The organism is Ramlibacter alkalitolerans, from assembly GCF_016722765.1.
Lineage (GTDB): Bacteria > Pseudomonadota > Gammaproteobacteria > Burkholderiales > Burkholderiaceae_C > Ramlibacter > Ramlibacter alkalitolerans.
Map to the genome: position 1 here is coordinate 338,842 of NZ_JAEQND010000005.1, position 52,961 is coordinate 391,802.

A 52,961-nucleotide genomic window follows, 5' to 3' on the forward strand; every position below is an offset into this window, starting at 1 on the left:
AGCGCGCCCACCAGGCGGCGATCTTCCTCACCTTCCCGCTGATGTTCGTGCTGACGTGGTATTTCGGGCTGCTGGGGGCGACGATCGGCCTGCTGCTCACCACCGTGTCCGCGGTGATCGAGACGCTCCAGGGGCACGGCGCGTTCACGCTGCTGGCACCCCTGGGCAGCAGCATGGAGGAGCGCCTCGAAACGGTGCAGCTCTACCTGGCGGCCCTGCTGCTGTCCAGCGTGCCGCTGGCTGTCCTGCACGAAAAGCAGAAGGTGCTGATGCAGCGCGCGCACAGCGCCGCCCAGGCCCGCAGCGAATTCCTCGCGGCCATGAGCCACGAGATCCGCACGCCGATGACCGGCGTGCTCGGCATGGTGGACCTGCTCGGCGCCGAGGACCTGACGCCGCGGCAGCACGGCTACGTGACGACGATGCGGAATTCGGGGCGGCACCTGCTGTGCGTCGTCAACGACATCCTCGACTTCTCGCGCATCGAGAGCGGCCGCCTGGACCTGGAGCGCTCCGAATTCGAAGTCCCCGGCCTGGTGGAGAGCGTGCGCTCGATGATGCATCCGCTGGCGGCGGAGCGCGGCATCGAGCTGGAGATCGAGCTCGCGTCGCCCTTCCCGTCCAAGCTGATCGGCGACCCCCTGCGAACCCGGCAGGTCCTGGTGAACCTGATCGGCAACGGGATCAAGTTCACGAACGGCGGCGAAGTGCATGTCCGCATCGAGCGGATGCCGGGTGACGCGCCGGACTCGGCATGGCTGCGTTTCGAGGTGCGCGATACCGGCGTCGGCATCGAGCCCGCGCAACTGGAAGCCCTGTTCGCGCCCTTCATCCAGGCCGACAGCTCGATCTCGCGGCGCTACGGCGGCAGCGGCCTGGGCCTGGCCATCAGCAAGCGGCTGGTGGAACTCATGGGCGGCCGCATCGGCGCCGAAAGCACCCCCGGCGTCGGCAGCGTCTTCCACTTCGAGCTGCCGGTGCAGGTCGGGCCCTTCCTGGCGCCGGCAGTCGACGGCAAGGTGGACCCGCCCGTGCCGGAGCCCTTGCACATCCTCGTCGCCGAGGACGTCGAGACCAACCGGCGCATCCTGCAGGTGGGGCTGGAGCGCCAGGGGCACACGCTGGTCTTCGCGGCCAACGGCGCGCAAGCCCTGGAGCAGGTCCAGTCCGGTGACTTCGACCTGGTGCTCATGGACGTGCAGATGCCGGTGATGGACGGCGTGGAGGCCACGCGCCGCATCCGCCGGCTGTCCGGGCCGGTGGCGTCCGTCCCCATCCTCGGCCTGACGGCCAACGTGATGGCGCGCGAACGCGAGCAATACCTGGCGGCGGGCATGAACCATTGCCTGATGAAGCCCTTCGACTGGACGCAGCTGGCCGAAGTGCTGGCGCAGCACGCCAGGGGGCGTTCCGGGCGGCCGCAGCGGAGCGCAGGCGCGCAGTCGCAGGCGGCGGCGCCCGCGCAGCCGCAGTGCGCGCCGGCCGTGCTGATCGATGCATCGACCCTGTCGGCGCTCGGCGGCATGGCCGACCAGGACCACCTCGCCTCCCTGCTGCAGCGCGGCCTCGACAGCTTCGGCCCGGCCTGCGCGCGCATGCTGGAGCCGGCCGCCACCGCCGAGGATGTGCGGCGCGAGGCCCACCACATCCGCGGGACGGCCGGCATGCTCGGCCTGTGCGCGATCTGCGAGCAGGCAGCACGGCTGGAGGCCGAGCCGCAGGCCGCCGACCTGCCCGAGCAGGTGGCCGCCCTGCGGGAGACCATGGCGCGCAGCGGCGAGCTGTTGCAGCTGCGCGGCCTCATCGCGGGAGCTGCGGCGGGTGCGCAGTTCGACGCGGCCACGGCCGGGGTTTCCCTGGACACCGCGGGCTGAGGCCCGGCCGCCAGCCGCGTTTACCCGCAACCCGCCGCCGGGCCGCCGGGCTAGCATGGCTTCGTGCCCCCCGACCGCGCCATGCCCGTCCCTCCCCGGATCCCCCCCACCCCGACCATGCAGGACCGCCGGCAGTTCCAGTTCGCCGAGCTCGACCGATGGCTCAACGAGCGCCGCGTCACCGAGATCGAGTGCCTCGTGCCGGACCTCACGGGCGTCGCCCGCGGCAAGATCCTGCCGCGCGAGAAGTTCACCGAGGACCGCGGCATGCGGCTGCCCGAAGTCGTGGTGGCGATGAGCGTCACCGGGGAGTACCCCAGCGAAGGGCCGTACTTCGACGTGGTGAGCCAGAACGACGCCGACATGCACCTGGTGGCCGACCCTTCGACGGTGCGCATCGTCCCCTGGGCCGCGGACCCGACGGCGCAGGTGATCCACGACTGCTACGACCGCAACGGTCGCCTCGTCCCCTTCGCGCCGCGCGCGGTGCTGCGGCGCGTCTGCGAGCTGTTCGACCGCAAGGGCTGGGTGCCGGTCGTGGCGCCGGAACTGGAGTTCTACCTGGTCGCCCGCAACACCGACCCCGACCAGCCCCTGAAGGCGCCCATCGGGCGCAGCGGCCGCGCCGAAACCTCGCGCCAGGCCTACTCCATCGACGCCGTCAACGAGTTCGACCCGCTGTTCGAGGACGTCTACGACTACTGCGACAAGATGGAGCTGAACGTGGACACGCTGATCCACGAGGTCGGCGCCGGGCAGATGGAGATCAACTTCTTCCACGCCGCGCCGCTCGCGCTCGCCGACGAAGTCTTCCTGTTCAAGCGCACGGTGCGCGAGGCGGCGCTGCGGCACGACATGTACGCCACCTTCATGGCCAAGCCGGTCGCCGGCGAACCGGGCAGCGCGATGCACGTGCACCAGAGCCTGGTGGGCAAGGAGGACGAGCGCAACCTGTTCAGCAACGAGGACGGCACGCCCAGCAAGGAGTTCTACTGGTACATCGGCGGGCTGCAGAAGTACATTCCCGCCGCGATGGCGCTGTTCGCGCCGTACGTGAACAGCTACCGGCGGCTCGCCCGCTTCACCGCCGCCCCGATCAACATCCAGTGGGGCGTGGACAACCGCACGGTGGGCATCCGCTCGCCGGTCTCGACGCCGCAGGCGCGTCGGGTGGAGAACCGGGTGATCGGCGCCGATGCCAACCCCTACGTCGCCCTGGCGGCCACGCTGGCCTGCGGCTACCTGGGGATCGAGCAGCGCATCGAACCCACGCCGGAGTGCAAGGGCAACGCCTACCAGAGCGCTTTCGAGCTGCCGCGCAGCCTGGGCGAAGCCGTGTCGCTGCTGCGCGCCGCACCGGACCTGGCGGAGGTCCTGGGCAAGGAGTTCGTGACCGTCTACACCGAAATCAAGGACCTCGAGCACGAGGAATTCATGCGGGTGATCTCGCCCTGGGAGCGCGAGCACCTGCTGCTGCACGTCTGACCGCAGGAGCCGCCATGACCGCCAATCCGCCCCCGGCCCGCATCGGCGCGCCGCCCTTCGCCGGCCGCACCACCCGCGAGTGGCAGGCCGCCGATGCCTCGCACTTCCTGCATCCGTTCACCGACCACCAGGCGCTGGCCAGCAAGGGCGTGCGCGTGATCACGCGCGGCGAAGGCGTGTACGTGTGGGACAGCGAGGGCCAGCGCATCCTCGACGCGATGTCGGGCCTGTGGTGCGTCAACGTGGGTTACGGACAGGAGTCCCTGATCGAGGCGGCGACGCAGCAGATGCGCACGCTGCCCTACTACAACGCCTTCTTCCAGACCACCACGCCGGCGGCCACCGCGCTGGCCGAGCGGCTCGCGGCGCGGACACCGGAGTCGTTCCGCCACGCCTTCTTCTGCGGCTCCGGCTCGGAGGCGAACGACACCGTGATCCGGCTGGTGCGCCGCTACTGGGACCTGATGGGGCAGCCGCAGCGCAAGGTGATCATCTCGCGCCTGAATGCGTACCACGGCTCGACGATGGCCGCCGCGTCGCTCGGCGGCATGAGCGCCATGCATGCGCAGGGCGGCCTGCCCATTCCGGGCATCGTGCACATCGACCAGCCGCATTACTGGGCCCATCGCCACGGGGCCGCGCAGGGGCTGGACCGCGAGGCCTTCGGCCTGCTGGCGGCCCGCTGGCTGGAGGACAAGATCGCCGAAGTCGGCGCCGGGAACGTCGCCGCCTTCATCGGCGAGCCGGTGCAGGGTGCCGGCGGCGTGATCGTGCCGCCTTCGACCTACTGGCCCGAGATCCAGCGCATCTGCGACCGCCACGGCATCCTGCTGGTGAGCGACGAAGTCGTCTGCGGCTTCGGGCGCACCGGCCAGTGGTGGGGCTGCGAGACCTTCGGCACGAAGCCGGACCTCCTCACCTTCGCCAAGGGCGTGACCAGCGGCTATGTGCCGCTGGGCGGCGTGATGGTGGGCGAGCGCGTCGCCCGGCTGCTGATCGAGCAGGGCGGCGAGTTCGAGCACGGCTACACGTATTCGGGCCACCCGGTGGCCTGCGCCGTCGGCCTGGCGAACCTGGACCTGATCGAGCGCGAGGACCTGGTGGCGCGCGTGCGCGAGGACACCGGCCCCTATCTCGCGCAGCAACTCGCAACACTGATGGAGCACCCGATGGTGGGCGAGGTGCAGAGCTGCGGCCTGATGGCCGCCGTGCAGCTATGCCGCAACGTGCCCCTGCGCGAGGCCTTCGCGCCGGAGATCGCGATCGGCATGGTGTGCCGCCGGCACTGCTTCGACAACGGGCTGGTGATGCGGGCCGTGGGCGACCGCATGATCGTGGCGCCGCCGCTGGTGATCACGCGCGGGCAGATCGACGAGATGTTCGCCCTGGTCCGGCAGGCGCTGGACCGCACGCTGGCGGAAGCGCGTGCGGCGGGGTGGCTGTCCTGAATCGATAGGCTTCAGGCGGCCTGCCGGGCTTCCAGCTTCACCCGGGCCGGCCCGGCCGGCTGGATGCAGCCGGCAGCGTGCAGCAGCCGCACCGCGTGCCGCAGCCGCTCGCGCGCCTCGTGGCGCAGGCACGCCGCCTCGCGCAGCAGGGACGGCGAAGGCCCTGCGCTCACCCCGCGCTCGTAGCGCGCCCAGGTGTCGTGCACGTCGCGTTCGATCAGGCGGGCGGCGGCATCGGCCGCCTTCCACGCGTCGTAGGCGTCGTCGATCGGGTCCACGACACGGATCTCGTCGGACCCTTCCGGCCGCGCCCGCTGCGCGCTGCTCCACACTTTTGCCATTCTCATGCCAGGTCCGATCTCGGTGAAAGGTGGGGCAGATGCCGGTGAGCCATCTGCCCCTGCAAGACCCCGGAATGAACCGGGGCCTGTGCAACGGGTTGCCCGCAGGCACTTCACGCGCCGCTGGCTGATCTGTTGCAAGAGCTCATGCAAGCATCGGGCCTGCCTGGGCCGGTGGCTTTCGCGCCGGTTTCCGCGGCCTTGGCGGGGAAAGTCTGGGGAAATGGGGAACCCGGTCTGGGTGATTAACCCCAATCGGACAGCGCGGCGATCCGCCGGCCGCTTACTCTCGCGCGGAGCTGGCGCACGCGCGAGCGCCGGCGCGGGAGGGGTACGTGCCCGTGGGCCCGGCGCCATCCTCGTCGTCCAGCGTCTCGGCATGCGCGGCGCGGATCTGCTCGTAGAAGCCGCGCGCTTCCGGTGGCTGGAACAGATGGCGCGGATAGCCGCAGAAGAGTGACGCATCACTTTCGGCGAGCAGCGCGTTCCACAGGCTTTCCAGGTGGACGGCATCGGCGTACCGGCCGCGCTCGCACAGCACGCCGACCATCTCGCCATAGGCTGCCACGCGCTTGTGACCCGTGGCCAGGCTGGCGAGGGCCGCGCCCACGACCTCACGGAAGCGGGCCTCGTCGGGACGGCCGGCCAGGCACAGGCTGTCGAGGGTGGCCTCCGCATCCAGCACCAGCAGTTCGCCGCGGTCCGGCCCGAAGGGTCTTCCATGGACATGGCAGCGGTGCAGCTCGATGGTGAGATCGTGCGCCAGTTCCGGCCTGGCGATCACCAGCGCCGGGTGGCCCGCGCGCAGGGCAGCCTCGACGTAGCCCGTGACGCTCGCACGCACCGCACCCGCGTCCCGATAGAAAAGGACGGTGTGCCGGCAAGTGTGGAAATCGGGGGCCATCAGGGCCTGTCGCTTGCTCCGGGGTCGGGAGGTTCGGGGGCGGGCGGTCCGGGAAGACCGGCTGGCTCGCCTCGGGGGTGATGCGGCTTCCGGGCGAGTCGAAAGGCCGATCGGCGGCGTTGGCGTCGCACCGTGGGTGCTTCCTGCCGCCTGCGGTGAGCCTAACTCGCGCCGCAGGCGGGGCCCTGTAGGACGGAGGCGCCAGGATGTTCGGCCGGCGGGTGCCCTCCCGCTGGGGCAGCCGGGCGCGGGCGGGCCGCCCTGGTCCGCCCTGCCGTCAGGCCGGCTGGCTGGATATGGCCTGCGTCATGCAGCAGGACGATCGCATGCTTCAGCTTCTCGATGGCGATCTGGCGCAGGTAGGCCAGCTCGCGCAGCTGGTCCCTGGCGGGCGGGGTGCCCTCGCCGCGGTCGTGGCGCAGCCAGGCTTCGCCCACCGCGCGCTCGGTGGCGCGCGCGGCTGCATCGGCCGCCTTCCAGGCGTCGTAGGCGTCGTCGACCGGGTCGTGGATGCGCAGCGCATCCGATGCGTTCCTTTCCGCCGCCGCTGTCCTGGTCCACATGTGCGCCTCGCTCGTTGTCGTGCCTCGGTCCCCGGCCGCGCATGCGCGCCGCCGGCCTGGTGTGTCGCAAGGGACACGCAAGCATCGGGCCTGCCGCGCCGCCGCCCGTCCCCTGGCAGTCGGTCCGGGGGCTGCACCACAATGACGTTTCCCCGCCGCATCGCAGCATGTCCCGCCTTCCCACCCTTCACATCGCACCCGCCAGCACCGGTGCCGCCCTGGGCCCGCAGCAGAAACGCTTCAACACCCTGATCCGCCAGATCGAGCAGGCGCGGGCGACGCTGGCGAGCTGGAACGAGAACATCCCGCTGTACCGCCAGGCGCACGGGGAGATGCTGGCGCCGCTGCGGCGCGAACTGCAGGCGAGCTCGCGGCAGTGGCTGTCCGCCCTGGACGCCCTGTGCGACGGGCCCGGCTGGACCCGGACCGAGCGCGCCACGCTGCGCGACCTGATCTGCGAGACCGCCTCGGCCATGCTCGGCGCGGGCGAGGACGACGACACGATCAAGGCCCTGTTCGACAAGCACTCGGAGGTGGACTTCGCGACGGAGCAGCGCGAGATCACCCTCGCCATGAAGGACTTCGCCGAGGAAATGACCGGCCTCGACCTCGGCGACGACGAGGGGATCGAGGACGAGGACGCGCTGCGCGCACGCGTGCGCAAGGCCATGGAGGAACGCGACGCGGCCGAGGAAGCCCGGCGCGCATCGAAGCCGGCGCGCAAGAAGAGCGCGGCGCAGCAGAGGCGCGACGCCGAGGCGCAGCAGGCCACGCAGTCGGTGCGCGAGATCTACCGCAAGCTGGCCAGTTCGCTGCACCCGGACCGCGAGACCGACGAAGGCGAGCGCGCCGCCAAGACCGAGCTGATGCAGCAGGTGAACCAGGCCTACGCCGCCGGCGACCTGCTGGCGCTGCTGGAACTGCAGTTGCGCATCGAGCAGATCGATGCGAACCACGTCGCCGGCGCGAGCGAGGCGCGACTCAAGCACTACAACAAGGTGCTGGCGGAGCAGCTGGCCGAACTCAGGCAGGAGATCGAGGACGCCCAGGTCGCCTGGAGCGTCGAATTCAACGTGCCGCCCTTCATGCATCGGGACCCGCGCCGGCTGGGCGACGAGCTGGAACGCACCCGGCGCGCCTGGCGCGGGGAGCTGGCCCGCCTGGAAAAGGATGTACGCCTGTTCGCCGACGTGGCGGCGACCAGGCGCTGGCTCAAGCGCCAGCGGGCGCGGCTGGCCGAGGACGATCTCGACCTGCCGTTCTGAGCGCGCACGCTTAGGTTCGGTTTTTTCTGAGCAACCTGCAGCAGACCGCTGCTTTTTCCTGGGGCCTCGCGGCACTACCCTGGGTCGCCTGACTGTTCCGCATAGGAGACCCCATGAGAAAGACCCTCGCCCTGTTCGCTGTCGTCCTCACCCTGGGACTGACGCTGGGCCTCGACGCCGAGGCCCGGCGCCTGGGCGGCGGCAAGTCCGCCGGGATGCAGCGGCAAAGCGTGACCGCGCCGGCCCACAACAGCGGTGCCGCTGGCAGCCCCGGAACGGCCGCCCCGGCCGCCGGCGTCCCCGCGGCCGCTGCCGTTCCCGGCGCCGCTGCGGCCACGGCCAAGCGCAGCTGGATGGGGCCGGTCGCCGGTCTCGCGGCAGGATTGGGCATCGCGGCGCTGGCCTCGCACTTCGGCTTCGGCGAAGCCCTGGCCAACATGCTCACGATGGCGCTGCTCGCGATGGCGGTGCTGTTCGTGATCGGCCTGGTGCTGCGCAAGCGCGCCGCGAGCCAGGGCGGGGCGCTGGCCGGCGCCGGCGGTTCGGGTGGCCTGCTGCGCCAGCAGCCGCAGGACGCCGCCTTCCGTGACGCGCGGCCTGCCATGCCCGCCGGTGGCGCATCGGTCATCGGCTCGCGCCTCGGTGGCACGGGCCAGCCCCTCGCCGGCGCGGGTGCGACGGGCCACATCCCGGCGGGCTTCGACGTCGCTGCGTTCGAACGCAATGCGCGCGACCAGTTCATGGCGCTGCAGGCGGCCAACGACGCCAGGGACCTGGAGCGCCTGCGCGACTACCTGTCGCCGGAGCTGTTCGACGAAGCTCGCGCGGAGATCGCCGGTCGCGGCGACGCGCCGCAGAAGACCGAGGTGTTCGGCCTGAACGCGCAGGTGCTCGACGTCGCCGAGGAGGACGCGCGCTACGTCGTGAGCGTGCGCTTCACCGGCAGCGTGCGGGAAGAGGCGGCGGCGATGCCGGAAGACCTGCACGAGGTGTGGCACCTGACCAAGCCGAAGAGCGGCATGGGCGGATGGGTGATCGCCGGGATCCAGCAGGAGGGGTAGGTAAAGGCCGGGGGCAGCCCTCACCCCGGCCCTCTCCCAGGGGGAGAGGGAGAGGGATCAGTGCTTCGACGCTTCCACCAGCTGCAGCACCAGCGGGTGATGGATGCGCCGCTCCGCCGAGATCAGGTGGAAGTGCTCCACCACCTCCGGGGTTTCGCCGAGCAGGCGCATGCGCTTGTCCTGCAGCAGTTCCTCCTGCGACCAGCGCGAAGCAGGGAAGGCGCCCATGCCGCTGCGGCCGAAGGCGGCGAGCAGGGCGCTGTCCTCGAACTCGCCGGCGATGTGCGGGCGCAGGCCCTGGCGCTCGAACCACTGGTCCAGCCGCGCGCGCACGGCGGCATGGTGCGTGGGCAGCAGCACCGGCAGCTCGCCGAGGCAGGCGGGGAAGGGCTGCCGGCACTTCCTTGAGACCTCGGCCGGCGCGTACCAGGCCATCGGCGCCTCGCCCAGTGCATGGCCGTACAGGCGCAGGTTGGGATTGGGCGGCGCCGGCCGGTCCGACAGCACCGCGTCGAGCCGGTGCAGCGCGAGGTCCGCCAGCAGGCGATCGAATTCGTCCTCGTGGCACAGCAGGCGCACGCGCGCATCCTCCAGCGCCGGCTGCAGCAGGTGCCGCACCACCAGCTTGGGCAGGCCGTCGGAGATGCCCACGGCCAGCCGCAGCCCCTGGCCGGTGGCGGCGTCGCGCACGGCGGCGGGCACCTGTTCGCCGAGCTGGAAGATCTGGTCGGCGAGCGCCATCGCCGCCACGCCGGCCTCGGTCAGCACGATGCCGCGGCCGGACGGCTTGAACAGGGAATATCCCAGCGACTGCTCCAGCGCGCGCACCTGCGCGCTCACCGTCTGCACCGCCATGTCCAGCCGCTGCGCCGCGCGCGCCATGCCGCCTTCCTTCGCGACGACCCAGAAGTAGTGCAGGTGGCGGTAGTTGAGGGGCGTGGACATGGGGGGGAGTGTGCCGCGGAGGGCCGACCCGCAGCTCCACTATGCTGCGCACATGACGGTGAACCCGCAGCCCTCCGCTTCCCTCGCCCAGCGCTCGCTCTGGTCCGTCTTCCTGCCCCTGCTGCCCTTCATGCTGTCGGTGTTCGACGGCTTCCTGGCCATGGGGATGGCGCTGCCGGTGCTGCCACGGCACGTGCACGACGTGCTGGGGCAGGGCACGGTGATGGTGGGCGTGGTGATGGGATGCCAGTACGCATCCTCGCTGTTCGGGCGGATGTGGGCCGGCGGTCTGTCGGATGCACGCGGGCCGCGGCGGGCGGCGCTGTGCGGGCTGGCAACCGCCTGCGCGGTGGGCCTGCTGTACCTGGCTTCGGCGCCGCTCGCGCTGTCGTCGCCCGCGCTGTCGCTCGGCCTGCTGATGGTCGGGCGGCTGCTGACCGGGATCGCCGAGAGCTTCCTCGTCACGGGCACCATGGCCTGGGCCCTGGCGCGCGTCGGCACCATGCACGCGGGCAAGGTGTTCGGCTGGATCGGCGTGGCGCTGTTCGGCGGGCTGGCGATCGGGGCGCCGATCGGCACGGCGCTGAACGCGCAGTTCGGCCTTGCCGGCGTCGCCTGCGCGGTGCTGGCCGCCGGGCTGGTCGGCCTGGCCGGCACCAGCTTCATCGCGGCCGCGCCGCCCAGCCTGCACGCGCGGCTGCCCTTCTTCGACGTGCTCAACGCGCTCAAGCTGCCTGGGCTGGGCCTGACCCTGTGCTGCGTCGGCTACGCGATGATCAACACCTTCGCCGTGCTGCTGTTCGTGCAGCGCGGCTGGGAGGGCGGCGCCTTCGCGCTCACCAGCATGGGCGCGGGCTTCATCGCGGCCCGGCTGCTGGTGGGGCACCTGCCCGACGTGGTCGGCGGCGCCCGCGTGGCGCTGTACTGCGTGCTGGCCGAGGCCGTGGGCCTGGCGTTGATCTGGGCCGCGCCGCACCCGGCGCTGGCGTGGCTGGGCGCCGCGCTCACCGGCGCCGGCTACGGCATCGGCTTCCAGGGCTTCGGTGTCGAAGCGGTGAAGCGCTCGCCGCCGCAAAGCCGGGGCGCGGCGATGGGCGCGTATGTGCTGTTCCAGGACATCACGATGGGCATCGCGCCGCCGCTCAACGGCTGGCTGGCCCGCGTCGCCGGTCTCGATGCGGTGTTCCTCGGCGGGGCGGTGGGCGCGCTGGGTGCGGCACTCGTCGCGGCGCTGATCCTGCGCCAGCGCGGCTGAGGCAGGCCCGCGGCAGCCGGCCGGAATGGCCGGGCGGCGCGCCACCGCAGAGCGCGCCCCTTTGCTAGGATGGTTCATTGCGCCGCTTTCACCTGCCGGGCCGAAGGTTTGAGCGAATCCGGATGGAGGGTCTGCCATGGATGAAGCCGCAGCCGACGGCTCGTTGCGGTCGACGGGTGTCCCCGGGCTGGACGGCATCCTGGGCGGCGGCCTCACGCCGCACCGCATCTACCTGATCGAGGGCGAGCCCGGCGCCGGCAAGACGACCACCGGCCTGCAGTTCCTGCTCGAGGGCGCGCGGGCCGGCGAGAACGTCGTCTACATCAGCCTGGCCGAGACGCGCGACGAACTCACCGCCGTGGCCGCTTCCCACGGCTGGGACATCAGCGGCATCCACGTGCACGAGGTGCTGCCCGACGAGGACCTGCTCGGTGCCAGCGACCGGCCCATGTTCCACGCCTCGGAAGTGGAGATGGCGGACACCCTGCGCACCATCCTGCAGGTGGTCGAGGACCGCAAGCCCTCGCGCGTCGTGCTGGACTCGCTGTCCGAGCTGCAGCTGCTGGCGGACACGCCGCTGCGCTACCGGCGCCAGGTGCTGGCGCTCAAGAAGTTCTTCTCGCACCGCCACTGCACGGTGATGCTGCTGGACGACCGCACCGCCTCCGCGGCCGGCGACCTGCAGGTGCGCAGCATCGCGCATGGGGTGATCCAGCTCGAACACACGGTGAAGGACTACGGCACCGAGCGGCGCCGCCTGCGCATCGTGAAGCACCGCGGGCGCGACGTGGTCGGCGGCCTGCACGACTACAACCTGGTGCGCGGCGGCATGGTGGTCCATCCGCGGCTCGTGGCTGCCGACACGCGCAGCATCCAGGCCCGCGAGCAGCGCACCACCGGCCTGCCGCAGCTCGACTCGCTGCTGGGTGGCGGCATCGAGGAGGGCACCAGCACGCTGATCGTGGGCCCGCCGGGGTCGGGCAAGTCGTCCCTGGCGGCGCAGATCGCGGCGGCGGCCACCACGCACGGCGATCGGGCGGCGATGTTCCTGTTCGAGGAGACGGCCAGCAGCGTGCTGCACCGCGCCGACGGCATCCAGCAGCCCCTGCGCGACGCGCTCGCCGGCGGCCTGCTGACGATGCAGCAGGTCGACCCGGCGGAGCTGTCGCCAGGCCAGTTCTCGGCGGCGGTGGCAGCCGCCGTCGCCAGCGGCGTGAAGGTGGTGGTGATCGACAGCCTCAACGGCTACCTGAACGCGGTGCCGGAGGAGCGCTTCCTTTCCATGTACCTGCACGAGCTGCTGACCTACCTGGCGCAGCACAAGGTGGTGACGCTGCTGGTGGCCGTGCAGCAGGGCATGCTGGGGGGCAACATGAGCAGCGCACTGGACGCCAGCTACGTGGCCGACAACGTCCTGATGCTGCGCTACTTCGAGCTCGCGGGCCAGGTGCGGCAGGCCATCTCCGTCTTCAAGAAGCGCGGCAGCGGCCACGAGCGCACGATCCGCGATTTTTCGCTCACCTCCGCCGGCATCCACGTGGGCGAGATCCTCAGCGGCTACCGCGGCGTGCTGAGCGGGGTGCCGGTGCCGGTGGAACCACACCCTGCCGGCGCGCCCTGATGGACGAAACGGTCCTGGTCTTCACCGGCTCGCCGCGCGAGGGCGCGACGGCGTGCCGCGTGCTGGCCTCGGCCGGGATTGCCGCGGCCGTGGCCGCCGATGGCGGGGAACTGCACGCGCGGCTGGCCGAAGGCATAGGCGCCCTGCTGCTGGTCGAGGAAGTGCTCGCCGACGGCGTGCTGGATGCGCTGACGCAGCACGTCGCCGCGCAGCCCGCCTGGTCGGACCTCCCCATCCTGCTGATGACGCGGCGCAGCGCCGAATCGCCCGAACTGCGGCTGGTGTTCGAGCGGCTGGGCAACGTGACGCTGCTGGAGCGGCCGGTGCGCACCATGACGCTGGTCAGCGCCGCCCGCTCCGCCTTGCGCGGGCGCCACCGCCAGTACGAGGTGCGCGCCCTCAACGAGCGCAAGGACCAGATGCTCGCCACGCTGGCGCACGAACTGCGCAATCCGCTGGCGCCGATCCGCAACGTCGCCGAGGTGCTGCGCCGGCGCTATCCGGCACCGGAAACCGGCAAGCTGCTGTCGATCGTGGACCGCCAGCTCAGTCACCTCACGCGGCTGGTCGACGACCTGCTCGACGTGGCGCGCATCAACAGCGGCAAGCTCGAACTGCGGCGCGCGCACACCAGCACGGCCGACGTGGTGCAGCACGCAGTGGAGATCGCCACCGACGCCCTGACCGCGCGCTCGCACCGCCTCGTGGTGGAGCAGCCGGAGCCCGAGGTGCTGCTGGGGGACCACGTCCGCCTGGTGCAGAGCGTGGCCAACCTGCTGGTGAATGCCGCCAAGTTCACCGCCCCCGGGGGCGAGATCCGGCTGCGCGTGCGCACGCAGGGCGAGGTGGCGGAGTTCGCGGTGAGCGACAACGGCCGCGGCATCGCGCGGGAGGAACTGGACGCGATCTTCGCCATGTTCCGGCAGTCGCGCCTGCCGGGGGAGCCCTCGACCGGGCTCGGGCTGGGCCTGCACCTGACGCGCGCCTTCGCCGAACTGCACGGCGGCAACGTGCGCGCGCACAGTGCAGGCCTGGGCCACGGCAGCGAATTCACCGTGTCGCTGCCGATCGTGGTCCGGCCGGCGCCCGCGGCGGAGCCCGGGCCGCAGGCGCAGTCGCAGCCGCGGCTGCAGAAGGTGCTGGTGGTGGACGACAACGTCGACGCCGCCACCACGCTGGAAACGGTGCTGAGCCTGGCGGGCTTGCAGGTGGCGGTGGTCCACGACGGCGCGGCGGCCGTGCAGCACGTGTGCCGCGAAGCCGTGGACGCGGTGGTGATGGACATCGGCATGCCCGTCATGAACGGCTATGAAGCCGCACGCGAGATCCGGCGCCTGCTCGCGGACCGCCGGCCGCTGCTGGTCGCGCTCACCGGCTGGGGCCAGTACGCCGACAAGGCGCTGGCGGCCGATGCCGGCTTCGACTTCCACTTCGTCAAGCCGCTGGCGATCGCGGACTTGCTGGCCTGCCTGTCGGCGCCGCGCGCGCAGACCGCGGCGTGCGGCGAAGATTCGGCCTGAGACGCTCGCGCGGACTGCACGCGGCCGGGCCTTTTTCCCACGCCGCCGGCCTTGCAGGCAGAGCAAGGTGGGACCATGGTCCACACACGCTACACCCGCAGCTCGGGACTCTGCCTCACCTACGACATCTCCGCCAGCGAGCGGGGCAGCTACAGCGTCTGGCTGGGCGACAAGGAACTGATGCGCGGCCAGGATTCGCTCACCGCCCGCGGCAAGCGCTGCGCGCCCAACAAGCGCAAGGCCGCCGGCGCGATCCACGAGGCGAAACTGGCGATCGAGAGCCTGAGCGGCATGCCCGAATGCTGAGGGCATACCCGCAACGGGATGCGCCTCCCAATGAGGTACCATGGGCCTGCCCGACGTGATCAAGACGTCAACCAGGCCTCTTCCCTTCCCGCCGCTGCCGGCGAGTCGTTGTCGAATCCCGCACCGTTGATCTTCTTGGCGTGTCGCACCGCGCTGGCGCGTCGCCGCGCGGTTTTCGCAGAAGGACAAGGAGACTCATGGCACCCAGGCATCACGACCCCGTGACGGTCGGCAAATACCTCGTATCGCCCATCATCCGGCTCCTGGACAACGGCTGGTACGCCTGTTCCGTGTCGATCCGCTCCGGCCGCGGCCAGCAGACCACGGACCGCGTGCTGCGCCTCACCCGGCTGTTCCGCGATGCCGTCACGGCGGCGGACTATGCCCTGGCCGAAGGCCTGCAGTGGATCGTCGGCACGCGCGGAGCCGTCCGCCCCGCCTGATACTGAGCGCAACCAGCCGACAAGGAGGACTGCACGATGGCCAAACCCAACTACGGTTTCGAGAAGCGGCAGCGCGAGCTGGCCAAGAAGCGCAAGAAAGAGGAAAAGGCCCTGAAGAAGGCCTCGCCCGGCGACGCCAACGAGAACGACCCCGCCTCGCCCGCCCCGCCGGCCGAAGGCGCAGCGCCCCAGCAGCCGCAGGAGTGAGGCGATGCCCCCGCGCACACCGGTGAAGGACGACGTCAAGACCCGGATCCGCTCCGGGGGGCTGCGCTACGAATCCAAGTCGGTCGGCACGGCCTTCCCGGGCGCCTACGGCGCCACCATGAGCTGCTTCCACTGCGGCCGCCACATGCCGCGGTCGCGCCTGGTGGCCTTCAAGTTCGCCGGCGCGCAGCAATACCGCTGCCGCGACGGCTGCTAGCCCTCGGGGCTCCCCCCGGGGCTACTTCGCCGCCTGGGCCGCAGGCGCGGCCTGCGGGCCGTGCGCGGCCGGCACCAGCTTCGTCACCACGAACACGACGGCGAGCACCACCGCCACCCCCAGCACGATCCAGCGCACGCCCAGCCCCCGCGGCTCCGGCGGCACGAAGCCGCGCGTGCGGTCCTCCTGGTCCTCGACGATCTCGTTCATCCTGCGCCCTCCTCCCTCGCGGGTGTGATCCCTCGTTGGCCGCATTAGGACAGCGCACGCAAGGCCAGCGCAAGCACGCCGGCGCGCCGCGTGGGCGATCCGCCACATCGCGCGGGGCGCCAACTTTTTTTTCACGCCGAAAGCCTGTGGAGCGTTCCGGCACAACCTGGACCTTATCCACATCGGCGGCCGCGCCGGCCAGGTTGTCCAAGTTTGTAGGACAGCTCCGACGCACGGCTGCCCACAGGGGTCGAGCATCCGCAGGTGCCTGTGGCCACAAGGCAAAAGTGCGGTTGTCCACAGATCGGTGCGGTCCTTATCTACTACCACTACCTTTCAGGAAATACCTTCAATACCAAGTCCGGGGAACCGCAGGCAGGGCGGCGCAAGGGGGGCTTGAGTCCTGGCGCGCTTGGCGTACATTGCGCCCCTTCACGAACGAACGGAGGGGATCCGATGCTCACGCTGGTGGCGGGACTGGTGCTGTTTCTCGGCGCCCATTCCGCGCGCATCTTCGCCGAGGGCTGGCGCGCGGCCATGATCGCCAGCGTCGGCGACAAGCCGTTCAAGGGCGTGTACTCGCTGGTGTCGATCGCCGGCTTCGTGCTGGTCGTGGTCGGCTACGGCCTGGCGCGGCAGAGCCCGGTCGTGATGTGGAGCCAGCCGCCGGTGTGGACGCGCCACCTCGCCGCGCTGCTGACGCTGCTCGCCTTCGTGCTCGTGGCCGCGGCCTACGTTCCGGGCAACCAGCTCAAGGCGAAGCTGCACCACCCGATGATCCTCGGCGTGAAGGTCTGGGCAGTGGCGCACCTGCTGGCCAACAACACGCTCGCCGACCTGGTGCTGTTCGGATCCTTCCTCCTGTGGGCGGTGCTGGACTTCCGGGCCGCGCGCCAGCGGGATCGCGCGCAGGGCACGGTGTATCCCGCCGGCAGCGTCCCGCGCACGGCCGTTGCCGTCGTGGCGGGCGCCGTGGCCTGGGCGGTGTTCGCGTTCTGGCTGCACCGGGCGCTGATCGGGGTGAGCCCGATGGGGGTGTAAGGCCCAGCGCGCAGGAGGAGCGCCTGCCTCGGCCCGCGCTGCGTCTTCGCCTGCAGTTCGTCGACCCGGGTGGCGCTGCCGGCGCAAACCTCTACCATCGGGGGTCACCCGCATCAGAGTTCACCCATGCAGCATCTTCCCGCGCTCGCGCACGTCTCCATCGGCACCAACGACTTTCCGCGCGCCAAGGCCTTCTACGACGCGGTGCTGGCCACGCTGCAGATCGAGTGCCTGGAAGACACCGAGGACGGTTCCGGCTACGGCCGCAGCGCGCCGGAGTTCTGGGTCGGCTTTCCCCATGACGGAGCCGACGCGGCACCCGGCAACGGCGTGCACGTGTGCTTCCGCGCCCACTCGGTGGAGGAGGTGCAGGCCTTCCACGCGAAAGCGCTCGAGATGGGCGGCCAGGACGAAGGCAAGCCGGGGCTGCGGCGCGAATACGCCGACAACTATTACGCGGCTTTCGCGCGTGACCTGGATGGGAACAAGATCGAGGCGGTGTTCTTCGTGGCGCAGTGAAACGGGGACCCTCACCCCGGCCCTATCCCGCAAGCGGGAGAGGGCGCAAAACTGCTGAGGCATCGGCGATCCCCTAGAAAGCACCACGCCCGGGCCCGGACCTGTCCGACAAGGGGGCGCTGGCGGCGTTCGCAGAATGGGTTCATCCACGGAGGAAGAAACGTATGGATGAACCGAAGGCGGAGCGGCCGCTGGCCGTGGTGACGGGGGCTTCGTCCGGCATCGGCTACCACCTGGCCCGCCTCGCTGCCCAGCATGGCTATGACCTCGTCGTGGCGGCCGACACGCCGCTGGCCGACGCGGTGCGGGAATTCGAGGCGCTGGGCGCGAACGTGCAGGCGGTGCAGGGCGACCTGGCCAGCACCGAGGGCGTGCTGCACCTGATCACGGCCATCGGCGAGCGCGAGGTCGATGCCCTGATGGCCAACGCCGGCCACGGGCTCGGCGGCTCCTTCCTGGCGCAGGACTTCGACGAAGTGCTGCACGTGATCAACACCAACATCGTCGGCACCGTGCACCTGGTGCAGCACATCGCCCGCGGCATGGTGGCGCGGGCGCGCGGCCGCATCCTGATCACCGGCTCGGTGGCGGGCTTCATGCCCGGGAGCTTCCAGGCCGTCTACAACGGCACCAAGGCCTTCATCGATTCGTTCGCGCTGGCCCTGCGCAACGAGCTCAAGGGCACCGAGGTGACCATCAGCTGCCTGATGCCGGGGCCGACCGACACCGAGTTCTTCGAGCGCGCCGACATGAGCGACACGCGGGTGGGCCAGGGCCGCAAGGCCGACCCGGCGCAGGTCGCGCGCCTGGGATTCGCGGCCATGCTCAAGGGCGAGGCCGACGTGGTCGCGGGCCTGAAGAACAAGCTGGAAGTCGCGATCAGCAAGGTGATGCCGGCGCAGGCGGTGGCCCAGATGCACCGCCGCCTCGCCGAGCCCAAGGGACAGTCTTAGTCGAAACAGGTTCAGGACAAGGAGGACAGCATGAGCCACAAGTACCACCCCTCGGAGCAGGACAAGCAGACCGGCCATTCGGGCAAGGCGCAGAACGACACCAACAAGCTCGGGAAGGGCCAGGCCTCGCAGGTCAACGAGGGTCAGCGCACGCCCGAGAGCCGCCATGACCGCGAGGACCACATCGGCAACAACCAGGTGAAGATGCGCCGCGGCACGACGCAGGGAACCACCAGCCAGCAGCCGCCGATGCATTCGGCGCGCGGCCAGACCAAGAAGGGGATGTGAGGCGCCGCGACCCTGCGCGGCGGGGCTTCTAGCCCTGCTCCGCGCGGGGGGCGCTGCCCCGGGCGACGGGCGCGAGCAGTTCGCAGAAGTCGAAGCACTGGCGCAGCCCGAGCTGGCAGCCCTGGGGATGCCAGCGGCCGTCGGCCAGTTTCACGAAGAACTGCTGCCCGGTGAGAAGCGGACGCAGCACGGGATCGAAGGCCTCCAGCGTTTCACGCGCGAGTTTCGCGGCGACGACGCTGCCGGTGGCAAAAGGATCCGTGGCGGTTGCGATGGGCATGGCGAGGCATTCTCCTCACTCCCTCAACGGCCGCGAAGCCCCTACGTTGACAATGCAGTCCCCCGGCAACAGTCCTGCGACGTAAAGCCGGGTGTCAGTGCTGCGAAAGTCTCAGAGGTGCACGCCGATGCGGCGCGGGAACAGCTCGCGTTCGAGGAACTTGAGCATGTTGGTCCATTCGCGCCGCGTGCTTTCCTCGATCGCGAAGGCATGGCGGCTGGCGCCGAGTTCGTGCCTCACGGTGATTTCGCACGTTTGCGGCGTGCTCGGGGCGATGTCCACCGTGACGCGCGTGCTCTCGTCGGAGAAGGCCAGCACGCTCAGGTCGAACACCAGCCGGCGCGGCCGGGTGATCTCGATGTAGCGGCCGCTGTGGACCACGTTGAAGACGCTTTCGTCGCCCTCGGCGGCGTTGCGCCGCTCGATGACGGTGAAGGCGCCGCCGACCTCGGGCTGCAGTTCGCACTGCATCACGGTGCCGGCGCGGCTGCGGAAAAGGAAACGGGAAGCCTGCCAGGGGGTGAGCCACGCATCGAACACCCGGTCGGCAGGGGCGCAATAGCGATGTGTGACGCTGACGACGACCTGACTGCTCATCCGTGCTTTATCTCTTGACAGGCCATTGCCTGTCAAGCCTGACAATCATGTAAGCGGCATCAACGTGTGACATCCGGCAGCTCGATCTTCACTTCGAGCACTTCCAGGTTGTCCTGGCGCTCCACGTTGACCTTCAGGTGCGCCGCATCGATCTTCACGTACTTGCTGATCACGGCCACCAGGTCGCGCTGCAGCGCCGGCAGGTAGTCGGGCGAGCCGCCGGGATTGCGGCCGCTGCGCTCGTGCGCCAGGATGATCTGCAGCCGCTCCTTGGCCACGCTGGCCGTGCGTTTCTTCTCCCCGAGCAGGAAGCTCAGCAGGCTCATGCCTTCCTCCCGAACAGGCGCTTGAGGAATCCGGCCTTCTCCGGGTCGACGAAGCGCAGCGGCCGGTCTTCGCCGAGGAAGCGCGAGACGACGTCGAGGTAGGCTTCACTCACGTCGGTGCCCTTGAGGTGCACGGCGGGCGTGCCCTGGTTGCTCGCCTGCAGCACCGATTCGGATTCGGGGATCACGCCGATCAGCGGGATGCGCAGGATGTCCTGGATGTCCTCCAGCGACAGCATGTGGCCGGCGTCCACGCGGTTCGGGTTGTAGCGCGTGATCAGCAGGTGTTCCTTGATCGGCTCCTTGCCCTCGATGGCGCGCTTCGTCTTGCTCGCCAGCATGCCCAGGATGCGGTCGGAGTCGCGCACCGAGGAGACCTCCGGGTTGGTCACCACCAGGGCCTCGTCGGCGAAGTGCATGGCCATCAGGGCGCCGGTCTCGATGCCGGCGGGCGAATCGCAGACGATGTAGTCGAAGCCCATGCCGGCCAGGTCGTGCAGCACCTTCTCGACGCCCTCCTTGCTCAGGGCCTCCTTGTCGCGGGTCTGGCTGGCGGCCAGCACCGACAGGTTGTCGTTGTGCTTGTCCTTGATCAGCGCCTGGTTGAGGGTGGCCTCGCCGTGGATCACGTTGACGAAGTCGTAGACCACGCGGCGCTCGCAGCCCATGATCAGGTCGAGGTTGCGCAGGCCGACGTCGAAGTCGATGACGGCCGTCTTGTGCCCGCGCAGGGCGAGGCCGCTCGCGAAGCTGGCGCTGGTGGTGGTCTTGCCCACCCCGCCCTTGCCGGAAGTGACGACGATGATCCTTGCCATGGAGGCTCCTTTACGGGTTCAGCGGCAGCATGACCAGCTTCTCGCCCTCGAGGCGGATCTGGGCCGGCTTGCCGCGCAGGGTGTCGGGCAGCGGGTGTTCGCTGGTGCGGTACACGCCGGCGATGGAGACCAGTTCGGGCTCCAGGCACAGCGTCAGGATGCGGGCTTCGGCATCGCCGCGCGCGCCGGCGATCGCCTTGCCGCGCAGCGGTGCATAGACATGGATGTGGCCGTCGGCGATGACCTCGGCGCCGGCATTGACCATCGCCAGCACCACGACGTCGCGCCCGCGCGCATAGACCTGCTGGCCGGAACGCAGGGGCTTGTCGATGACGAGGGCGGAGGTGGAAGCTGGCGGTGCCTGCACCGCGACCGGCTGCGCAGGTGCCGGCTGTTCCTCCCTCTCCCTGCGGGAGAGGGCCGGGGTGAGGGCAGCGTCCTGTGCGCTCGCGAGCCCCGCTGCGAGCGCGGCTTGCATCTGGCTCGGGGTTCCGCTCTTGACGGCCACCGGCATCACCCGATAGCGCTTCAACAGCCCCACGAGCCGTGCGAAGTCGATCTCGCCTTCGCCCGCCGGCGCCAGGTCGATCACCATCGGGTCGTGGTCGAAGAACTCGGATTGCTCCCCGAAGCGGCCTTGCAGGTCCTGCTCCAGCAATTGCAGGTCGGAAGACTTCAGCAGCAGCGCGACGAGGGGGAGGTTCGCGCTCTTGATCTCGAACGTGGCAGGCGTGCGGCCTGCGAGGGCAACGGTCATTCGGTGAGGCGGTGAAAGCGCGCGCAGTTTAGCAGTGAGGTGTAACGCTTCGGTAGCGAGACGACGAGCGTTGTACGCAGTTGCGTCATCGACGCGCAGAAGGGGACGCAGAAAGCGCGCGCAGCGCGCTCCTTGGGAGCCCTGGATTCCCGCCTTCGCGGGAATGACGAGGGACGGTGGGTCGCCTGCGGCGCGGGAGGCGTCCTACGCTTGCTGTTGTCCCCTGCGGGTCGGGGCAGCGGCCGGCGAGGCCCACACTGGCTGCATGCGACAGGAGTTGCCCATGATGACCCCGCACCACCCCTCCCACTGGCTCGGCGTCGCCGTGGTCCTGCTGCTGGCCCTGATGGCCTTCGAGGCCTATGGCCAGCCGCCGAACCACGAGCTGAGCGCCAATGCGACTGCAGTGTTCCAGGGCCGCCCCGCGATGGCGGGGGCGCAGGCCGGGCTCGGCGCCCTGGCCGGGCCGCCGCAGGGCGGCATCGGCCTGCAAGGCTCCGACGGCGCCGGCCGCAACCTGCGCCGTCCCTGGGTGATCGAGCAGCAGATGAATCCGCTGCCGCCAGTGGCCTGCGCCGACCTTCCGCGCACCTCAGCGTCCGAAGAGCCGCTGTGCCTGCCGCAGGTCGGCGACGAACGCTTCGAACGCCGGCTCTCGCTGCTCGGGATCACCGCGGAGCAGCGCGGACGGATGTAGGGTCACCAGAACTTCCAGGCCGTCCGGCCGCGGCAGCCACTGGCCGCGGTTGGCCAGCACCGGAACGGCGCGCCCCAGCAGCGAGCGCGCCGCACTCGCGCCCAGGGCCACCAGGCCCGCGGGCCTGACCAGCGCGATCTCGTCTTCCAGCCAGTGATGGCAGGCGGCGATCTCGCGCTGCGTCGGGCTCTTGTGGATGCGCCGCTTGCCGCGCAACTCGAACTTGAAGTGCTTGACGGCGTTGGAGACGAAGGTCTGCTCGCGCGGGATCTGTGCTGCTTCCAGGGCGCGGGCCAGCAGCTTGCCGGCCGGGCCGATGAAGGGATGGCCCTGCAGGTCCTCCTGGTCGCCGGGCTGCTCGCCCACGAGCATCAGCCGGGGCTTGAGCAGCCCCTCGCCGATCACCGACTGGGTGGCGATCTCGCCGATCGGGCACTCGCGGCACGCCATGGTGGCGGCCTTGAGCTGGGCGAGCGTCCTGATCTGCGGGTCGGGCGGTCGCGCTCGCTCAGGCATGCGCCGCGGAACGGTCGTGCGGTGCGAACACGCGCTCGTAGCAGTCCAGCCATTGCGCCTCGCCGGCGTCGTTGCCCGGCAGCTCCCCGGAGGGAACCCCGGGGCCGAACAGCAGCTGGCCCTCCTCGCAGCGCACGCTGCGCTCCGGCGTGAAGAGGGCCCAGCGCGCGGCCGCAAGTCGCTTGGCAAGCCAAGGCGCCACCGCCTCGATCACGTGGTGGGCCGGCTCGTAGCAGCCCACCTCGAGCGGCTGGTCCAGCCCGTCGCGGATCGCGTGCATGCGCAGGTTGGCCTTCATCTTGTGGATGTCGCGCCGGACCGCGTGTGCCATGTGCTGGGCCTGCAGCATGTCGGCGTCGAGGGGGTCGTTGCGCAGGTTGGGCTCGTGCACCAGCCGCCACAGCAGCCGGTACAGCAGCGAGAAGCGCGCGACGTCGCGATGCAGCACCACGAACTCGCACAGCCGGGTGAAGGAGGCCGGCACGATCGCGGTGGCGGCGCGGGCGACGTTGCGCGGCCGGCTCGCCTGCGGCAGTTGCGGATCGGTGAAGGGGTCACCGGGCGGCTCGAGCTCCCACTGGACCTCCTCGGGAGGGACCTGGTGCGCGAGCAGCTGCCTCGCTTCGGAACGGAAGCCCGCGAGATCGGTCTGCCCTGCCAGCTTGACTTGCATTTCCGAACCCGTGTGCATGCGTTCAGCCTCGCGTTCGGGACGAGCGCGCGGCAGCCTGGGGGCGGGGCGGGCGTTTGGCGGCCGGGCGTTTCGATGCCGCCTTGGCGGTCGGGCGTTGCGGCTTCTTCGCGGTGCTTGCACGGGGAGAACCGTCGGACGTGCGGCGAGAGCCGTCATTCCCGCGCAGGCGGGAATCCATGGCCTGCGCCTTCGCTTCGCGCGCGTCGCGCGCGCTCTGGGTCCCCGCCTGCGCGGGGATGACGGCAGAGGCCGCGCGGGTGGCGGCCGGCGAACCGGGGACGACGGCTCGCGCCGCCGGTGCCTCCAGCGCCGGCCACACCGTGGCCAGCTCCAGCCATTGCTGCCAGCCGCGGGTCATCCACTCGGAGGCGATGGCGTTCCAGCGCGCTGCCGCTTCCCAGCTGCCGAACGGGTCCAGCCATTGCAGGCCGGGCGCGATGCTGTCGGTGCGTGTCTGCATGCGATCCATTGTCAGTACCTCCTCGCTTCCTGTGCTCTCACGGTATGCAATTGCTTCATGCGTGGACCTCCCGCTTGCGCGTGCGAACTTCCATCTTCAGGTACAGCAGGGCGCCGGCCACCAGCGGCGTCAGGTAGAACAGCGCGCGGTAGGCGAGCAGCGCGCCCAGCAGCTGGTGCTCGGGGATGCGGTGCGACAGCAGCGCGATGAACACCGCCTCCGTCACGCCGAGTCCCGCAGGGATGTGCAGCATCACGCCGGCGATGGCCGCCATCAGCAGCACCGTCAGCGCGGTCGGATAGTCGACCTGGCCCTGCAGCAGCATCCAGGGCACGGCCGCCATGGTCATCCAGTGGGTGCAGGAGATGGCCAGTTGCGCGAACGCCATGCGCAGCGTCGGCAGGTCGACGTCGTGGCCGCGGATCGTCCAGGAGCGCACGCGCGAGAAGCCGCAGAGGGTCAGGTACACGATCGCCACGGCCAGCAGCCCGACGCCGACCAGGCGCAGCTCCTCGCTGTCCACGCCCCAGTTCGGCGGCAGCTGCAGCGGCGCGATCGTGAACACCAGGCCCGCCAGCAGGATGTAGCCGATCCAGTTGGTGATGAGCGACAGCGTGATGATCCGCGTGATGTTGCCGTAGCGCAGGCCGAGGCGCGAATACAGCCGGTAGCGCAGCCCGATGCCGCCCACGAGCGAGCCGAGGTTGAGGTTGAAGGCGTAGCAGACGAAGCTGACCAGCATCACCTTGCGCCGGGCGATCGCGTGGCCCGTGTAGTGGCGGCCCACCAGGTCCATCAGGCTGTAGACCAGGTGGCTCACCGCCGCCAGGCCGAGCGCCTTGAGCAGCACCTCGCGCGGCAGCTCCAGCACGCTGGTCTTGACCTGCGCCCAGTCCACCGTGCGCGCGTAGCGCACGAGCAGGAAGCCGACCACCAGGATGAAGCCGATGCCGACCACCCGCTTGACCCACGGCCAGGACCAGTGGTGCCGCATCAGGCCTTCTCCTTCAGGCCGACGAAGGCGGGTGCCAGCGGCTTGCCCTGGCTCGGTGCCGTGGGCAGCAGGCGCGGCACGTGCCGCGGCAGCCAGGCGGCCCAGCGCGGGTAGCGGCGCGTGAAGTGGTAGGCCAGGAAGCTTTGCACCAGCGACCAGCCCTGGAGCTCGCCCAGGCTTTCGACGGTGATCTCGTTGCAGGCCCGGCGCATCAGCTTGTCGAGCTTGGCCGCCAGCGTCTGCGTGAAGCTGCGGTCGCGGATGATGACGTTGGCCTCGAGGTTGAACAGCAGGCTCATCGGATCGAGGTTGCTGGAGCCGACGGTGCACCACTGGTCGTCCATCACGGCCACCTTGCCGTGCAGCGGCCGCTCGCAGTACTCGTAGATCTTCACGCCGGCGCGCAGCAGGTGGTGGTACAGCATCGTGGAGGCGGTGCGCACCCAGGGCATGTCCGGCTCGCCCTGCAGGATCAGCCGCACGTCCACGCCGCGCCGCGCCGCCCGCTTGAGTTCCTTGATGAAACGGTAGCCGGGGAAGAAGTAGGCATTGGCGATGACGATGCGCTTTTTCGCCGAGCGGATCGCGATGCGGTAGTGCCGCTCGATGTCGTCCATGTGGCGGCGGTTGTCGCGCACCACGAACATCGCCTCGGCGCTGCCGGCGTGCGCCTGCTGGTCGGGCGTGCCGCGCCACTGCTTGCGCCAGCGCCACCACTGGCGCTTCTGCCGCTGGTGGCGCAGGCCCTCGGCCAGTGCGGTGTGGCAGAAGCGGTGGATCTCCGACACCAGCGGGCCGTGGATCTCCACGGCGTAGTCCTGCTTGGCCTCGGGCCCGTAGTCCGCCAGGTGGTCGGCGGAATAGTTGATGCCGCCCACGAAGGCGACTTCGCGGTCGACCACCACGATCTTGCGGTGCATGCGCCGCAGCAGGTGCGGGCGCAAGCCGAACGGACGCGGCCCGGGATTGAACGAGTGGATGCGCACGCCGGCGGCGCGCAGCGGATCGAGGAAGTGCGCCGACAGGTCGGGCGAGCCCCAGTCGTCGATCGTGATGTCGACCTGGGCCCCGCGGCGCGCGGCGGCGATCAGCGCTTCCTGCAGCTGCAGGCCCACCTTGTCCTCGAACAGGATGAAGGTCTCGACGATCACCTCGCGCTTGGCGTTGGCGATGCAGGCGAACACGCGCGGAAAGAACTCCTCCCCGTTTTCCAGCAGGGTGAAGTCGTTGCCGGGGATCCAGCGGCGGTCCATCGGAATCTTCACAGGTGGATTTCGGCCACGAGCGGGGCGTGGTCCGACAGGTGCGACCAGGGCTTGCGCGGCAGCACCACCGGCAGGTGCACCGAGCAGTTGCGCACGTAGATGCGATCCAGCGAGAGCACCGGGAAGATCGCCGGGAAGGTCTTGGCGGGCTCGCCGTAGGCCGTCACGAAGATCTCGCGCAGGCCGGCCTCGCGCCACAGGATGTCGTTGGCGCGCCGGCGCCAGTCGTTGAAGTCGCCGGCGACGATCAGGGGCGCGGCGGCCGGCACTTCCGTGTGCGTGATCTGGCACAGCAGGTCCAGCTGCTGCTGCCGGTGCGCCTCCGCCAGGCCCAGGTGCACGCAGATCACGTGCACCTCCTTGTCGTAGCCGGGGACCTTCAGCACGCAGTGCAGCAGCCCGCGCTTTTCCGGCCCCGCGATCGACACGTCGTGGTTCTCGTAGTGGACGATCGGGAACTTGGACATCACGGCGTTGCCGTGGTGGCCCTTCGGATAGACCATGTTGCGGCCGTACGCGTGCTGCGGCCAGATCTCGTCGGCCATGAATTCGTAGGGCGGCGTCTCCGGCCAGTCGGCGATCTTCCTGCTGTGCTCCTCGTGCGTGCCCAGCACCTCCTGCATGAACACCACGTCGGCGCCGACCTTGCGGATGGCGTCGCGCAGCTCGGGAAGGATGAACTTGCGGTTGAAGGTCGTGAAGCCCTTGTGGATGTTGACGGTCATGACGGTCAACTGCGGGGCCTTGCCTTCCGGGGGCATGTCGCTCATGTCCATGGGCGCTTCGATCTGTCTCGTTGTGGGAGTGACTTTTGTAAGTGCCCAGCTGGAGCGGTGAAGTAGGACGGCAGGCCAAGTCTTTGTGGCGTGCGGCGGGTCGGGATGTGGCGCACCGCTGATGCGCAGTTCCGCTGCGCGGCCTTGTGCGCGTGTAGGATCGACGCCCGTGCGCCTGCAGGTGGGCGCCGCACGCAGGCGTAGGTCGCATCCTCTTTTTGCGTCCGCGCGCCGCGGGCGGCAGAGCCAGCTCCCCGGGCGAGGAGCGCATGAACACACTGCGTCCCCATGAAAAGTACGACGATCCTGCTGGCCGGTGTCCTGCTGGCCGCCACCGGTCCGGCGCTGGCCGTGGACCTGAAGCCCCGTGGCGCCTCCATCGAGGTGGGTGTCGGGCAGGAGGGCAGCCGCATGGCCGGCATCGGCCTGGTCTGGGACTGGGACTTCGAGCGCCTGCGCCGGCACGCGGAACTCACGGCGCACACCGAGGTGCTCATTAACCGCTGGCGCTACGACGCCGTGGGCGGCGGCAGCGACGAGCTCACGCAGCTGGTGCTGCTGCCGACGGTGCGCATGCGGCTGGCGCGCGGCGCTTCGCCCTGGTTCATCGAAATGGGCGTCGGCGTGAGCTACCTGGACCGCGACTACGTCACGCCCGGCAAGCAGTTCAGCACGCGCTGGAATTTCTACGACGTGCTGGGCGTCGGCCACACGTTCGGCGGCCGCGACGGCCGCCACGAGCTGGGGCTGCGCTGGAACCACACCTCCAACGCCGGCATCCGCAATCCGAACCCGGGCCAGAACTTCTTCCAGCTGCGCTACGTGCACCGGTTCTGAGGGCCGGCCCCGGCAGGCTCTTCGACAGGGGCCCACACCGGCGCGGCAAGTCCTACGGCTGCTGTCACCCCTGGCCGATATGGCCGGGGTGGGGTCGTTCCAAACTGGATCACACGCACCCGGCGCCATGCCGGGCATCCACTACACACTGATCAGTACGGAGCATTCCATGAAAAAGACCTCTCTGACGCGAGCCCTGTTCGTTGCCGGCGTGATGGCCGCGGCCGGTGGCATGGCCCAGGCCGACGCCATCTTCTACCCGGACGGAACGCATGTGGAACTGGGCGCGAACGCGGTCGAGAACGGCACCGCCGCCGCGGTGCTGGCGCGCAGCAGCACGACGGCGCCGAGCCAGGACGCCCTGCTCGCCATGGGCGTGCTGGCCGACCAGAACGGCTCGATGATGGCTTCGAACGACCTGTCGGTCGACACGACTTCGCTGGGCGCCGGTCCTGCGCGGCTGACCACCACGACGGTCACGACCACCACCCCGGTGTACGTCTTCCCGAACATCAACTTCGACCGCAGCACCGTGCTGGCGGCGCCCCACCCGATGATGTCGCACGCGCGCGCGATGGACATGGACCGTACGGCGGCCGCGACCTTCGACACGCCGACGCGGGCGGGTGAAATGAGCACCATGACGTCCGGTGCGCCCAACATGGTGACGACCAACGAGCAAGTCGCCACGCTGCCGGCGCCGGTGGTCGACACCACCTCCCTGGGCGCGGGCCCGAGCTACCTGGGCAGCAGCACCTGGTACGGCACGCCTTCCTACGGCGTGGACAACGGCATCGGCACCTCGCCGAGCCAGAACAACTGCGGCCTGCGCGGCAACCACCCCTGCGGCTACCTGCCGAACTAAGCGATCCCCTGGTGCGCAATAAAAAAGCCCGGCCGAGGCCGGGCTTTTTGCTGCGCTTTCGAAGCGGATCAGCCGTGTTGGCGGCCGAAGTGGTGGCCGTGGCCGCGCTTGCCGCCCATGCGGCTGGCGAAGCGCAGGCCGACCTGGTCGAACACCTTCTGCTGCTCGGGATTGAGCTGGGCGTAGAAGGTCTTGGTGGCATCCATGCGCTTGTCCATGGCGGCCGCGCGCTGGGCCCGCAGCGCCTTCATGCGGTCGATACGCTCGGGCGTGGTCAGCTGGCGGAAGCCGGCGCGGTCCGCGTGCTGACGGGGCGTCGGCTTGATCGCCGCCGTCCAGGCTTCCCAGGCGCCCTCCTGGCCGCGGGAGATCTGCAGCTTGTCCTTCAGCTGGCCCAGGCGCTTGGCCATGCGCTCTTCCATCCGGGCGCGCATGCGCTCCATGCGGGCCGGGTCCATGCGGCCGTGCTCGCCCTGCATCGTGTGCGGGGCACCCGGACCGGCGGCAGGCGCGGCGGGGGTCTGCGTCTGGGCCACGGCGCCGAGGCCGAGCCCAGCCAGCAGGGTGGCGGTCAGCAGGGTGCGGTGCAGTGTCTTCATGTCGAGTCCTTTCGTTGAGGGGGCGGGCGTGCTTGCCTGTTGCCATGCAGTCTGAGCAGTGGATGTGTACCGGCCATCGCGCCGCCGTTGCGGCTGTGTAAAGAATCCAGGCTCTGCGCTGCGCTGGGGTGTACAAGCCGGGTCGAAGCGGTCCTACGGGAAGCGTCCACTGCCAGCGACGCTGCAAACGGCCGGGCAGGTTGACAGTCACTGCCAGCAGTTTCGCTTTTGCATTCACGGGGCTTCGCAGGGACCCCGAGCCGCGGCAAGAAGCCGCAAGGAGTACACCATGAGGTACCAGGCTTTCGTGCGGGCGGTGGCCGGAGTGCTGGCGACCACCGTGATCGGCGCCGGTGCGGCGCTGGCGCAGTCGCAGCCGCAACCGCAGGTGATGACGGACGCAGCCCCGCTGCCCGCCACCGAACGATCCAGCCTCGGCGCTGTGATCATCATGGACCAGCCGGTGCTGGCGCAGCGCGAGGCCATGCAGGCCGCGCAGGAGCGCAACGGCGTCGACACGCGCGCCCTGGGCGCCGGCCCGACGCGCATCATGCGCGACGCGCAGACGCGCGACCAGCTGGAGCTGCAGCGGGCGCTGGATGAGGCGCTGCGAAGGGAACAGCAGTTGCCGAAGTGACGGAGTGAACCGTCATCCCCGCGCAGGCGGGGACCCGGGGCGTTGGGAAACTCGCCGCGCGCGGCGAGCATCGGGAGCCCTGGATTCCCGCCTTCGCGGGAATGACGGAGGGGGATGCGGGAATGACGGAGGGCGATGCCGGTGGACGGAGGGCGATGCCGGAATGACGTGCCTGCCTTAGCCCGCCAGTTCATCGAGGATCGGGCACTCCGGGCGCTCGTCGCCGTGGCAGCAGTGGATCAGGTGCTGCAGCGTGCGCTGCATCGCCTGCATCTGCGCGATGCGCTGGGCCAGGTCGTCGGCGTGCTTCTGCGCGATGCGCCGCACGCTGGCACTCGCGCGCCGGCGGTTCTGCCACAGGCCGACCAGTTCGCCGATCTCCTCCATCGAGAAACCGAGTTCGCGCGCCCGCTTGATGAAGCGCAGCGTGTGCACGTCGGCCTCGCTGTACTGGCGGTAGCCGCTGTCGGTGCGCGCCACGCGGGCCAGCAGGCCCAGCCCCTCGTAGTGCCGCACCATCTTGGCCGACACGCCGGACTGGCGCGCCGCCTCGCCGATGTTCACCGGCCAGTCGGTGCTGCTCGCATCCCGCTTCAAGCGGCGACCTTGTAGCCTTCTTCCTCGATGGCGCGGGCAATGGCCGCGGGGTCCTGCTGCGACTGCACTTCGACCTTGCCGCTGGCCAGGTCGACCTTGACCTCGGCCTGGGGATCGACCGACTTCACGGCCTCGGTGACGGCGCCGGCGCAGTGGCCGCAGGTCATGCCCTCGACCTGGAAGGTCTGGTTCATGGGGTTTCCTTTCGGTTGGGGTGGGAACGATGGGTGAAGCTTGAACCCTGCCACCATGGTAAGGTCAATCCCGCAACGTGCGACCCTTCGCCCGGCCGGGTTGATCCGCATCAAGGCTTGACCTTCCCATCATGGCAAGGTCGACCATCGCTGCCATGGACAGTTCCACCACCACCCTCGATCTCGGCGTCGCCGGGATGACCTGTGCCTCCTGCGTGGCGCGCGTCGAGCGGGCCCTGAAGAAGGTGCCCGGCGTGAGCGACGCCACCGTGAACCTCGCGACCGAATCGGCGCGGGTGACCTTCGCGCCCTCGGAGCAGATGGAAGCGCAGATCCGGCGTGCGGTGCGCAACGCCGGCTACGAGCCGCGCGCCGTCGCCGATGGCCCGCAGGAAGACCTGTCGCCCTGGGCCGGCTTCGCGCCGGTCGGGATCGGCCTGCTGCTTTCGCTGCCGCTGGTGCTGCCGATGTTCGGCGAGCTGGTCGGGCTGCACTGGATGTTGCCGGCCTGGCTGCAGTTCGTGCTGGCCACGCCGGTGCAGTTCATCCTGGGTGCGCGCTTCTACCGCGCCGGCTGGCATGCGCTGAAGGCCGGCACCGGCAACATGGACCTGCTGGTGGCCATCGGCACCAGCGCCGGCTGGGGCCTGTCGGCCTGGCTGTGGCTGGTGCAGGGGCACGAGCACCTCTACTTCGAGGCCTCGGCCGTGGTGGTCACCCTGGTGCTCCTGGGCAAGTGGCTGGAGGCCCGGGCCAAGCGCCAGACCACCACCGCCATCCGCGCGCTGCAGGCGCTGCGGCCCGAAACGGCGCACGTGCTCGTCAAGGGCGGCAAGCAAGCCGACCTGCCGCTGGCCGAAGTGATGAACGGCGACCAGCTGGTGGTGCGGCCGGGCGAGCGCGTGCCCGCCGACGGCATCGTGGAGCAGGGCGAGACCCAGGTCGACGAAGCCATGCTGACGGGCGAGCCGCTGCCCGTGCCCAAAGCCGAAGGCGCCCGCGTCACCGGCGGCAGCATCAACGGCGAAGGCCGCTTCGTGATGCGGGCCACGGCGGTCGGCAGCGAGAGCGTGCTGGCGCACATCATCCGCCTGGTCGAGGACGCGCAGGCCGGCAAGGCGCCGATCCAGCGACTGGTGGACCAGGTCTCGGCCGTCTTCGTGCCGGTGGTGCTGCTGCTGGCGGCGGTGACGCTGGCGGGCTGGCTGTTCGCCGGCGCCGGCGTCGAGCAGGCCCTGATCCACGCCGTGGCGGTGCTGGTGATCGCCTGTCCCTGTGCCCTGGGCCTGGCCACGCCGGCGGCCATCATGGCCGGCACCGGCGTCGCTGCGCGGCACGGCATCCTGATCAAGGACGCGCAGGCGCTGGAGCTGGCCCACCGGGTGGACACGGTGGCCTTCGACAAGACCGGCACCCTGACCGTGGGTCAGCCGCGGCTGGTGGCCTTCATCGCCGCTCCCGGGGCCGACGAGGCGCAGCAGCTGGCCGCCGCCGCGGCCCTGCAAAGCGGCAGCGAGCACCCGCTGGCGCGCGCCGTGGTGGGCGCAGCGCGCGAGCGGGGCCTGGCGCTGGCGGCGCCGGACCAGGTGCGTGCGGTGACGGGCCGCGGCACCGAAGGCGAGGTCGCCGGCCGGGCCCTGCTGATCGGCAGCCTGCGCTGGATCGAGGAGCTCGGGTTGCCGCTGCAGGCCTGGGAGGCGGAGATCCGCCGGCTGCAGGCGGAGGGCGCGACCCTGTCGGCGCTGGTGGAACGCGAGGGCCCGGCCCTGGCGCTGCGGGCGCTGATGGCCTTTGCCGACGAACCCAAGGCCGGGGCGGCGCAAGCCCTGGCGCACCTGCGCGAGCGCGGGCTGCGGCTGGTGATGATCTCCGGCGACAACCAGGCCGCGGCGCAGGCCATGGCGGGCCGCCTGGGGCTGCGCGAGGACGAGGTGCAGGCCGAGGTACTGCCCGGCGAGAAGGCGGCCCGCGTGGCGGCCCTGCGGGCCGGCGGGCACGTGGTGGCGATGGTGGGCGACGGCGTCAACGACGCCCCGGCCCTGGCCGCGGCCGACGTCGGCATCGCGATGGGCACCGGCACCGACGTGGCGATGCACGCGGCCGGCGTGACGCTGATGCGCGGCGACGTCGGGCTGGTGGCGGGTGCGCTGGACATCTCGCACCGCACCGTGCGCAAGATCCGGCAGAACCTGTTCTGGGCCTTCGCGTACAACGTGGCCGGCATCCCGCTGGCGGCCTTCGGCTTCCTCAGCCCGGTGGTGGCGGGGGCGGCGATGGCGCTGTCGAGCGTGAGCGTGCTGACCAATGCGCTGCTGCTGAAGAAGTGGCGCAGCGACGGGGATTCGCTTCGCTCCACCGCCAGCCTGCGGGAGATCGGGCAGGCTGCGGGCGGTTGACGTGCGTCAACCGGGTCGGGCGGTGCGCATGCGAACCTGAGTGCAGGAGATCCAGCGTCCATGTCCCGACCCGCCCTGCAAATCATCCGCGACGAGCATGCCGCCGTCGCGGCCGTCCTTCGATCGCTGCTGCAGATGATGGAGCGCGCGCCGGACGAGCAGCCCGAGCGCTTCTTCGACGTGATGCGGGCCATGCTGTTCTACATCGACGAGTTCCCGGAGCGCCGCCACCATCCGAAGGAGTCGGACCTGCTGTTCCCCAAGGTGGCCCGCGTGGCGCCGCAGCTGATGGCCGTGATCCGCCGGCTGGAGGACGACCACCTGCAGGGCGAGGACCGCGTGCGCGAACTGCAGCACCTGCTGCTGGCATGGGAACTGCTCGGCGACAGCCGCCGCGCGGCCTTCCAGGAGGCGGCGCGCGCGTACGTGGAGTTCTACCTCTCGCACATGCGCGTGGAGGAAACCGAGATCCTGCCGACCGCGATCAGGCTGCTGCCGGATGAGGACTGGGCGCAGCTCGATGAAGCGTTCGCGCAGCACCGCGACCCGATGGCGACCGGCAGCCACGACCCGGTGTACGACCGCCTGTTCACCCGCATCGTGATGCGCACGCCGGCGCCGATCGGCGTCGGCCCGGCTTTCTAGTTTGGCTCCCTCCCCCCTGCGGGGGAGGGCTGGGGTGGGGGCACTCCGGAGGTTCGAATCCATCTCCAAGGCCGGAGTGCCGCCCTCCCTACCTCCCCCCGGCGGGGGGAGGAGTCCTTCCTTCTATTTCAGCGCCGGGTAGTCCGTGTAGCCCTGCGCCCCGCCGCCGTACAGCGTCGCCTTGTCGATGTCCGCCAGCGCTGCGTTCGCGCGCAGCCGCTCCACCAGGTCGGGGTTCGAGATGAAGGGGCGGCCGAAGGCGACCACGTCGGCGCCGTGTTCCAGCGCTTGTTCCGCCAGCCGGCGGTCGTAGCCGTTGTTCACCATCCAGGCCCCCTTGGCGCCCGCTTCGCGCCAGGCGCGCTGCAGCGCCGCGTAGTCGAACGGGCGGCCATCGACTTCGCGCGGGCCGCCGGTGGCGCCCTCGATCACGTGCACGTAGGCCAGGCCCATGCCCGCGAGTTCGCGCACCACGTACTCGAACAGCGGCTGCGGATGCTCGTCGGCGATGTCGTTGGCCGGCGTCACCGGCGAGAGCCGCACGCCGACGCGCTCGGCGCCGATCTCCTCCACCACGGCGCGCATCACTTCGAGCAGCAGGCGGGCGCGGTTCGGGATGGTGCCGCCGTAGTCGTCGTGGCGCTGGTTGGCGCCGGTCTTGAGGAACTGGTCGAGCAGGTAGCCGTTGGCGCCGTGCACCTCCACGCCATCGAAGCCGGCACTGGTGACGGCATGGCGCGCGGCATGCCGGAAATCCTGCACGATGCCGGGCAGCTCGCCGGCATCGAGTGCGCGCGGCTCCGAGGTGGCGACGAAGCTGCCCGTTCCATCGGCCTTCTTCAGCCAGGTCTTGGTCCTGGCGGTGATGGCCGATGGAGCGACCGGCTGCTGCCGGTCCGGCTGCAGGTCGACGTGCGAGACGCGCCCGACGTGCCACAGCTGGCAGTAGATGCGGCCGCCCTGGCCGTGCACCGCATCGGTCACGCGCTTCCAGCCATCGAGCTGCTCGGTGCTGTACAGGCCAGGGACGTCGGCATAGCCCTGGCCCTGGTGCGTGATGGCCGTGGCCTCGCTGATGATCAGGCCGGCCGAGGCTCGCTGGGCGTAGTACTGCGCCATCAGGGGCGTGGGAATGGCGTCGGGGGCGCGGTTGCGCGTGAGCGGCGCCATGACGATGCGATTGGGCAGGTGCAGTCTCCCGAGCTGCACGGGTTGGAACAGTGATTTCATGGAGTGTTGGTGGCAAAAACGAAACCGGGGTTCGTCCTCGAACCCCGGTGCGGCGGGTAACGCCTGGTGTCGCGTCGCAGGCTGGTGGTGAGCCGCGTCAGCGCGAACCCCAGCGCTTCGATCAGGCCAGCTTCTCGAGCTTCAGCGCCTCCTGCACGGCCGGCCGGGCCTCCACCCGCGCGTTGTGCGCGGTGAGGTTCTTGAAGCCCGCGATGTCGATGTTCATCGGCTTGGTCCAGCGCGTCACCACGTAGAGGTAGGCATCGGCCACCGTGAAGTGGTCGCCCATGAGGTACTCCTTGCCTTCGAGTTGCTGGTCGACGAACTCGAAGCGCTTGGCCAGCTTGTCGCGGAACATGGGCTTGGCCTCTTCCGGCGTGGCCGGCATGAACAGCGGCGAGAAGGTCTTGTGGATCTCGGTGCCGATGAAGGTCAGCCACTCCTGCAGGCGATAGCGCGGCAGGGTGCCGTTGGCGGGCGCGAGGTTCTTGTTCGGGACCTGGTCGGCCACGTACTGCACGATCGCCGGCCCTTCGCGCAGGCGCGTGCCGTCATCGAGCTCCAGCATCGGCACGTAGCCGAGCGGATTGATGCCGTAGTAGTCGCTGCCGTCCTGCAGCTTGTGCGTCTTGGTGGAAGCCAGCACGGGCTCGAAGGCGAGGCCGGCTTCGCGCAGCACGATGTGGGGCGACAGCGAACAGGCGCCGGGGGAGTAATAGAGCTTCATTTCGCGTTTCTACCTTTCCTCTGGAGGGGGGACGGATTCGTGAAGAAATCCATGCTAGCCAGAATGCGCGAGCCCTGCACGCCTGGGGTCTGGCTGAGCTTGGCCACAATGGGTCCATGGCCAAGTTCCTCAAATGGGCGGCGATCTTCCTGGCCGCCTTCCTGCTCCTGCTGATCGGTGTGGCCGTGGCCCTCCAGCACTGGGTGCGCACCGACGATTTCCGCGCCCGGGTGGAGCAGCAGGCCAGTGCGGCCCTCGGCGTGCCGCTGCGCCTGGGGCGCCTTTCGGTGGACCTGTGGCCGCTGCCTGCCGTGGCGGCCGACGACGTGCAGCTGCTGACGCGCCCGCCGCTGACGATCGCCCGCGTCGAGGCGCGCCCGGTGTGGAGCGGGCTGCTGGAGAAGCGGCTCGAGATCGCCACCCTGGTCGTGCGCAAGGCGGTGCTGCCGCAGGCCGGCATCACCGCGCTCGGGGCGGCCGTGCAGAAGAAGGACAAGGCGGCGCCCCGGCCCGCCGCGCCGGTGCCGCAGGAGCAGGGGCCGTCCATCGTGGCCTTCCCGCAGCGTGCCGTGCTGGACGACATCACCTGGATCGACGAGAAGGGCCAGCGCATGACCGTCCGCGCCGAAGCCGACCTGGGTGGGGACGGCATGCTGGAGCGCGCATCGTTCAGGATCGTGCAGGGCCGCTTCGCCGGCACCCAGGGCGCGGTCGAGCGCAAGGGCGAAGAGTGGCCGCTGCGGGTGGAGATCGGCGGCGGCCGCATCGTCGGCAAGCTGCATCTCACGAGCGGCCGGGCGCCCGGCATGAAGCTGCTGCAAGGGCAGTTGAACACCGACAACGTCGAACTGGCCGCGCTCACCGCTCCCAGCAAGGTGCTGAGCGGCAAGCTGCAGGCGCAGACCAGTCTGCGCTCGGAGTTCCGCGAATTCGGCCGCCTGGCCGATGCGCTGAATACGCAGACGCGCTTCACCGTGCGCGATGCGCTGGTCGACGGCCTCGACCTGCAGAAGGCGGTGCAGACCGTGGGCCTGAGCCGCGGCGGCACGACCCGACTGGACACGCTGGCGGGGCAGGTCACGACGCAGGGCAAGGCGGTGCACTTGGCGAACCTGGTCGCCTCGTCGGGGTCCCTGTCGGCGAGCGGCAATGTCTCCATCACGCCCGCCAAGGCCCTGAGCGGGCGCGTGAACGTGGACCTGGCGAGCACCCGCGGTGCGCTGGGGGTTCCGCTGGTCGTGGGCGGCACCATCGACGCGCCGAGCGTGATGCTCACGCGCGGAGCGCTGGTCGGCGCCGCGGTCGGCACCTTGATCGTGCCCGGCGCGGGAACGGCTGCAGGCGCGACGGCCGGCGACAGGATCGGCGAGTCGCTGCGGGGGCTCTTCGGCAAGTAGGCGCCTGGGCGGCGGCGAGCGCCGCAGGCTGGCGAACCCCCTCGTCTTCGCTGGGCGTTGCGTCCTACACCGGTGCTGGCGCCGAGCCGATCCATTGCGCGCCGCGGGTCCTTAGCATCGGGTCAGCAACAGCTCAGCCCGGAAACCGTATGCACCTCTCGACGGTCGAAACCGTCCTCGAATACCAGGTCCGATCGCCCACCCATTTCTGCTTCAACCTCGAAGCGGCACACTGGCCGACGCAGAAGATCCTGAGCGAGCGCCTCACGATCTCCAGCGGGGTCACGCCGCACAGCTCGATGGATGGCGCCAGCGGCAATCGCTACATCCGTTTCGACGCCGGGCCCGGGCCGCTGAAGGTGAACTACAAGGCCGAAGTGGAAGTGAACACGCCCCAGCCCGATGCGGGCCTGCGCGAGACGCCCGTGGGCCAGGTGCCGGACGAGATCTTCCCCTACCTGCTGGCCACGCGCTATTGCGAATCCGACGTGCTGTGCGGGGAGGTGGTGCGCATGTTCGGCGGAGTGCCGCCCGGCATCGGCCGGGTCCACGCGATCGTCGAGTGGATCCGCAGGAACATCCAGTACAAGCCGCTGAGCACCCATTCGACGACCACCGCGCAGGAGGTGTTCCAGCAGCGCGCCGGCGTGTGCCGCGACTTCGCGCACCTGGGCATCACCTTCTGCCGCGCGCTGAACATTCCCGCACGCATCGTCGTGGGCTACGTCTGGTTCGACGAGCCGCCGCAGGACTTCCACGCCGTGTTCGAAGCGTGGCTGTCGGGACGCTGGGTGCTGTTCGACCCGACCGGCATGGCGCCGACCGATCGCCTGGTGCGCATCGGCACCGGCCGCGACGCCAAGGACGTGGCCTTCGCGACGATCTTCGGCCAGCTGCAGATGACGCGCAAGGAAGTGATGGTGCTGGAGCACGATCCGCGGGTGGTGGCGGCGAAGCCTGTGTCGCTGGCCCTGTAGGCTGGCGGTGACGCGCGAAGCGCCGGAACCCCAGCGCCTGCGCGCAGCGCTGGGGTTTCGCTGTCGCTCCACCGCCAGCCTACGGGAGCCAGCGGAGGAGAGTCACCCTCAATCCTTGTACGACGGATCCGTGCGATCCAGCTTGCGCAGCAGCGCCGGCCAGGCGATGTTCGCGCCTTGCCCGGCCGAGCCTTTCTTCATCACTTCCTCCATGCCGCTGAGGATGCGCGGATCGATCTGCACCAGCTCGCCGCCGGCCTGCGCATCGATCTGGATGCGGCAGGCGTTCTCGAACAGGTACATGTGAAGGAAGGCATCCGCGATGGTGCGACCGACGGTCAGCAGCCCGTGATTGCGCAGCAGCAGGAAGTTGTTGCTGCCCAGGTCGCGCTGCAGCCGCGGCTTCTCCTCGTCGCGCAGGGCCACGCCTTCGTAGCCGTGGTAGCCGAGCGATGGCAGGATGAAGGTGCTCTGCTGGCTGATGGGAAGCAGGCCGCACTTCTGCGCGCTGACCGCCACGCCGGCGCGGCTGTGCGTGTGCAGCACGCAGCCGGCGTCCTCGCGCGCCTGGTGGATGCAGCTGTGGATCACGAAACCCGCCGGGTTCACGGGGAAGGGCGAGTCGATCAGCTTGGTGCAGGACTGGTCCACCTTCACCAATGAAGAGGCGGTGATCTCGTCGAACATGAGTCCGTACGGGTTGATCAGGAAATGATGCTCGGGCCCGGGGATGCGGGCGCTCACATGCGTGAAGACGAGGTCGCTCCAGCCGTAGAGGGCGATCAGGCGGTAGCAGGCGGCCAGGTCGACGCGCAGCTGCCACTCCTGTTCGCTGACCACTTCGCGCAGGGATGCGATGTTCATGGGGGACTCCTTGCCGCAAGCGGAGCATTCTTGGGTCGGGCCGCGAGCTGGTCAAGTCGGGGCGGTCGCCTGTTCGAGCGTCGTGAGCCAGGCGATCGCCTGCGCCCGCGAGCTGCCGCACATGTCCGCGGAGGGGCGCAGGCCGGCACAGAAGGCGGGGCGCTCGGGGCGGCCGAAGATGCGGCAGCGGTTGGCTTCGTCGAGCTGGATGCAGCGCACGCCCGCCGGCTTGCCTTGCGGCATGCCGGGGATCGGCGACGTGATGGAAGGGGCGATGCAGCAGGCACCGCAGCCCGGACGGCACTGCATTGCTCTCTTTTCCGTAGCTGAGCCTGGGGCGGGGACAGGTGGAGGGTGGATTGGACCACGGCGGGCAGCATTCCCGGGCGGCCCGTAAAATCTCTCCCTTCCCCGAATCGGCCCTCGTGCCCCTGCGCCCGGACGGCGCTCCCTCCATGTTCTATCCCGAAGAATTCGACGTCATCGTCGTTGGCGGCGGCCACGCCGGCACCGAAGCGGCCCTGGCTTGCGCACGCATGGGCTGCCGCACCCTGCTGCTCACCCACAACATCGAGACGTTGGGTCAGATGAGCTGCAACCCGTCGATCGGCGGGATCGGCAAGGGCCACCTGGTCAAGGAGGTTGACGCGCTGGGCGGCGCGATGGCGATCGCCACCGACGAGGCCGGGATCCAGTTCCGCATCCTCAACTCCAGCAAGGGACCGGCGGTGCGCGCCACCCGGGCCCAGGCCGACCGCATCCTCTACAAGGCCGCGATCCGCCGCCGGCTGGAGAACCAGCCGAATCTCACCCTGTTCCAGCAGGCCGTCGACGACCTGATGGTCGAGGGCGACCGGGTGGTCGGCGCGGTGACGCAGATCGGCGTCCGCTTTCGCGCCCGGGCGGTCGTGCTCACGGCCGGCACCTTCCTGGACGGCAAGATCCACGTCGGGCTGGAGAACTACGCGGCGGGGCGGGCCGGGGATCCGCCGGCGGTCTCGCTGTCGGCGCGCCTGAAGGAGCTGAAGCTGCCGCAGGGTCGGCTCAAGACGGGTACGCCCCCGCGCATCGACGGCCGCAGCATCGATTTCAGCCGCTGCGAGGAGCAGCCGGGCGACCTCGATCCGGTGCCGGTGTTCAGCTTCATGGGCCGGGCCGACATGCATCCGCGCCAGGTGCCCTGCTGGATCACGCATACCAACGAGCGGACGCACGCGATCATCCGCTCCGGTTTCGATCGCAGCCCGATGTTCACCGGCCGCATCGAGGGGGTGGGTCCGCGCTACTGCCCGAGCGTGGAGGACAAGATCAACCGGTTCAAGGACAAGGACAGCCACCAAGTGTTCCTGGAGCCGGAAGGCCTGAGCACCAACGAGTTCTATCCGAACGGGATCTCGACCAGCCTGCCGTTCGACGTCCAGCTCGGGTTGGTGCGGACGCTGCCCGGCCTGGAGCACGCCCATATCCTTCGCCCCGGCTACGCCATCGAGTACGACTACTTCGATCCCCGGGGGCTGAAGTCCTCCTTCGAGACCCGCGCGATCGGCGGCTTGTTCTTCGCCGGCCAGATCAACGGGACCACGGGGTACGAGGAAGCGGCGGCCCAGGGCTTGTTCGCCGGCGTCAATGCCGCGCTCCAGGTGAAGGGCGAAGGCGCGTGGCTCCCGTCGCGCGACCAGGCGTACCTGGGCGTGCTGGTCGACGACCTGATCACCAAGGGCGTCACGGAGCCGTACCGCATGTTCACCAGCCGGGCGGAGTACCGCTTGCAACTGCGTGAGGACAACGCCGACCTGCGGCTGACGGAGGACGGGCGGCGCATGGGCCTGGTCGGCGACGCGCAGTGGGAGGCGTTCTGCCGCAAGCGTGATGCTGTTTCACGTGAAACAGAGCGGCTGAAGACGACCTGGGTCAATCCCAAGATCCTGTCGGAAGCAGAAGCCTCGCGCGTTCTCGGTACCTCGATCGACCACGAGTACAGCCTGGGCGATCTGCTGCGGCGGCCGGATGTCGGCTACGAGTCCCTGGTCTCGATGGAGGCGGGGCGCTGGAAGAGCGACGCTGTTTCACGTGAAACACTGGGCGACCTGTACGCGCCGGTCGTGGAGCAGGTCGAGATCGGCGCCAAGTACGCCGGCTACATCGAGCGGCAGAAGGACGAGATCGCCCGGGCCGCACACTACGAAAACCTCAAGCTTCCGGCGGAGCTGGACTACATGCAGGTTGCGGCGCTGAGCATCGAGGTTCGGCAGAAGCTGAGCAAGCATCGGCCGGAAACGCTGGGACTGGCATCCCGGATCTCGGGCGTCACGCCGGCGGCGATCTCGCTGCTGCTAGTGCACCTGAAGAAGCACAAGTTCAAGGGATTCGCGGAGGCGGCGAACCAGGCTGGGCAGGCGGCGGCATGAGCGGGCTTCGTCATTTCCCCTGCCGCTTGGACGGAGGGGCGGGGAAGGGGCGCTCTGGCTGGGATGCAGCGCCCGAGCGTGCCCCCACCCCGGCCCTCCGCGAGAGGGGGAGGTAAGGCATGGGATCGCGCGAAGATCGGACGGTTGCGGCGGCGCAGGCCCTCGGCCTGGCGCTCGGGCCTGCGGAACTGCACAAGCTCCTCACCTACCTCGACCTGATCGCCAAGTGGAACAAGGTCTACAACCTCACCGCCGTCCGTGATCCCGAGGAGATGCTGGTCCAGCACCTGTTCGACAGCCTCGCGGTCGTCGGGCCCTTGCGCCGCCAGACGCAGGGCAGGGCGGTTCATCTGCTGGACGTCGGCTCCGGCGCCGGCCTGCCCGGCGTCGTGATCGCGGTTTGCTGCCCGGAGATCCGGGTCGATTGCGTGGACGCGGTCGGCAAGAAGGCCGCCTTCATCCAGCAATCGGCGGCCCAGCTCCAGCTTCCGAATCTCAGCGGCTTGCACGATCGCGTCGAGCGCATTCCCGGCCGCTACGACGTGATCAGCTCGCGGGCGTTTGCGTCGCTGCCGGACTTCGTCTCCTGGTCGACCCATGCACTGGCCGACGACGGGCTCTGGATGGCCATGAAGGGCAAGCGCCCTGAGGGGGAGATCGCCGATCTGCCGCCGCAAGCCGAAGTGTTCCACGTGGAACAACTCACCGTCCCCGAGCTCGCGGCCGAGCGCTGCATCGTGTGGATGCGCAAGCGCTCGCGTGCGGAAAGCGCTACAGCTCCTGCAGAGGCCTGACGGTACACTCAGCGCTCACTTGGAGGGGCCATGCTCGGCGTTGCAGACTACGGCGCATTCGTCGCCGCGATCCTGATTTTCCTGGCCATTCCCGGGCCCGGAAACCTGGCACTGATCACCTCGACCAGCAAGGGCGGCATCCCGGGCGGCATCGGTGCCACGCTGGGCATCATTGCCGGCGACCAGGTGCTGATGTGGACGGCCGTCGGCGGCGTCGCGGCCCTGCTGCTGGCCTCGCCCACCGCTTTCGTGGCCGTGCAGTGGGCCGGCGCCGCCTACCTCGCGTGGCTGGGCTTGCGCATGCTCATGGCCAAGCCGGGCGCCAAGCCCGTCCTGAACATCCAGCCGCGCCACTATTTCCGCCAGGCTGCCGTCATCACCTTGCTCAATCCCAAGGCCATCGTGTTCTACATGGCCTTCTTCCCGCTGTTCGTCGACCCCCAGCAGCACCAGGGCCTGCTGACCTTCGGCGTGATGGCCGCGACCATCGCAGTGCTGACCTTCGCCTACGGGCTCGCCGCCGTACTGCTCACCCACTTCCTTGCCGAGCGCATGCGCGCCAACCCGGCGATCGCGCGCTGGCTGGAGAAATTCGCCGGGCTGTGCCTGATCGGCTTCGGCGTCAAGCTCGCGGTGTCCAGGTAATCCAAGAACGATGGCCAAGATCTTTTGCGTCGCCAACCAGAAGGGCGGAGTCGGCAAGACGACGACGACGGTGAACCTGTCCGCGGGCCTGGCCAAGGTGGGCCAGCGCGTGCTGATGGTGGACCTCGACCCGCAGGGCAATGCGACCATGGGCTCCGGCGTCGACAAGCGCAAGCTCGAACTGTCGGTCTATGACGTGCTGCTGGAATCGGCCAGCATCGCCGAAGCGCGGGTGCGCAGCGATCGACTGGTCGAGGCCGGCTGCGCGTACGACGTGCTGGGCGCCAACCGCGACCTGGCCGGCGCCGAAGTCGAACTGGTCGACGTCGAGCGGCGCGAGCGGCGCCTGAAGGATGCGATCGCCAAGGTCGCCGGCGAATACGACTTCGTGCTGATCGATTGCCCGCCGTCGCTCTCGATGCTCACGCTCAATGGCTTGTGCGCCGCCCACGGCGTGATCGTGCCGATGCAGTGCGAATACTTCGCGCTCGAGGGCCTGTCCGACCTGGTCAACACGATCAAGCAGGTGCACGCCAACTTGAACAAGGACCTGGAGATCATCGGCCTGCTGCGCGTCATGTTCGACCCGCGCATCACCCTGCAGCAGCAGGTGAGCGACCAGCTCAAGGCGCACTTCGCCGAGAAGGTGTTCAACACCGTCATCCCGCGCAACGTGCGCCTGGCCGAAGCTCCCAGCTATGGCCTGCCGGGCGTCGCCTTCGATGCGAACGCGCGCGGCAGCCAGGCGTACGTCGAGTTCGCGCAGGAGATGGTGGAGCGCATCGGCAGCATGCGGACCCCGTCGGTGGCGCGCGCAGCCTGAGTGCGCTGCTAGCAAAGAAGTAGCAGTGAAAGCCCGCAACGTACTCGTTCTGCCCGGCTGGGAAGGCAGCGGAACGAAACACTGGCAGACGCTCTGGGAGCAGCGCCACGGCTATCGCCGCGTGCAGCAGCACGACTGGCTGCGCCCCCTGCGCGGCGACTGGGTCGCGCGGCTGGAGGACGTCGTGCTGTCGTGCGACGAGCCGGCGGTGCTGGTGGCGCACAGCCTGGGCTGCATCCTGGTGGCGGCCTGGGCTGCGCACTCGCGCAACACGCAGCGCGTGAAGGCGGCCCTGCTTGTCGCTCCGGGCGACGTGGAGCGGCTCGAGGTGCGCGAGCAACTGCCTTCCTGGTCGCCGATCGAGCTGCGGGCGCTGCCGTTTGCCAGCGTGCTGCTGGCCAGCCGCAACGACCCGTACTGCGACTTCGAGCGCGCGCGCCTGTTCGCGCATGCGTGGAACGCGCAGTTCATGGACTACGGCGACTGCGGCCACATCAACGCGGAGTCGGGGCTGGCGAGCTGGCCCGAGGGGCACGTCCTGCTGCAGGACCTGATGAAAGACTAGACGGAACTGGTGAACGTGATGGTGACGAAGAAACCCAAGGGCCTCGGGCGCGGCCTCGAAGCGCTGCTCGGTCCCAAGGTGCAGGAGGGCGCTGCGCCGGCCGACGGCGAGACCGCCGGCAGCCACGCCGGCATGCCGATGTCGATGCTGCTGGTCGACATGGTCCCCGGCATGTACCAGCCGCGCACGCGCATGGACGAGGGCGCGCTGTACGAGCTGGCGGAGTCGATCAAGGCGCAGGGCATCATGCAGCCCATCCTCGTGCGCCGCCTCGGCGAGGGCGACAACGCCGGCAAGTACGAGATCATCGCCGGCGAACGGCGGTTCCGCGCCGCCCGCCTGGCCGGGCTGGACAGCGTTCCGGTGCTGGTGCGCGACGTGCCCGACGAGGCCGCCGCGGCGATGGCGCTGATCGAGAACATCCAGCGCGAGGACCTCAATCCGCTGGAGGAGGCCCAGGGCCTGCAGCGCCTGATCAAGGACTTCGGCCTCACGCACGAACAGGCGGCCCAGGCCGTGGGCCGCTCGCGCAGCGCCGCGTCGAACCTGCTGCGCCTGTTGAACCTGGCCGATCCGGTGCAGACGATGCTGATGGCGGGCGACATCGACATGGGCCACGCCCGGGCGCTGCTGGCGCTGGAGCGCGCCGCGCAGATCACGGCGGCCAACCAGATCGCGCAGAAGAAGCTCTCGGTGCGCGAAGCCGAGAGCCTGGTCAAGCGCATCGGGGCCGAGTTCAGCCTGACCTCGCCCAAGCCGAAGAAGGAAAAATCGCGCGACCTGCGCCGCCTGGAGGAGGAGCTTTCCGACCTGCTCACGGCGCAAGTCGAGGTGCGGGTGAAGAAGCGGGTCAAGCGCCACGGCCGCAACGAGGAAATCGGCGAGGTCGCGATCTCCTTCGGCTCGCTCGACGAGCTCAATGGCCTGATCGACCGCCTGCGGGCCTGACGTCCCTTGCCGCGTCGCCCCCCGAGCCGGGCGGCGCGTTCCCGCGAACTTTTGACGCACGTCAGCACGCGCTCGCTCCCACTGCGTAGATTGGCTAGCGGGGCCTTCCCCATGCGACGCGAGGAGCAGCGATGGCGACGACAGCGCAGACATCCGCCCTGCGGGCTACCGCGCCCGCCATCGTCGTGCTGTCGGTCCTCGCCCTCAGCGCGCCGGCGTTCGCCGTCCAGAAGGCGCGCGAAGGCAGGCAGGTGGTCGAGACCGTGTGTGCGGCCTGCCACGCCCCCGGCAAGGACGGCGCGCCGAAGATCGGCGACCGCGCGGCCTGGACGCCGCGTTTCGCCAAGGGCATCGACGCGCTGATCGATTCCGCCGTGAACGGCCACGGCGGCATGCCCGCACGCGGCGGGGTGGTGCAGCTCGAACGCGAGGAACTGCGCTCCGCCGTTCTCTACATGTTCAATTTCGGCTTGCCGCCGGTGGCGCCGCCAGCGGAAGTCGCCAAGGCCGACCCGCGCCACAAGCTGGTGGCGGGCACCGACATCTACCTGGGTGCGATGCCGGCCGAAGCGATGCGCGCCGGCGCATCAAGCAAGGCGAGCGTGCCGACCGGCAAGGGCTACTACCACCTGAACATCTCGCTGGCCGACCAGCGCACGGGTGCGCAGGTGAAGGATGCGCAGGTGAAGCTGCGCGTGTCGGACGGCATGTCCGAGCAGGCCAGTGCGCTGGCGCCTGTGGTGGCGAACGACAGCGTGAGCTGGGGCAACTTCTTCAAGCTCACGAGCGGCGGCGCCTACAACATCCAGGCCGAAGTGACGCGGCCCGGTGTGGCCAGGCCGATCGTGACGAACTTCGAATTCAGGGCACCTTGATGGGGAGTTGGGGTGTGGTTGGGGGAGCGAAAACCGCGCCGCAAGGCGCGGTTTTCCTTTGGGTCAGGGGCGCGCGAGGGCCGTCAGCGCGCGCAGGTCCGGAGCACGGCCCAAGCCCCAGCACGCCTCGATCAAGCCGCGCGTCCTCTCCGCGCCGATCACCGGCTGCGCCAGCTGCGTGAACTTGCCTTCCAGCATCGCGTCGGTCATGGGCCTCTGCAGCGATCCGATCGCGTGTTCGACGAACACGTGCACCTGGCGGCCGTCGGTGAGCACCGCCGTCACGTCGGCACTGGCCTCGTCGATGCTGTCGTCGACCGTCGCCACCACCTTGCGGCGCAGCGCCACCATGTCGGGGCGGTTGACGATCGCGTCCTCGTACTCCGGCTCGCCGGCACGGCCGAAGATCAGGCCCGCGGCGCAGCCGTGGTAGACGCTGAACTTGCCCTCCAGGCCGTCGGCCGGCTCCTTCTTGCCCGTGAGCTCCAGCACCAGCGAGTGCACGCGCAGCTCGATGCGCTCGACCTGCTCGGCGCGCACGCCCCGTTCGCGCAGCTGCACGCAGGCATCGATGCTGGGATGGATCACGATGCCGCAGGCAAAGGGCTTGTAGCTGTTGAAGGAGATCTCGAAGCGTTCGCCGAGTTCGTCGGTCGCCTCGTTCCATGCGGTCTTCGTCGACACCACCTGGGCCCAGCCGCGCGGCGCCTCGAGCGCGCGCGGGCTGGCGGTGAAACCCTGGGCCGCGAGCAGGGCGGACATCAGGCCGGCCCGCGCGGCACCGCCCGGATGGAAGGGCTTGGTCATGGTGCCGAACTGCTCGCGCAGGCCGATCGGCTGCGAGGCCGCGATGCCCAGCGCCATCTGCGTGCGCTGCGCATCGAGCTTCAGCAGGCGCGCGCAACCCGCGGCCGCGCCGAGCATGCCGGTGGTGCCGGTGATGTGCCAGCCGCGGTCGTAGTGCTCGGGGTAGACCAGGTTGCCCAGGCGGCAGGCGACGTCGATGCCCAGCACGAGCGCGTCGACCACTTCGCGCCCGTCCAGCCCCTTGTGCTCGGCCAGCGCGAGCAGGGCGGAGGCCACCGGGCCGGCCGGATGGATGATCGTCTTCAGGTGCGTGTCGTCGAAGTCGAAGGTGTGCGAGGTGATGCCGTTGACGAGCGCCGCGCTCGCCATGTCGACGCGCTCGCTGCGGCCGGCCACCGTCGCCTGCGGCGCGGGCTGCAGTTCGGCGATGGCGGCCAGCGCCGCATCGGCGGCCTCGTGCCTGGCCGCGCCGACGGCGCAACCGAGCCAGTTGAGGAAGGTGCGATGCGCCTCGTGATCGACCGCGTCGCTCCAGCCGCGCGAGGGATGCGAAGCGACGTACCCGGCGAGGATCTTCGTGATCGGCGGCGCGTCGTGCTCGGCCGGGACCTGGGTGTTGCGGGCCATGGGTTCGGTTCCTTGTGTGTCGATGGGCAGGTTCTGCGCCTCGAGCAGCGCGGTCCCGCCTTCAGTCTTCCTGTGGAAGCTCCTGGGCAGCGGCCAGGCGCTGGTGCGCCCGTTCCACGTGCTCGGCCACCAGTTGTTCGCAGCGCGCAGCGTCGCCGGCCCGTACCGCCGCCGCGATTTCCCGGTGGTCGACGACGGATGCGGCCATGCCCATCCCGTGCGACAAGTTGGTCAAACGCGACAGGTGCAGCTTCTGGACGATGTTCCGATAGGTTTCGGCCAGCGCCCCGTTGCCCGTGGCTTCCACCATGATCCAGTGGAAGCGCAGGTTCTCGCTGTAGTAGGCGCTCACGTTGCGGGAACGAGCGGCGTGCTCCATCCGACCGACGGAGCTGTCCAGGGCCTCGGCCAAGGCGGTCCGATCGGGCGGCGGCAGCTGCGCCGAACGGCGGCCGGCGAAGCCATCGAGCAGGGCGCGCAGCTCGTAGAGGCCACGCACTTCCTCGGCCGACAGCCTGCGCACGAACACGCCGGAATGCTTGCGTGCCTCCACCAGGCCGGAGCTCTCCAGCTCGCGCAGCGCCTCGCGCACGGGCACGCGCGACACGCCCAGGCGGCTGGCGACGTCGGGTTCGTTGATGCGTTGGCCGGCCTGGATCTCGCCGCGCAGGATCATGCCCAGCACGTCGTCGCGCACCAGCTTGCCGAGCGAGGTGGCGCGCACCTGGGCGGCAAATGCCTGGCCGGCGTCGGTGGGCGGGTCCCATGGCAACATATCCGAAATATTGTATACGATTACGCTTTGCTTCAGCTCGGCGCTTGAGCTCCTGCCTAGGATGGGCTGGTGTTCTTGACCGGGAGACCGGATGAAGATGCAGCAGTACGCAGTCGGGCTGGCCCTCGCGCTGGCCCTGGGAGCGACCGGTCAGGCGAACGCGGAAACCTTCCGCTGCCCGCTTTCCGACCGGGTCGCGAGTTACCAACCCACCCCCTGTGCGGTGCCGGAACTGCCGGCACGCGCCGCGGCGCCGACGAAGGACGGGCCGGCTGCCTCGGCCAAGGCTGCAGCTCCGACGGCGACTGCCCAGGCCGCACCACCGAAGCCGCGTCCGGCCGCCGTGCCGGTGGCGCCCGGCGCCGACGACGACGCGCCGTTCTCCGCCCTCACCCCGCGCAAGCGCGAAGTGCTGGACATCACCGCGCGCCTGGAGCGCTGCCGCAGCGAGCAGCCCGAATTCGCCGACAAGAGCGCGGAGCTGTACAAGGCGTGGCGACGCCGGCACGGCGCCACGCTGGCGGACTACGGCCACATGCTCGCCGTCAAGGTGCGCGTGGCCCAGGTCGACGCCACGCTCTGCACCGACGACTGGCTGCGGGAGATCGAGCCGCTGACGCGCGCGCCCGATCCGCGCTTTTCCAGCGTGGAGAAGACCTGGGAAACCTTCGTCCGCGCCCTGCGCGCCGCCGACCGCCCGGCCGTCATGGGCTGCGTGACCGGCCCCGTCGCGCGCAGCATGGGCGAGCGCCTCGCCCGGCTGGGCGACGCCGACCTGCGCCGCATGGCGGCCAACATCCGCGAGCTGAAGGTGCTGTGGGGCGACGACTACGACAAGGAGGCGCTGGTCGTCCACGGCGACCGGGTGGACGGCATCGTGTTCCGCCGCAACGTCAACGAGGAATGGAAGCTGCGGGAGATGAAGCCGCCCGCCGTGAATCCCGCCGTGGCTATGCCGAGAAGATCTTCCCCGGATTCATGATGTTCTTCGGGTCGAGCGCGCGCTTGATGGTGCGCATCATCTCGACCGCGCCGGCGCCGGCCTCGTCCACCAGGAAGCCCATCTTGTGCAGGCCGACGCCGTGCTCGCCGGTGCAGGTGCCGCCCAGGCGCAGCGCGCGGGCCACCAGTTGCTGGTTCAGCTCCTCGGCCACCACGCGCTCCTGCGGCTGCTCGGGATCCAGCAGGTAGCCGAAGTGGAAGTTGCCGTCGCCGACGTGGCCCACCAGGAAGTAGGGGATGCCGCTGGCGTCGGCCTCGGCCACGGAATCGAGCAGGCAGTCGGCCAGCCGGGAGATCGGCACGCAGGTGTCGGTGGAGATCGCGCGGCAGCCGGGGCGCGACTGGATCGCGGCGAAGTAGGCGTTGTGGCGCGCCGTCCAGAGCCGCGTGCGCTCCTCCGGCGTGGTGGCCCACTCGAAGGCGTTGCCGCCATGCTCGGAGGCGATCTCCTGCACCGTCTGCGCCTGCTCCTTCACGCCCTCGGGCGAGCCGTGGAACTCCATCAGCAGCATGGGCTCCTCGCGCAGGTTCAGCTTCGCGTAGGCGTTGACCATGCGCACGCTGTTCACGTCGATCAGCTCCACGCGCGCGATCGGCACGCCCAGCTGGATCACCTGGATCACGGTGTGCACCGCGGCGGCGATGCTGGGGAAGGAACAGATCGCCGCCGAGATCGCCTCGGGAATCGGGTACAGCCGCAGCGTCACTTCGGTGATCACGCCCAGCGTGCCTTCGCTGCCGATGAACAGGCGCGTGAGGTCGTAGCCGGCGGAGGATTTGCGCGCCCGGGTGCCGGTGCGGATGGTCTCGCCCGAAGCCGTGACCACCTCGAGCGCGAGCACGTTCTCGCGCATGGTGCCGTAGCGCACGGCGTTGGTCCCAGAGGCCCGGGTGGCCGCCATGCCGCCGATCGAGGCATCGGCGCCCGGATCGATCGGGAAGAACAGGCCGGTGCTGCGGATTTCCTCATTGAGCTGCTTGCGCGTCACGCCCGGCTGCACCGTCACCGTCAGGTCCTCGGGATTGACGGAGAGCACCTTGTTCATGCGCGAGACGTCGATGCTGATGCCGCCCTGCACCGCCAGCAGGTGGCCTTCCAGCGAGGAGCCGACGCCGAAGGGGATCACCGGCGTCGCGTGTTCGCTCGCCAGCCGCACCGCGTCGGCCACGTCGCTCGCGCTTTCCGCGAACACCACGGCGGCCGGCGGCGGCACTTCGAAGGAGGACTCGTCGCGGCCATGCTGCTCGCGCACCGCCAGCGCGGTGGAGCAGCGCTCGGCGAAGCGCTGCCGCAGCGCCTCGATCAGGGCCGCAGGCACTTCGCGCTGCTGGATATCGGGAACGAGGTGCGACAGGGCGGCGGGGGCGTTCATGGGGTACTCCGGAGGCAGCCCGCAGTGTAGTCGCCTGCCCGCCGCGCGCCCGGCCGGGGGAATCCCTCAGCGGGTCGAATCGTCGTATTCGAAGCGCGAGATCACGCCATCGTAGTTGCGGTCCATTTCCTCGAAGGTCATGGTGGCGATGCTCAGGCGACCGAATTCGGCGCGGGTGATGTCGCCGTCATGGTTGGAATCGGCGAAGAAGAAGGAGCGCGCCTGGTCGGTGGCGCTGAAGCCGCCGGCCCCGCCCACGCTCTGCCCCGGGCCGCGCACGGTGGCGCCGGCGCCCAGGACGTTGGTGGCCACCGTGGGTGTGGCCGCGTTGGTCGGATTCACGATGCCGGCACCGGGCGAGACGATGGTCGTGCCCGGCACCAGCACACCGTTCGTGGTGGTGGTCGGCGAGTCCGCCGGCGGCAGCTGGTTGGGGAACAGCGAGCCCGTGGTGAGGCTGCTGCCGGTGGGCGGGATCGGGGTGACGCTCTGCGCGATCGGATTGGTCGCGACGGCGGCGCCGCTGCCCGACGAGATGCCGGCCGGGAAGGTCGAGATCAGGCCGGTGGGCCGTGGCGCGGTCTGCGCGATGCGCGCCGCGTTCGAGGGCACGACGTTGGCGGCGGGCTGCACGCGGGAGGGCGCGCGCGTGGTCTGCGCCTGGACGGCAGAGGCAGCGGCCAGGGCGCAGACCAGGGCTGCGGCAAGACGGGTCGAGGCAAGCATGGCGACTCCTTTGGCTGGGGCTGCCGCCCGGGCGCGGACGGCCTGATCCCATGCTGGCCCGACGGCGCGCAACGGCCCAGCCGAGGGTGCCGGAACTTGCTGTAGGAGCTTCGCGCACAATGGCTGGAACAGGAGAACGACATGGGCAAACGGCTGACCCAGATTGCGACGCGCACCGGCGACGACGGCACCACGGGCCTGGGCGACAACACGCGCGTCCCCAAGGATCACCTGCGGGTGCGCGCCATGGGCGACGTGGATGAACTGAACTCGCACATCGGCCTGCTGCTGTGCGAGCAGCTGCCGGAAGATGCGCGCGAACTGCTGGTCGACATCCAGCACCAGCTGTTCAACCTCGGCGGGGAGCTGTCGATTCCGGGATTCGAGCTGCTGCAGGCCGATGCGGTGGCCGCGCTCGACGCGGCGCTCGCCGAGCACAACGCGCAGCTGCCCCGGCTGCAGGAATTCATCCTGCCCGCCGGCAATCGCGCGGCGGCTCAGGCGCACGTGTGCCGCACGGTGGCGCGCCGGGCCGAGCGGGCGGTGGTGGCGCTGGGCGGGCAGGAGCCGCTGCGCGAGACGCCGCGGCAATACCTGAATCGGCTGTCGGACCTGATGTTCGTGCTGGCGCGGGTGTTCAACCGGATGAATGGCGGGGACGACGTGTACTGGAAGAGCGAGCGGCTGAAGCGGGCGGAGGAGGAATAGGGGGACGGCTGTCGGGCACCGTCGTTGTCGCGGAGGCTCTGCGGAGGACGGAGCCCAGGGCCCCCCGCCATTCCCGTGCAGGCTGCGCGAAGGCGGAATAGCTCACCCCGTCATTCCCGCGAAGGCGGGAATCCAGGGCGTTCAAACTGCGCGCGCAGCGCGCAGCATCGGGAGCCCTGGGCCCGCGCCTTCGCGGGGGTGACGGAATACCTTAGCTGGGTGACGCCCAGTACCTTCGCGCGCTGCCGCAGTCCCCCTACCTCGGCGCCAGCACCGCCAGCGTCAGCCGCGACACGCAGGTCAGTTCGCCTGCGTCGTTGCGCAGATCGATCTGCCACACCATCGTGCTGCGTCCCACATGCACCGGCTTCGCGACACCCGTCACCCACCCCGAAGACGCGCTGCGGATATGGTTCGCGTTGATGTCCAGCCCCACGACGCGGTGCCCCGGCGGCGTGCAGTGCGCGGCGGCGGTGGAGCCGAGCGTCTCGGCCAGCACCACGCTCACGCCGCCGTGCAGGATGCCGTAAGGCTGCACCGTCCGCGCGTCGACCGGCACGCGCCCCTTCACGTGATCGTCGCCGACTTCCAGGAACTCGATCCCCAGGTGCTGGGGCGCGGTGTCCTGGTGGATGCGGGTGAGTTCCTCGATGGAGATGGGGCGGGTCCAGATCGGCATGGGCGCGGATCTTAGCGCGGGCGCTGCACCGTCGTCGCCTCCACGTTCGGTGCATCGGCCACCGACACGCCGGTGGACGTGCTGCGATTGAGCAGGGCGTAGATCAGGATCGCGCCGAAGGTCGCCGTGCCGATGCCGCCCAGCGCGAAGCCGCCGAACTTGAGCGTGAAGTCGCCGGTGCCCAGCACCAGCGTGATGGCGGCGACGATCAGGTTCTTGTTCTGCGAGAAGTCGACGCGGTTGTCGACCCAGATCTTGGCGCCCGCCACCGCGATCAGGCCGAACACGACGATGCTCACGCCGCCCATCACCGGCAGCGGGATGGCCTGGATCACGGCGCCGAACTTGGGCGAGAAGCCGAGGACCACGGCGATCAGCGCCGCGAACAGGAACACCGCCGTCGAATAGATCTTGGTGGCCGCCATCACGCCGATGTTCTCGGCGTAGGTCGTCACGCCGGTGCCGCCGGCAAACCCGCTCACCACCGTGGCGATGCCGTCGCCGAGGAAGGCGCGGCCCATGTACTGGTCGAGGTTGCGGCCGGTCATGGCCGTCACGGCCTTGATGTGGCCCAGGTTCTCCGCCACCAGGATGATCG

62 protein-coding genes (2 of these 62 only partly in view) are annotated in these 52,961 nt (G+C 69.9%); 33 read left to right on the top strand and 29 right to left on the bottom strand.

What is annotated here, in order from left to right; genetic code table 11:
• From JI746_RS10960 to JI746_RS10970, 3 genes are all read left to right on the top strand, one after another.
• Positions 1-1,874 carry the 3' portion of an ATP-binding protein gene (locus JI746_RS10960; RefSeq protein ID WP_201689411.1) on the top strand. The gene continues 586 nt to the left of window position 1, outside the view, so 1,874 of the gene's 2,460 nt are visible here — the last part of the coding sequence; its start codon lies beyond the left edge, outside the window; the stop codon is at positions 1,872-1,874.
• Between the two features lie 117 nt (positions 1,875-1,991).
• Positions 1,992-3,359: a glutamine synthetase family protein gene (locus JI746_RS10965; protein ID WP_201689545.1), complete on the top strand. Its 1,368-nt coding sequence runs from the start codon at positions 1,992-1,994 to the stop codon at positions 3,357-3,359.
• A 14-nt stretch (positions 3,360-3,373) separates the two neighbouring features.
• Positions 3,374-4,807: an aspartate aminotransferase family protein gene (locus JI746_RS10970; protein ID WP_201689413.1), complete on the top strand. Its 1,434-nt coding sequence runs from the start codon at positions 3,374-3,376 to the stop codon at positions 4,805-4,807.
• A gap of 11 nt (positions 4,808-4,818) precedes the next feature.
• On the opposite strand, the gene JI746_RS10975 is transcribed toward JI746_RS10970, so the two are convergent.
• The 3 genes from JI746_RS10975 to JI746_RS10985 form a co-directional block, all read right to left on the bottom strand.
• Positions 4,819-5,154, bottom strand: a complete 336-nt coding sequence (locus JI746_RS10975) for a hypothetical protein (protein ID WP_201689415.1) — start codon at positions 5,152-5,154, stop codon at positions 4,819-4,821.
• Positions 5,155-5,431: 277 nt separating this feature from the next.
• Entirely contained in the window at positions 5,432-6,052 is a 621-nt protein-coding gene (locus JI746_RS10980; protein ID WP_201689417.1) for an MEDS domain-containing protein, read from the bottom strand.
• Positions 6,053-6,213: 161 nt separating this feature from the next.
• Entirely contained in the window at positions 6,214-6,615 is a 402-nt protein-coding gene (locus JI746_RS10985) for a hypothetical protein (RefSeq protein WP_201689419.1), read from the bottom strand.
• A gap of 167 nt (positions 6,616-6,782) precedes the next feature.
• On the opposite strand from JI746_RS10985, the gene JI746_RS10990 reads away from it, so the two are divergent.
• Complete coding sequence (locus JI746_RS10990) at positions 6,783-7,880, top strand: J domain-containing protein (RefSeq protein WP_201689421.1); 1,098 nt, start codon at positions 6,783-6,785, stop codon at positions 7,878-7,880.
• 113 nt (positions 7,881-7,993) lie between these two features.
• Positions 7,994-8,941, top strand: a complete 948-nt coding sequence (locus JI746_RS10995; protein WP_201689423.1) for a Tim44 domain-containing protein — start codon at positions 7,994-7,996, stop codon at positions 8,939-8,941.
• Positions 8,942-8,998: 57 nt separating this feature from the next.
• Here JI746_RS10995 and JI746_RS11000 read toward each other — a convergent pair whose 3' ends face one another.
• Positions 8,999-9,886 carry a LysR family transcriptional regulator gene (locus JI746_RS11000; RefSeq protein ID WP_201689425.1) on the bottom strand — a complete coding sequence of 296 codons (888 nt, stop codon included), beginning with the start codon at positions 9,884-9,886 and terminating at the stop codon, positions 8,999-9,001.
• Between the two features lie 52 nt (positions 9,887-9,938).
• Between JI746_RS11000 and JI746_RS11005 the strand changes: the two genes are divergently transcribed.
• The 7 genes from JI746_RS11005 to JI746_RS11035 all read left to right on the top strand — a co-directional run bounded on the left by JI746_RS11005 (position 9,939) and on the right by JI746_RS11035 (position 15,455).
• A complete protein-coding gene (locus tag JI746_RS11005) occupies positions 9,939-11,141 on the top strand; it encodes an arabinose transporter (RefSeq protein WP_201689427.1) in 1,203 nt (400 codons plus the stop codon).
• A 136-nt stretch (positions 11,142-11,277) separates the two neighbouring features.
• Positions 11,278-12,762 (top strand): ATPase domain-containing protein, encoded by a 1,485-nt coding sequence (locus JI746_RS11010; RefSeq protein ID WP_201689428.1) that lies wholly within the window; start codon positions 11,278-11,280, stop codon positions 12,760-12,762.
• Positions 12,762-14,282, top strand: coding sequence for a hybrid sensor histidine kinase/response regulator (locus tag JI746_RS11015; RefSeq protein WP_201689429.1), 1,521 nt, complete (start codon positions 12,762-12,764; stop codon positions 14,280-14,282). Before JI746_RS11010 ends, JI746_RS11015 begins: the two co-directional genes overlap by 1 nt.
• A gap of 75 nt (positions 14,283-14,357) precedes the next feature.
• Positions 14,358-14,588 carry a hypothetical protein gene (locus JI746_RS11020; protein ID WP_201689430.1) on the top strand — a complete coding sequence of 77 codons (231 nt, stop codon included), beginning with the start codon at positions 14,358-14,360 and terminating at the stop codon, positions 14,586-14,588.
• Between the two features lie 197 nt (positions 14,589-14,785).
• Positions 14,786-15,031: a hypothetical protein gene (locus JI746_RS11025; protein ID WP_201689431.1), complete on the top strand. Its 246-nt coding sequence runs from the start codon at positions 14,786-14,788 to the stop codon at positions 15,029-15,031.
• 36 nt (positions 15,032-15,067) lie between these two features.
• The gene (locus tag JI746_RS11030; RefSeq protein WP_201689432.1) at positions 15,068-15,238 is read left to right on the top strand and encodes a hypothetical protein; all 171 of its coding nucleotides are present in this window, start codon (positions 15,068-15,070) and stop codon (positions 15,236-15,238) included.
• Between the two features lie 4 nt (positions 15,239-15,242).
• Positions 15,243-15,455: a hypothetical protein gene (locus JI746_RS11035; RefSeq protein WP_201689433.1), complete on the top strand. Its 213-nt coding sequence runs from the start codon at positions 15,243-15,245 to the stop codon at positions 15,453-15,455.
• A 21-nt stretch (positions 15,456-15,476) separates the two neighbouring features.
• Here the strand turns inward: JI746_RS11035 and JI746_RS11040 are convergent, their stop codons facing one another.
• Positions 15,477-15,665: a hypothetical protein gene (locus JI746_RS11040; protein ID WP_201689434.1), complete on the bottom strand. Its 189-nt coding sequence runs from the start codon at positions 15,663-15,665 to the stop codon at positions 15,477-15,479.
• A 456-nt stretch (positions 15,666-16,121) separates the two neighbouring features.
• Between JI746_RS11040 and JI746_RS11045 the strand changes: the two genes are divergently transcribed.
• The 4 genes from JI746_RS11045 (at position 16,122) to JI746_RS11060 (ending at position 18,466) form a co-directional block, all read left to right on the top strand.
• Complete coding sequence (locus JI746_RS11045) at positions 16,122-16,706, top strand: NnrU family protein (protein ID WP_201689436.1); 585 nt, start codon at positions 16,122-16,124, stop codon at positions 16,704-16,706.
• 126 nt (positions 16,707-16,832) lie between these two features.
• A complete protein-coding gene (locus tag JI746_RS11050; protein WP_201689438.1) occupies positions 16,833-17,225 on the top strand; it encodes a VOC family protein in 393 nt (130 codons plus the stop codon).
• A gap of 164 nt (positions 17,226-17,389) precedes the next feature.
• Positions 17,390-18,178: an SDR family NAD(P)-dependent oxidoreductase gene (locus tag JI746_RS11055; protein ID WP_201689440.1), complete on the top strand. Its 789-nt coding sequence runs from the start codon at positions 17,390-17,392 to the stop codon at positions 18,176-18,178.
• 30 nt (positions 18,179-18,208) lie between these two features.
• On the top strand, positions 18,209-18,466 hold the full coding sequence (locus JI746_RS11060) for a hypothetical protein (protein ID WP_236599746.1): 258 nt from the start codon (positions 18,209-18,211) through the stop codon (positions 18,464-18,466).
• 28 nt (positions 18,467-18,494) lie between these two features.
• On the opposite strand, the gene JI746_RS11065 is transcribed toward JI746_RS11060, so the two are convergent.
• The 5 genes from JI746_RS11065 to minC all read right to left on the bottom strand — a co-directional run bounded on the left by JI746_RS11065 (position 18,495) and on the right by minC (position 21,241).
• Positions 18,495-18,746 (bottom strand): hypothetical protein, encoded by a 252-nt coding sequence (locus JI746_RS11065; RefSeq protein ID WP_201689442.1) that lies wholly within the window; start codon positions 18,744-18,746, stop codon positions 18,495-18,497.
• A 111-nt stretch (positions 18,747-18,857) separates the two neighbouring features.
• Positions 18,858-19,343, bottom strand: coding sequence for an SRPBCC family protein (locus tag JI746_RS11070; protein ID WP_201689444.1), 486 nt, complete (start codon positions 19,341-19,343; stop codon positions 18,858-18,860).
• Positions 19,344-19,402: 59 nt separating this feature from the next.
• Positions 19,403-19,669, bottom strand: coding sequence for a cell division topological specificity factor MinE (gene minE, locus JI746_RS11075; RefSeq protein WP_201689446.1), 267 nt, complete (start codon positions 19,667-19,669; stop codon positions 19,403-19,405).
• Positions 19,666-20,484 (bottom strand): septum site-determining protein MinD, encoded by an 819-nt coding sequence (minD, locus tag JI746_RS11080; protein ID WP_201689447.1) that lies wholly within the window; start codon positions 20,482-20,484, stop codon positions 19,666-19,668. Before minD ends, minE begins: the two co-directional genes overlap by 4 nt.
• Before the next feature lie 10 nt (positions 20,485-20,494).
• Positions 20,495-21,241, bottom strand: a complete 747-nt coding sequence (minC, locus tag JI746_RS11085) for a septum site-determining protein MinC (RefSeq protein ID WP_201689448.1) — start codon at positions 21,239-21,241, stop codon at positions 20,495-20,497.
• A gap of 283 nt (positions 21,242-21,524) precedes the next feature.
• On the opposite strand from minC, the gene JI746_RS11090 reads away from it, so the two are divergent.
• Positions 21,525-21,938: a hypothetical protein gene (locus JI746_RS11090; RefSeq protein WP_201689449.1), complete on the top strand. Its 414-nt coding sequence runs from the start codon at positions 21,525-21,527 to the stop codon at positions 21,936-21,938.
• Here the strand turns inward: JI746_RS11090 and JI746_RS11095 are convergent.
• From JI746_RS11095 to JI746_RS11120, 6 genes are read right to left on the bottom strand one after another with little or no spacing between them, the layout of a single operon-like run.
• Positions 21,834-22,454 carry a UdgX family uracil-DNA binding protein gene (locus tag JI746_RS11095; RefSeq protein WP_201689450.1) on the bottom strand — a complete coding sequence of 207 codons (621 nt, stop codon included), beginning with the start codon at positions 22,452-22,454 and terminating at the stop codon, positions 21,834-21,836. The two genes, JI746_RS11090 and JI746_RS11095, sit on opposite strands and share 105 nt — an antisense overlap.
• On the bottom strand, positions 22,447-23,127 hold the full coding sequence (locus JI746_RS11100; protein ID WP_201689451.1) for a DUF4130 domain-containing protein: 681 nt from the start codon (positions 23,125-23,127) through the stop codon (positions 22,447-22,449). Before JI746_RS11100 ends, JI746_RS11095 begins: the two co-directional genes overlap by 8 nt.
• Positions 23,128-23,149: 22 nt before the next feature.
• Complete coding sequence (locus JI746_RS11105; protein ID WP_201689452.1) at positions 23,150-23,608, bottom strand: hypothetical protein; 459 nt, start codon at positions 23,606-23,608, stop codon at positions 23,150-23,152.
• 55 nt (positions 23,609-23,663) lie between these two features.
• Positions 23,664-24,602 (bottom strand): lysylphosphatidylglycerol synthase domain-containing protein, encoded by a 939-nt coding sequence (locus JI746_RS11110; RefSeq protein ID WP_201689454.1) that lies wholly within the window; start codon positions 24,600-24,602, stop codon positions 23,664-23,666.
• Entirely contained in the window at positions 24,602-25,855 is a 1,254-nt protein-coding gene (gene clsB / locus JI746_RS11115; protein WP_201689547.1) for a cardiolipin synthase ClsB, read from the bottom strand. Before clsB ends, JI746_RS11110 begins: the two co-directional genes overlap by 1 nt.
• Positions 25,856-25,863: 8 nt before the next feature.
• Entirely contained in the window at positions 25,864-26,637 is a 774-nt protein-coding gene (locus JI746_RS11120; protein ID WP_236599747.1) for an endonuclease/exonuclease/phosphatase family protein, read from the bottom strand.
• Positions 26,638-26,931: 294 nt separating this feature from the next.
• On the opposite strand from JI746_RS11120, the gene JI746_RS11125 reads away from it, so the two are divergent.
• Together JI746_RS11125 and JI746_RS11130 are read left to right on the top strand one after the other, a co-directional pair.
• Positions 26,932-27,480 carry an acyloxyacyl hydrolase gene (locus JI746_RS11125; protein ID WP_201689457.1) on the top strand — a complete coding sequence of 183 codons (549 nt, stop codon included), beginning with the start codon at positions 26,932-26,934 and terminating at the stop codon, positions 27,478-27,480.
• 169 nt (positions 27,481-27,649) lie between these two features.
• Positions 27,650-28,345, top strand: a complete 696-nt coding sequence (locus JI746_RS11130) for a hypothetical protein (protein WP_201689458.1) — start codon at positions 27,650-27,652, stop codon at positions 28,343-28,345.
• A gap of 68 nt (positions 28,346-28,413) precedes the next feature.
• Here the strand turns inward: JI746_RS11130 and JI746_RS11135 are convergent, their stop codons facing one another.
• Positions 28,414-28,944, bottom strand: a complete 531-nt coding sequence (locus JI746_RS11135; protein WP_201689459.1) for a Spy/CpxP family protein refolding chaperone — start codon at positions 28,942-28,944, stop codon at positions 28,414-28,416.
• Between the two features lie 289 nt (positions 28,945-29,233).
• Here JI746_RS11135 and JI746_RS11140 point away from each other — a divergent pair, with 289 nt between their 5' ends.
• Entirely contained in the window at positions 29,234-29,581 is a 348-nt protein-coding gene (locus tag JI746_RS11140) for a hypothetical protein (RefSeq protein WP_201689460.1), read from the top strand.
• 177 nt (positions 29,582-29,758) lie between these two features.
• On the opposite strand, the gene JI746_RS11145 is transcribed toward JI746_RS11140, so the two are convergent.
• Positions 29,759-30,100, bottom strand: coding sequence for a MerR family DNA-binding protein (locus JI746_RS11145; protein ID WP_201689548.1), 342 nt, complete (start codon positions 30,098-30,100; stop codon positions 29,759-29,761).
• A 74-nt stretch (positions 30,101-30,174) separates the two neighbouring features.
• Positions 30,175-30,372, bottom strand: coding sequence for a heavy-metal-associated domain-containing protein (locus tag JI746_RS11150; protein ID WP_201689461.1), 198 nt, complete (start codon positions 30,370-30,372; stop codon positions 30,175-30,177).
• Positions 30,373-30,527: 155 nt separating this feature from the next.
• Here JI746_RS11150 and JI746_RS11155 point away from each other — a divergent pair, with 155 nt between their 5' ends.
• A complete protein-coding gene (locus tag JI746_RS11155; RefSeq protein WP_330892986.1) occupies positions 30,528-32,768 on the top strand; it encodes a heavy metal translocating P-type ATPase in 2,241 nt (746 codons plus the stop codon).
• Positions 32,769-32,828: 60 nt separating this feature from the next.
• The gene (locus JI746_RS11160) at positions 32,829-33,413 is read left to right on the top strand and encodes a hemerythrin domain-containing protein (RefSeq protein WP_201689464.1); all 585 of its coding nucleotides are present in this window, start codon (positions 32,829-32,831) and stop codon (positions 33,411-33,413) included.
• Between the two features lie 123 nt (positions 33,414-33,536).
• Here JI746_RS11160 and JI746_RS11165 read toward each other — a convergent pair whose 3' ends face one another.
• Together JI746_RS11165 and gstA are read right to left on the bottom strand one after the other, a co-directional pair.
• Positions 33,537-34,643, bottom strand: a complete 1,107-nt coding sequence (locus JI746_RS11165) for an alkene reductase (protein WP_201689466.1) — start codon at positions 34,641-34,643, stop codon at positions 33,537-33,539.
• 121 nt (positions 34,644-34,764) lie between these two features.
• The gene (gstA, locus tag JI746_RS11170) at positions 34,765-35,370 is read right to left on the bottom strand and encodes a glutathione transferase GstA (protein WP_201689467.1); all 606 of its coding nucleotides are present in this window, start codon (positions 35,368-35,370) and stop codon (positions 34,765-34,767) included.
• A 116-nt stretch (positions 35,371-35,486) separates the two neighbouring features.
• Here gstA and JI746_RS11175 point away from each other — a divergent pair, with 116 nt between their 5' ends.
• Positions 35,487-36,767: an AsmA family protein gene (locus JI746_RS11175; RefSeq protein ID WP_201689469.1), complete on the top strand. Its 1,281-nt coding sequence runs from the start codon at positions 35,487-35,489 to the stop codon at positions 36,765-36,767.
• A gap of 149 nt (positions 36,768-36,916) precedes the next feature.
• Complete coding sequence (locus JI746_RS11180; protein ID WP_201689471.1) at positions 36,917-37,744, top strand: transglutaminase-like domain-containing protein; 828 nt, start codon at positions 36,917-36,919, stop codon at positions 37,742-37,744.
• A gap of 108 nt (positions 37,745-37,852) precedes the next feature.
• Here the strand turns inward: JI746_RS11180 and JI746_RS11185 are convergent, their stop codons facing one another.
• Together JI746_RS11185 and JI746_RS11190 are read right to left on the bottom strand one after the other, a co-directional pair.
• Complete coding sequence (locus tag JI746_RS11185; protein ID WP_201689473.1) at positions 37,853-38,608, bottom strand: class II aldolase/adducin family protein; 756 nt, start codon at positions 38,606-38,608, stop codon at positions 37,853-37,855.
• Between the two features lie 51 nt (positions 38,609-38,659).
• On the bottom strand, positions 38,660-38,917 hold the full coding sequence (locus JI746_RS11190) for a YkgJ family cysteine cluster protein (protein ID WP_201689474.1): 258 nt from the start codon (positions 38,915-38,917) through the stop codon (positions 38,660-38,662).
• 146 nt (positions 38,918-39,063) lie between these two features.
• On the opposite strand from JI746_RS11190, the gene mnmG reads away from it, so the two are divergent.
• From mnmG to JI746_RS11225, 7 genes are all read left to right on the top strand, one after another.
• Positions 39,064-41,016 carry a tRNA uridine-5-carboxymethylaminomethyl(34) synthesis enzyme MnmG gene (mnmG, locus tag JI746_RS11195; RefSeq protein ID WP_201689475.1) on the top strand — a complete coding sequence of 651 codons (1,953 nt, stop codon included), beginning with the start codon at positions 39,064-39,066 and terminating at the stop codon, positions 41,014-41,016.
• A gap of 119 nt (positions 41,017-41,135) precedes the next feature.
• Positions 41,136-41,810 carry a 16S rRNA (guanine(527)-N(7))-methyltransferase RsmG gene (gene rsmG, locus JI746_RS11200; protein ID WP_201689476.1) on the top strand — a complete coding sequence of 225 codons (675 nt, stop codon included), beginning with the start codon at positions 41,136-41,138 and terminating at the stop codon, positions 41,808-41,810.
• Positions 41,811-41,840: 30 nt separating this feature from the next.
• On the top strand, positions 41,841-42,455 hold the full coding sequence (locus JI746_RS11205) for a LysE family transporter (protein WP_201689477.1): 615 nt from the start codon (positions 41,841-41,843) through the stop codon (positions 42,453-42,455).
• A 10-nt stretch (positions 42,456-42,465) separates the two neighbouring features.
• Positions 42,466-43,278: a ParA family protein gene (locus JI746_RS11210; protein WP_201689478.1), complete on the top strand. Its 813-nt coding sequence runs from the start codon at positions 42,466-42,468 to the stop codon at positions 43,276-43,278.
• Positions 43,279-43,303: 25 nt separating this feature from the next.
• Positions 43,304-43,843 (top strand): RBBP9/YdeN family alpha/beta hydrolase, encoded by a 540-nt coding sequence (locus JI746_RS11215; protein WP_201689479.1) that lies wholly within the window; start codon positions 43,304-43,306, stop codon positions 43,841-43,843.
• 18 nt (positions 43,844-43,861) lie between these two features.
• Positions 43,862-44,791 carry a ParB/RepB/Spo0J family partition protein gene (locus JI746_RS11220; RefSeq protein WP_201689481.1) on the top strand — a complete coding sequence of 310 codons (930 nt, stop codon included), beginning with the start codon at positions 43,862-43,864 and terminating at the stop codon, positions 44,789-44,791.
• 131 nt (positions 44,792-44,922) lie between these two features.
• Positions 44,923-45,666, top strand: coding sequence for a c-type cytochrome (locus tag JI746_RS11225; RefSeq protein WP_201689483.1), 744 nt, complete (start codon positions 44,923-44,925; stop codon positions 45,664-45,666).
• Between the two features lie 63 nt (positions 45,667-45,729).
• Here the strand turns inward: JI746_RS11225 and JI746_RS11230 are convergent, their stop codons facing one another.
• Positions 45,730-47,100 (bottom strand): MmgE/PrpD family protein, encoded by a 1,371-nt coding sequence (locus tag JI746_RS11230; protein WP_201689485.1) that lies wholly within the window; start codon positions 47,098-47,100, stop codon positions 45,730-45,732.
• Positions 47,101-47,161: 61 nt separating this feature from the next.
• Positions 47,162-47,875, bottom strand: coding sequence for an FCD domain-containing protein (locus tag JI746_RS11235; RefSeq protein ID WP_201689487.1), 714 nt, complete (start codon positions 47,873-47,875; stop codon positions 47,162-47,164).
• A 91-nt stretch (positions 47,876-47,966) separates the two neighbouring features.
• On the opposite strand from JI746_RS11235, the gene JI746_RS11240 reads away from it, so the two are divergent.
• Positions 47,967-48,857, top strand: coding sequence for a hypothetical protein (locus tag JI746_RS11240; protein WP_201689489.1), 891 nt, complete (start codon positions 47,967-47,969; stop codon positions 48,855-48,857).
• Here JI746_RS11240 and JI746_RS11245 read toward each other — a convergent pair.
• Together JI746_RS11245 and JI746_RS11250 are read right to left on the bottom strand one after the other, a co-directional pair.
• Complete coding sequence (locus JI746_RS11245) at positions 48,826-50,250, bottom strand: FAD-binding oxidoreductase (protein WP_201689490.1); 1,425 nt, start codon at positions 50,248-50,250, stop codon at positions 48,826-48,828. The genes JI746_RS11240 and JI746_RS11245 overlap by 32 nt on opposite strands.
• Before the next feature lie 66 nt (positions 50,251-50,316).
• Positions 50,317-50,976: an EF-hand domain-containing protein gene (locus tag JI746_RS11250; RefSeq protein WP_201689491.1), complete on the bottom strand. Its 660-nt coding sequence runs from the start codon at positions 50,974-50,976 to the stop codon at positions 50,317-50,319.
• A 141-nt stretch (positions 50,977-51,117) separates the two neighbouring features.
• Between JI746_RS11250 and JI746_RS11255 the strand changes: the two genes are divergently transcribed.
• Positions 51,118-51,684 (top strand): cob(I)yrinic acid a,c-diamide adenosyltransferase, encoded by a 567-nt coding sequence (locus JI746_RS11255; protein ID WP_201689492.1) that lies wholly within the window; start codon positions 51,118-51,120, stop codon positions 51,682-51,684.
• Positions 51,685-51,940: 256 nt separating this feature from the next.
• Here JI746_RS11255 and JI746_RS11260 read toward each other — a convergent pair whose 3' ends face one another.
• Together JI746_RS11260 and JI746_RS11265 are read right to left on the bottom strand one after the other, a co-directional pair.
• Positions 51,941-52,363: a hotdog fold thioesterase gene (locus tag JI746_RS11260; protein WP_201689493.1), complete on the bottom strand. Its 423-nt coding sequence runs from the start codon at positions 52,361-52,363 to the stop codon at positions 51,941-51,943.
• Positions 52,364-52,374: 11 nt separating this feature from the next.
• Positions 52,375-52,961, bottom strand: the 3' portion of a protein-coding gene (locus JI746_RS11265) for a solute carrier family 23 protein (RefSeq protein ID WP_201689494.1). 763 nt of this gene lie beyond the right edge of the window; only the last 587 of its 1,350 coding nucleotides appear in the window; its start codon lies beyond the right edge, outside the window — the gene reads right to left on this strand; its stop codon occupies positions 52,375-52,377.

Bases quoted from the DNA above. Each gene is read 5' to 3' on its own strand.
- JI746_RS11240 (WP_201689489.1), top strand. From the start codon at position 47,967: ATGAAGATGCAGCAGTACGCAGTCGGGCTGGCCCTCGCGCTGGCCCTG.
- JI746_RS10965 (WP_201689545.1), top strand. From the start codon at position 1,992: ATGCAGGACCGCCGGCAGTTCCAGTTCGCCGAGCTCGACCGATGGCTC.
- JI746_RS11145 (WP_201689548.1), bottom strand. From the start codon at position 30,100: ATGGTGCGGCACTACGAGGGGCTGGGCCTGCTGGCCCGCGTGGCGCGC.
- JI746_RS11155 (WP_330892986.1), top strand. From the start codon at position 30,528: ATGGACAGTTCCACCACCACCCTCGATCTCGGCGTCGCCGGGATGACC.
- JI746_RS11130 (WP_201689458.1), top strand. From the start codon at position 27,650: ATGAAAAAGACCTCTCTGACGCGAGCCCTGTTCGTTGCCGGCGTGATG.
- minC (WP_201689448.1), bottom strand. From the start codon at position 21,241: ATGACCGTTGCCCTCGCAGGCCGCACGCCTGCCACGTTCGAGATCAAG.
- JI746_RS11120 (WP_236599747.1), bottom strand. From the start codon at position 26,637: ATGAGCGACATGCCCCCGGAAGGCAAGGCCCCGCAGTTGACCGTCATG.
- gstA (WP_201689467.1), bottom strand. From the start codon at position 35,370: ATGAAGCTCTATTACTCCCCCGGCGCCTGTTCGCTGTCGCCCCACATC.
- JI746_RS11060 (WP_236599746.1), top strand. From the start codon at position 18,209: ATGAGCCACAAGTACCACCCCTCGGAGCAGGACAAGCAGACCGGCCAT.
- clsB (WP_201689547.1), bottom strand. From the start codon at position 25,855: ATGGACCGCCGCTGGATCCCCGGCAACGACTTCACCCTGCTGGAAAAC.
- JI746_RS11100 (WP_201689451.1), bottom strand. From the start codon at position 23,127: ATGCAAGTCAAGCTGGCAGGGCAGACCGATCTCGCGGGCTTCCGTTCC.
- JI746_RS11015 (WP_201689429.1), top strand. From the start codon at position 12,762: ATGGACGAAACGGTCCTGGTCTTCACCGGCTCGCCGCGCGAGGGCGCG.
- JI746_RS10995 (WP_201689423.1), top strand. From the start codon at position 7,994: ATGAGAAAGACCCTCGCCCTGTTCGCTGTCGTCCTCACCCTGGGACTG.
- JI746_RS11020 (WP_201689430.1), top strand. From the start codon at position 14,358: ATGGTCCACACACGCTACACCCGCAGCTCGGGACTCTGCCTCACCTAC.
- JI746_RS11250 (WP_201689491.1), bottom strand. From the start codon at position 50,976: ATGCTTGCCTCGACCCGTCTTGCCGCAGCCCTGGTCTGCGCCCTGGCC.
- JI746_RS11095 (WP_201689450.1), bottom strand. From the start codon at position 22,454: ATGCCTGAGCGAGCGCGACCGCCCGACCCGCAGATCAGGACGCTCGCC.
- JI746_RS10980 (WP_201689417.1), bottom strand. From the start codon at position 6,052: ATGGCCCCCGATTTCCACACTTGCCGGCACACCGTCCTTTTCTATCGG.
- JI746_RS10985 (WP_201689419.1), bottom strand. From the start codon at position 6,615: ATGTGGACCAGGACAGCGGCGGCGGAAAGGAACGCATCGGATGCGCTG.
- JI746_RS11040 (WP_201689434.1), bottom strand. From the start codon at position 15,665: ATGAACGAGATCGTCGAGGACCAGGAGGACCGCACGCGCGGCTTCGTG.
- rsmG (WP_201689476.1), top strand. From the start codon at position 41,136: ATGGGATCGCGCGAAGATCGGACGGTTGCGGCGGCGCAGGCCCTCGGC.
- mnmG (WP_201689475.1), top strand. From the start codon at position 39,064: ATGTTCTATCCCGAAGAATTCGACGTCATCGTCGTTGGCGGCGGCCAC.
- JI746_RS11255 (WP_201689492.1), top strand. From the start codon at position 51,118: ATGGGCAAACGGCTGACCCAGATTGCGACGCGCACCGGCGACGACGGC.
- JI746_RS11160 (WP_201689464.1), top strand. From the start codon at position 32,829: ATGTCCCGACCCGCCCTGCAAATCATCCGCGACGAGCATGCCGCCGTC.
- JI746_RS11090 (WP_201689449.1), top strand. From the start codon at position 21,525: ATGATGACCCCGCACCACCCCTCCCACTGGCTCGGCGTCGCCGTGGTC.
- JI746_RS11070 (WP_201689444.1), bottom strand. From the start codon at position 19,343: ATGAGCAGTCAGGTCGTCGTCAGCGTCACACATCGCTATTGCGCCCCT.
- JI746_RS11005 (WP_201689427.1), top strand. From the start codon at position 9,939: ATGACGGTGAACCCGCAGCCCTCCGCTTCCCTCGCCCAGCGCTCGCTC.
- JI746_RS11180 (WP_201689471.1), top strand. From the start codon at position 36,917: ATGCACCTCTCGACGGTCGAAACCGTCCTCGAATACCAGGTCCGATCG.
- JI746_RS11210 (WP_201689478.1), top strand. From the start codon at position 42,466: ATGGCCAAGATCTTTTGCGTCGCCAACCAGAAGGGCGGAGTCGGCAAG.
- JI746_RS11185 (WP_201689473.1), bottom strand. From the start codon at position 38,608: ATGAACATCGCATCCCTGCGCGAAGTGGTCAGCGAACAGGAGTGGCAG.
- JI746_RS10990 (WP_201689421.1), top strand. From the start codon at position 6,783: ATGTCCCGCCTTCCCACCCTTCACATCGCACCCGCCAGCACCGGTGCC.
- JI746_RS11030 (WP_201689432.1), top strand. From the start codon at position 15,068: ATGGCCAAACCCAACTACGGTTTCGAGAAGCGGCAGCGCGAGCTGGCC.
- JI746_RS11035 (WP_201689433.1), top strand. From the start codon at position 15,243: ATGCCCCCGCGCACACCGGTGAAGGACGACGTCAAGACCCGGATCCGC.
- JI746_RS11135 (WP_201689459.1), bottom strand. From the start codon at position 28,944: ATGAAGACACTGCACCGCACCCTGCTGACCGCCACCCTGCTGGCTGGG.
- JI746_RS11065 (WP_201689442.1), bottom strand. From the start codon at position 18,746: ATGCCCATCGCAACCGCCACGGATCCTTTTGCCACCGGCAGCGTCGTC.
- JI746_RS10975 (WP_201689415.1), bottom strand. From the start codon at position 5,154: ATGAGAATGGCAAAAGTGTGGAGCAGCGCGCAGCGGGCGCGGCCGGAA.
- JI746_RS11205 (WP_201689477.1), top strand. From the start codon at position 41,841: ATGCTCGGCGTTGCAGACTACGGCGCATTCGTCGCCGCGATCCTGATT.
- JI746_RS10970 (WP_201689413.1), top strand. From the start codon at position 3,374: ATGACCGCCAATCCGCCCCCGGCCCGCATCGGCGCGCCGCCCTTCGCC.
- JI746_RS11230 (WP_201689485.1), bottom strand. From the start codon at position 47,100: ATGGCCCGCAACACCCAGGTCCCGGCCGAGCACGACGCGCCGCCGATC.
- JI746_RS11225 (WP_201689483.1), top strand. From the start codon at position 44,923: ATGGCGACGACAGCGCAGACATCCGCCCTGCGGGCTACCGCGCCCGCC.
- JI746_RS11190 (WP_201689474.1), bottom strand. From the start codon at position 38,917: ATGCAGTGCCGTCCGGGCTGCGGTGCCTGCTGCATCGCCCCTTCCATC.
- JI746_RS11175 (WP_201689469.1), top strand. From the start codon at position 35,487: ATGGCCAAGTTCCTCAAATGGGCGGCGATCTTCCTGGCCGCCTTCCTG.
- JI746_RS11245 (WP_201689490.1), bottom strand. From the start codon at position 50,250: ATGAACGCCCCCGCCGCCCTGTCGCACCTCGTTCCCGATATCCAGCAG.
- JI746_RS11110 (WP_201689454.1), bottom strand. From the start codon at position 24,602: ATGCGGCACCACTGGTCCTGGCCGTGGGTCAAGCGGGTGGTCGGCATC.
- JI746_RS11150 (WP_201689461.1), bottom strand. From the start codon at position 30,372: ATGAACCAGACCTTCCAGGTCGAGGGCATGACCTGCGGCCACTGCGCC.
- JI746_RS11055 (WP_201689440.1), top strand. From the start codon at position 17,390: ATGGATGAACCGAAGGCGGAGCGGCCGCTGGCCGTGGTGACGGGGGCT.
- JI746_RS11025 (WP_201689431.1), top strand. From the start codon at position 14,786: ATGGCACCCAGGCATCACGACCCCGTGACGGTCGGCAAATACCTCGTA.
- JI746_RS11010 (WP_201689428.1), top strand. From the start codon at position 11,278: ATGGATGAAGCCGCAGCCGACGGCTCGTTGCGGTCGACGGGTGTCCCC.
- JI746_RS11220 (WP_201689481.1), top strand. From the start codon at position 43,862: ATGGTGACGAAGAAACCCAAGGGCCTCGGGCGCGGCCTCGAAGCGCTG.
- JI746_RS11125 (WP_201689457.1), top strand. From the start codon at position 26,932: ATGAAAAGTACGACGATCCTGCTGGCCGGTGTCCTGCTGGCCGCCACC.
- minD (WP_201689447.1), bottom strand. From the start codon at position 20,484: ATGGCAAGGATCATCGTCGTCACTTCCGGCAAGGGCGGGGTGGGCAAG.
- JI746_RS11140 (WP_201689460.1), top strand. From the start codon at position 29,234: ATGAGGTACCAGGCTTTCGTGCGGGCGGTGGCCGGAGTGCTGGCGACC.
- JI746_RS11260 (WP_201689493.1), bottom strand. From the start codon at position 52,363: ATGCCGATCTGGACCCGCCCCATCTCCATCGAGGAACTCACCCGCATC.
- JI746_RS11105 (WP_201689452.1), bottom strand. From the start codon at position 23,608: ATGCAGACACGCACCGACAGCATCGCGCCCGGCCTGCAATGGCTGGAC.
- JI746_RS11165 (WP_201689466.1), bottom strand. From the start codon at position 34,643: ATGAAATCACTGTTCCAACCCGTGCAGCTCGGGAGACTGCACCTGCCC.
- minE (WP_201689446.1), bottom strand. From the start codon at position 19,669: ATGAGCCTGCTGAGCTTCCTGCTCGGGGAGAAGAAACGCACGGCCAGC.
- JI746_RS11050 (WP_201689438.1), top strand. From the start codon at position 16,833: ATGCAGCATCTTCCCGCGCTCGCGCACGTCTCCATCGGCACCAACGAC.
- JI746_RS11000 (WP_201689425.1), bottom strand. From the start codon at position 9,886: ATGTCCACGCCCCTCAACTACCGCCACCTGCACTACTTCTGGGTCGTC.
- JI746_RS11235 (WP_201689487.1), bottom strand. From the start codon at position 47,875: ATGTTGCCATGGGACCCGCCCACCGACGCCGGCCAGGCATTTGCCGCC.
- JI746_RS11045 (WP_201689436.1), top strand. From the start codon at position 16,122: ATGCTCACGCTGGTGGCGGGACTGGTGCTGTTTCTCGGCGCCCATTCC.